Origin of the sequence: Streptomyces sp. NPDC019890 (genome assembly GCF_044903445.1) — a bacterium.
In the GTDB taxonomy this organism is placed as follows: domain Bacteria; phylum Actinomycetota; class Actinomycetes; order Streptomycetales; family Streptomycetaceae; genus Streptomyces.
This window is the reverse complement of sequence record NZ_JBJDQK010000017.1, coordinates 1-56,036: the sequence shown is the minus strand read 5'-3', so window position 1 is coordinate 56,036 and position 56,036 is coordinate 1. Positions and strand designations below refer to the sequence as shown.

Sequence of the window (56,036 nt, the reverse complement as noted above, 5' to 3'; positions counted from 1 at the left end):
CGGCCGCGCGGCGTACGCAGGAGGAGCTCGGGATCTCGCCCTCGCTGCTCGCCGAGGCGGGCACGGTCCGCTACAACCACCCGGACCCGAGCTCTGGCCTGGTGGAGCAGGAGTACAACCACCTCTTCGTGGGTCTGGTGCAGGCTCCGCTGCGGCCGGACCCGGAGGAGGTCGGCGAGACGGCGTTCGTCACGCCGAAGGAGCTGGCGGACCGGCATGCGCAGGCGCCGTTCTCGGCGTGGTTCATGACCGTGCTGGACGCGGCGCGTCCGGCGATCAGGGAGCTCACGGGGCCGTCCGGCGGCTGGTGAAACGGCTCGGGAAACGGCCGGGGGGCGCTGGGAGGAGCTGCCCGGCGCGGCGCTCTACAGGGTCGCGGTGCCGTCGGTCGGCCGCAGCGGCAGCGCGGCCCAGATGATCTTTCCGCCGCTCGCGGTGTGCTCGACGTCGCAGGTCCCGCCGGCCTCGAAGGTCATCTCCCGTACGAGCAGCAGACCGCGGCCGCCGGTCTGCGCGTAGTCCGCCTCCAGCGCCTTGGGGCGGTAGGGGTGGTTGTCCTCCACGGACACCCGGACCCACTCCGCGCCGATGGCCACCTCCACGGCGATCTCGGGTGAGAGCAGGGCCGCATGCCGTACGGCATTGGTCACCAGCTCGGAGACGATCAGCAGCAGCCCCTGAACGGTGTCGTCATGGACGGGCACGCCCTGACGATTCAGCAGATCTCTTACGGCGTGTCGGGCCTGTGGGACGGACACGTCGATGGCGGGAGCGGTGAATCGCCACACACCCTCGTACGACAGTGGCCGGGCCGGGACGCTCCCGCGGCTCTCCATAGTCCGGCACCACCCTCGGCTCGACCGCCACTGACCATCGAGTAATAAGTGTTGGGAGCCGGTTGGTCCGTACCGGGCCGCTGACCAGAAATCTGCGCATATCGACGCCTTCTGACCGCCGGTGTATGCCCGCGTCAGTTGTGGACCCCTTCTTGATCGCAGGTTCGACCACGGCAGATAGCATCCGGCTCATGGAGCCGCAGCTGGACCATTCGGTCGCAGACGGGATCGCCACCGTCGTCATCAGCAACCCCGCCAAGCGCAACGCGATGACGGCGGACATGTGGCGAGCGCTGCCAGGGCTGCTCGGGGAGCTGGCCGCGGACCGCGAGGTGCGGGCGCTGGTGCTGACCGGCGCGGGCGGGACGTTCTGCGCCGGGGCCGACATCTCCACGCTGCGTGAGCCGGGCGACGAGCAGCAGTCGCTCGCGGTACATGCCGAGGAGGCCTTGGCGGCCTTTCCCAAGCCGACGCTCGCGGCCGTGCGCGGCTACTGCGTGGGAGGCGGCAGCCAGCTGGCCGCGGCCTGCGATCTGCGGTTCGCCGCCGAGGGCGCGCTCTTCGGCGTCACTCCGGCGAAGCTCGGGATCGTGTATCCGGCGTCGTCGACCCGGCGGCTGGTCTCGCTGGTGGGACCCGCGGCCGCCAAGTACCTTCTGTTCTCGGGCGAACTGATCGACACGGAGCGGGCGCTGCGCACGGGCCTGGTGGACGAGGTGCTGCCCGTGGGTGAACTCGACAAGCGGGTGGCCGAGTTCACCCGGGTGCTGGTGTCGCGCTCACTGCTCACTCAGGCGGCCGCCAAGGAGTTCGCGACGGGCCGGAGAGACCGCGACGCGCACTGGGCGGAGCAGGCGCGCGGCAGCGGCGACACCGCGGAGGGAGTCGCCGCCTTCCTGGAGCGGCGCGCGCCGCGCTTCACCTGGTCCGTGTGACCGTCGTCATTGCGACAGTCGTCCGAGTGACTGTCCTTGCGCCCCTCAGTCCTGCGCGGCCATGATCTGCTCCGCCTCCCCGCGCCAGTACGCCACGATCTGCGCCGGGGCCTTCTCCGGCGAGCCCGCGTCGTACGGCGGCTGCGGGTCGTACTCGGTCAGCAGCTGAACGGTCTGGGCCACCTCGTCACCGCCGATCCGGCCGAGCAGATGCAGGGCCATGTCGATGCCGGACGAGACACCGGCAGCCGTGACGTACTTGCCGTCGAAGACGACGCGCTCCCCGGTCGGCTCGGCGCCGAAGGGCACCAGACCGTCGAGAAACAGCCAGTGCGAGGTGGCCCGGCGGCCCTTGAGGAGGCCTGCCGCGGCGAGCACGAGGGAGCCGCTGCACACGGAGGTCGTCCAGGTGCTGGTGGCGTCGGCGGTGCGGACCCAGTCGAGGACGGCTTCGTCCACCATGGCCCGGCGCGTGCCGGGGCCGCCCGGGATCAGGAGAATGTCCGGAGCGGGCACCTCCGTCATGGCGCGTTCGGCGACCAGGGAGAGGCTGCCCTGGTCGCCGAGGACGGGACCGGCCTCCTTGGCGACGAACACCGTCTCGGCGCCGGGCAGCCGGCCGAGCAGTTCGTACGGTCCCACGGCGTCGAGGGTGGTGAAGCGGTCGTAGAGCAGGATCGCGATCTGCATCGGGCAGGCCCTTTCAGAGGGTGGGTTGCAGGGGGGCGTGGAAGCGGCGGCGGTACTCCGCCGGTGCGGTGCCCAGCGCCTTGACGAAGGCGCGGCGCATCGCCTCGGGTGTGCCGTAGCCGGCGGCCCGCGAGACCTCCTCCACGCCGTCGGCGGTGTCCTCGAGCAGGCGTCTGGCGTGTTCGAGCCGTACGCGCTCGACATAGCGCCCGGGCGTCATCCCCGTCTCGGCCTGGAAGGCGCGGGCGAAGTGCCGCGGTGAGAGCCGGGCGCGGTCGGCCAGCGACTCGACCGACAGGTCGTGGTCGGGGTGCTCGGTGACCCACTGCTGGACCTCGCGCAGTGGCTCCCGTCGCGCCGTCTGGGCGGCGAGCTGGGCACTGAACTGTGCCTGGCTGCCCGGGCGTCTGAGGAATACGACCAGATGGCGGGCGACGGTGAGCGCGACATCCCGGCCGTGGTCCTCCTCGACCAGGGCGAGCGCGAGGTCGATGCCCGCGGTGACGCCGGCGGAGGTGGCGACTCTTCCGTCGCGTACGAAGATCGGGTCCGGGTCGACGTCGACGGCCGGGTATGTGCGGGCGAGATGGTCGCAGGTGGCCCAGTGCGTGGTGGCCCGGTGGCCGTCGAGCAGTCCGGCTTCGGCCAGCAGCAGGGCTCCGGTGCAGACAGAGACAAGGCGCTCGGCGCGCGGGCCGTTGGCTCGGAGCCAGTCGATCAGCCCAGGGTCGGGCCTGCGCGTGCCCTCGCCGCCGGGAACGAGGAGCGTGTACGGCCCGGGGGCGTCGGCGAGGGTGCCGTCCGGGACGAGGGTCAGCCCGCTGGACGTGCGTACCACGGCTCCGTCGAGTGAGGCGGTGCGAATCGGGTACGCCGCCGGGTCGCCGACGACCTTGGCGGCACCGGCGAAGACCTCCACCGGGCCCGTCACATCAAGGCTCTGCACGCCGTCGAAGAGGACGACGAGTACGGATCGCTCTGTCATGGCGTCCATCCTTCGCGGGGCGAGATCTGTCCGCAATGACGAGTACCCCTCCTTTCCTGCCACTGGTGACCCGGGGGTTTCACTCCGTACCGACCAGTCGGTAACGTGCCTCGCATGAGCTCTCTGCCCGCGCGCTCCGGCCGCCGCTGTCACAACGCCCTCAACCCGTTTCACTCGACGGTCTACTTCTCGCCCGACTTCGCGAAGGAGCTCGCGCAGATCGGCATCGAGGACGCGGACGCCGCCTACTTCGCCGGGCGCGGTGCCGCGATGGGCGCGGTGGGACCGGGGACCGTCGCCGCGGCCTTCTACAACTTCAACCACGAGCTGATCGCCCGGCATCTGCCCGCCGTCTGGGACATCGCATCGCCCGAGGCCGTGCTCGAAGCCCGGCTGCGTGCCGTCGACAGCACCCTGCGGCGGCTGCTGGGCGAAGAGGTGATCGCCTCCAAGGAGCTGGCGGAGGCTGCACAGCTCGCGCTGCGCGCCGCCGAGGCGTGCACGCGGCACGCCCGGCCGCTGTACGCCGCGCACGCCGATCTGCCGGTCCCGGACGAGCCGCATCTGGCGTACTGGCATGCCGCGACCCTGCTGCGCGAGCACCGCGGCGACGGCCATCTCGCCGCGCTGCTCCTGGCCGGGCTCGACCCACTGGAGGCGCTGGTGAGCCACACCGCGACGGGCAAGGGCATGGCCGTGCGCTGGATTCTGGCCACGCGCGGCTGGCGGCGCGCCGACTGGGAGGCCGCCCAGGGACGGCTGCGCGAGCGTGGAGTGCTGGGCGCCGAGGGCGAGTTGACCGAGGACGGCGTACGGCTGCGGGAGGAGGTCGAGGAGCACACGGACCGCATCGACCTCGCTCCGTACGCGCATCTGGGGGCCGAGGGCGTCGAGCGGCTGACCGAGCTCGGGCGCGGGTTCCTGCTGGCCGCGGTGGCCGCCGGCGCGTTCCCCGCGGACCTCAGCGGCAAGGGCTGACGTTCACCCGGGTCGGCCGCGGCAACCCGGAAGGCGACAGGCACCGACTCCGGAGGCATCCATGTTCGCAGCCGTCGCCGACGTACTGCGGTCGATCGGCTCCGCGATCGCCACCGTGGTGACGCTGCCCTTCCGGGCCCCGGCCCGGCTCTTCGGCGGAGCCTCACGCGGGGGCGGCCGCACCCGCCGCGTCTGAAGCGCCACGCGACACAGCCCCCGGCCACCCGGCACAATGCACTCTCAAGCACAGCCAGCACGAGAAGGCGAGTCGGGAAACCGTGACCACGTCCATCGAAGGCAGGATCGCCGAGGAGCTCGGCGTACGCGAGCGGCAGGTGAAGGCGGCCGTCGAGCTGCTCGACGGCGGGTCGACCGTGCCGTTCATCGCGCGCTACCGCAAGGAAGCGACCGAGATGCTCGACGACGCGCAGCTGCGCACGCTCGAGGAGCGGCTGCGCTACCTGCGCGAGCTGGAGGAGCGGCGGACCGCGATCCTTGAGTCCGTACGCGAACAGGGCAAGCTGGACGCGGCCCTGGAGGCGCAGATCCGGGGCGCCGACACCAAGGCGCGCCTGGAGGACATCTATCTGCCGTTCAAGCCCAAGCGGCGTACCAAGGCGCAGATCGCGCGCGAGGCCGGCCTTGAGCCGCTCGCCGAGGGGCTGCTCGGCGATCCGTCGGTCGAGCCGCTCGCGGCTGCCGCGGCCTTCGTCGACGCCGACAAGGGCGTCGCGGACGCCGCCGCCGCTCTGGACGGCGCGCGAGCCATCCTGACGGAGCGTTTCTCCGAGGACGCCGATCTGATCGGCGAGCTGCGCGAGCGGATGTGGACGCGCGGGCGGCTGGCGGCGAAGGTGCGCGAGGGCAAGGAGGAGGCGGGCGCCAAGTTCGCCGACTACTTCGACTTCGCGGAGCCGTTCAAGGAGTTGCCCTCGCACCGGGTGCTGGCCATGTTCCGGGGCGAGAAGGAGGAAGTTCTCGACCTGGTGCTCGAGCCGGAGGAGGCCACGGACGGCCCTTCGTCGTACGAGGGTCTGGTCGCCGCGCGCTTCGGCATCGCGAACCGCGGGCGGGCCGGCGACAAGTGGCTCGCCGACACCGTGCGTTGGGCCTGGCGGACCCGGATCCTGGTGCATCTGGGCATCGACCTGCGGCTGCGGCTGCGCACGGGGGCCGAGGACGAGGCGGTGCGGGTCTTCGCCGCGAATCTGCGGGATCTGTTGCTGGCCGCCCCGGCAGGCACCCGGGCGACGCTGGGGCTCGACCCCGGTTTCCGTACGGGTGTGAAGGTCGCCGTCGTCGATGCGACCGGCAAGGTCGTCGCGACCGATGTCATTCATCCGCACGTCCCGGCGAACAGGTGGGACGAGTCGCTGGCCAAGCTGGCGCGGCTCGCCAAGGAGCACTCCGTCGATCTGATCGCGATCGGCAACGGCACGGCGTCCCGCGAGACGGACAAGCTCGCCGGTGAACTGTGCGCCAAGCACCCGGAGCTGAGCCTCACCAAGGTGATGGTCTCGGAGGCGGGCGCCTCGGTGTACTCCGCGTCCGCATTCGCCTCGCAGGAGCTGCCCGACATGGATGTGTCGCTGCGCGGCGCCGTCTCCATCGCGCGCCGCCTCCAGGACCCGCTGGCCGAGCTGGTCAAGATCGACCCCAAGTCGATCGGTGTCGGCCAGTACCAGCACGACCTGTCCGAGGTGAAGCTCTCGCGCTCGCTGGATGCGGTCGTCGAGGACTGTGTGAACGGCGTCGGCGTCGACGTCAACACCGCGTCCGCGCCGCTGCTTTCTCGTGTTTCGGGCATCGGCACCGGGCTGGCCGAGAACATCGTGGCGCACCGCGACTCGAACGGCCCCTTCCGCTCCCGCAAGTCGCTGAAGGATGTCGCGCGGCTCGGCCCGAAGGCGTACGAGCAGTGCGCCGGCTTCCTGCGGATCAGGGGTGGTGACGACCCGCTGGACGCCTCCAGCGTGCACCCGGAGGCGTATCCCGTGGTGCGGCGCATGGTGAAGACGGCGGGCGGCGAGGTCGCCTCGCTGATCGGGAACGTATCGACGCTGCGCTCGCTCCGGCCCGCGGACTATGTGGACGAGAGCTTCGGTCTGCCGACCGTGACGGACATCCTGCGGGAGCTGGAGAAGCCGGGACGCGACCCGCGGCCGGCGTTCAAGACGGCCACCTTCAAGGAGGGCGTGGAGAAGATCGGCGACCTGGCGTCCGGGATGGTCCTCGAAGGTGTGGTGACCAATGTGGCGGCGTTCGGCGCGTTCGTGGACGTCGGCGTCCACCAGGACGGTCTGGTGCATGTCTCGGCGATGTCGAAGACCTTCGTCAAGGACCCGCGGGACGTGGTGAAGCCGGGCGACGTGGTGAAGGTGAAGGTCCTCGACGTCGACATCCCGCGCAAGCGGATCTCGCTGACGCTGCGGCTGGAGGACGAGGCGGCCCCGAAGTCGGGCGTCGGCCCCGGGCAGCGGGAGCGCGGGGAGCGCGGCGGGCGTCCGCCGCAGCAGCAGCGCCGCCAGCAGGGCGGCCGCGGGGACCGTGGCGGAGATCGCCAGGGACCGCCGCCGGCGAACAGCGCGATGGCGGACGCGCTGCGGCGGGCGGGGCTTGCGGATCCCGACCGGCGTCGCTGAGACGACCGAGAGCGCAGTTGGGGCCCTGTCGCCGTTCGGCGACGGGGCCCTTTGTGCGTGTGCTGCTGTTCAGCAGGCGATCACAGTTCGGTGACCTTGCCCGCGGCCACCTCGATACGGCGCGTGGTGCGGACCGCGTCGAGCATCCGGCGGTCGTGCGTGACCAGCAGCAGCGTGCCGGTGTACGAGTCGAGCGCCGACTCGAGCTGTTCGATCGCGGGCAGGTCGAGGTGGTTCGTCGGCTCGTCCAGTACGAGGAGATTGACGCCGCGCCCCTGGAGCAGCGCCAGTGCGGCGCGGGTGCGCTCGCCGGGCGAGAGCGTGGTGGCAGGGCGCAGCACGTGCTCCGCCTTCAGGCCGAACTTGGCGAGCAGGGTGCGCACTTCCGCGGGTTCGGTCTCGGGGACGGCCGCGCAGAAGGCGTCGAGCAGCGACTCGGTGCCGTAGAACAGGCCCCGGGCCTGGTCGACCTCGCCGACCACGACGCCCGAGCCGAGCGAGGCCTGGCCCGCGTCCAGCGGAAGGCGGCCCAGCAGGGCGGCGAGCAGGGTGGACTTGCCCGCTCCGTTGGCGCCGGTGATGGCGACCCGGTCGGCCCAGTCGATCTGGAGCGAGGCCGGTCCGAAGGAGAAGTCGCCGCGCCGGACCTCGGCGCCGCGAAGGGTCGCGACGACCGAGCCGGAGCGTGGCGCGGACGCGATCTCCATCCGCAGCTCCCACTCCTTGCGGGGCTCATCGACCACATCGAGGCGCTCGATCATGCGTTGTGTCTGGCGGGCCTTCGCCGCCTGCTTCTCGCTCGCCTCGCTGCGGAACTTGCGGCCCAGCTTGTCGCTGTCCGTCGCCTTGCGGCGGGCGTTCTTGACGCCCTTGTCCATCCAGGACCGCTGCATCTGGGCCCGGCCCTCGAGCGACGCCTTCTTGTCGGCGTACTCGTCGAAGTCCTCGCGGGCGTGCCGACGGGCGGTCTCCCGCTCCTCCAGATACGCCGCGTAACCGCCGCCGTACAGGGTGATCTGCTGCTGCGCAAGATCGAGTTCGAGGACCTTGGTGACGGTGCGGGTCAGGAACTCACGGTCGTGGCTGACGACGACCGTCCCGGCGCGCAGGCCCTGTACGAAGGTCTCCAGGCGGTCGAGGCCGTCCAGGTCGAGGTCATTGGTCGGCTCGTCCAGCAGGAAGACGTCGTAGCGGGACAGCAGCAGCGAGGCGAGCCCGGCGCGGGCCGCCTGACCGCCGGAGAGCGCGGTCATCGGCAGGTCGAGCCCGATGGTCAGGCCGAGCGAGTCGGCGACCTCGTCGGCGCGTTCGTCCAGGTCCGCGCCGCCGAGGGCGAGCCAGCGCTCCAGGCTGTCGGCGTAGGCGTCGTCGGCGCCGGGCGCACCGTCGACGAGCGCCTGGGTCGCCTCGTCCATGGCGCACTGGGCGGCGGCGACGCCGGTCCTGCGGGCGAGGAAGTCCCGTACGGTCTCGCCCGGGCGGCGCTCCGGCTCCTGCGGGAGGTGGCCGACGGTGGCGGTGGGCGGGGAGAGCCTGAGCTCGCCCTGCTCGGGCCGGTCGAGTCCGGCGAGCAGGCGCAGCAGGGTCGATTTGCCCGCGCCGTTGACACCGACGAGGCCGATCACATCGCCGGGCGCGACGACGAGGTCGAGCCCGGAGAAGAGCGAGCGGTCGCCGTGTCCGGCGGCGAGGTCCTTGGCGACGAGGGTGGCAGTCATCAGATGGCCGATCCTAACGGGGGCGCCCACTCGGCCCGCCGGGGCGCCCGCGGGGCGAGGAGCTGAGGCATATCCCGTCCCTCCCCCTTCAGAGCTGCACGAGCCGCACGAGCCGCACGGGCCGCCCGCAGGGCTCGCGAGGCGATGCTGCCGGCACCACATGACGTGATCAAGCCCTTTGCGGGTGCACCACCGGCGCCACCAGCACGCTCCCCGTTGTCCGCGCCACCAGGAACGACATCCCCTTCACCGCCCGCCGGTCCAGCGGAATCAGGTGTTCACCCGGCTCCAGCATCGCGTCGAACACCTCCCGCGTGTGCGTCCGGGACAGCCGGTCCAGGCGGTACGCGACCAGCTTCACCCGGCAGGCCGAGGCGACCTCCATACGCGCAGCACCGTCGGACGCCGTCATGCGGGTCAGCCTGCGAAGCTCCAACGGGGTCCAGTCCAGGGCGTGTTCTATCTGCGCGACCAGCAGCGGGATGATCGGGGCGAGCCCCTCCACGTACGCCACCTTCGCACCCGCCGCCTCGAAAGCCCCGCGCACGGCCGCGCGTTCCGCCTTCCCCACGGCATGTCCGAAGGCCACCGCGCCATACATACGCAGCTCGTCCGCGGGGACTTGGGACGCGTCGTGCGTGATGTCCGCGCCGATGCCGATCATGCGCAGGGCCGCGGCCAGCTTGGCCAGTACGGCGACGCGCGCACCGATCAGGAGGACCCGGCGGCGGACGAGCGCCGCGTCCTCGCCGTCTGCCAGCAAGCCTTCCAGCTCCGCCCGGTACGCGTCACCGCGGAAGCGGAACGGCCCTATCCCCTGGTAGCCGTTGAGCTCCAGATCCGCCGTCTCGGAGGTCTGCCAGGCGAAGTCACGCCAGACGACATCTTCCCCGTCCCGCTCGATGACGGCCGTCACCGCGCCGCATTCGATGCCTTCGCACTCGGGACAGCCGTAAATCACGCAGCGCCCGTCCGCCAGCGGGGCGGGGGCGTCGAGCAGCAGAGTGCGCACCTGGGCGGTGAAGATCGCCGGAGGTATGTCGGAGGCAAGAGGCGAGACGGCGTCCAGGTCACAGAGCTGGAAGAGCAGCGGCCGCCCATCGACGACGAAGTCCATGAAGTCCCGGTGCACTTGATGGACACCATCCGCGAGGACTGCCCCGGCCCGCATCGCCGGCGCCAGCCCGAAGGTCGCGTATGAAGCAGACATGTCCTGAGTATTCCCACCTGTGACCTGTTCCGAGCGCGGCACACGCCGATGAGCTACGGTCCCGCCATGAGCGGCGATGTGATCGTGGTGGGCGGCGGAGTCATCGGACTGACGACCGCGATCGTCCTGGCGGAGAGCGGCCGTGGCGTTCAGCTGTGGACGCGGGACGCGGCGGACAGCACGACGTCCGCGGTGGCCGGCGCCCTGTGGTGGCCGTACCGCATCGAGCCCAAGGAGCGGGTCGGCGACTGGTCACTCGCCTCACTGCGGGTGTACGAGAAGCTCGCCGCGAACCCCGCCGAGAGTGGTGTACGCCTGGTCCCGGGCATCCAGGCCGGCGAGCGGCTGTCCGCTCTCGGCCCCTGGGCCGCCCAGGTCCAGGGACTGCGCGCGGCCCGCGCGGATGAGCTGCCCGAGGGATACACGGCAGGGCTCTGGGCCCGGATCCCGCTGATCGACATGCCGGTACATCTGGGCTGGCTGCGGCGGCGCCTCGAATCCGCGGGCGGCACGCTGCACACCCGGGCGATCGGTTCCTTCGCCGAGGCCGCGGACCGGGCGCGGGTCGTGGTCAACTGCACCGGTCTTGGCGCGCGCGAGCTGGCCGCGGACGACCAGCTGCTGCCGGTACGCGGGCAGTTGGTGCTGGTGGAGAACCCGGGGATCGAGGAGTGGTTCACCGCGGTCGACCATGCGTCGGCCGAGACGACGTACTTCTTCCCGCAGCCCGGGCGGCTGATTCTGGGCGGCACGGCGGAGGAAGGCGACTGGCGGCTCGCGCCGGATCCGGCGACGGCCGAGGAGATCATGGCGCGCTGTGCGCGGATCCGTCCGGAAATCGCGGGGGCGCGGATCCTCGGACATCGAGCCGGGCTGCGTCCGGCCAGGGCGGCCGGGGTGCGGATCGAGGCGGAGCCGCTGCCGGGCGGCGGGCTGCTGATCCACAACTACGGCCACGGCGGCGCGGGGGTGACGGTCGCCTGGGGCTGCGCCGAGGCGGCGGCCGCGCTGGCCGGACAGGCCCTTGGTTCCCCGGCCTCCGGTCGCCGGACGGGCTCCATGTGAGCCCGTCCGGCGGCTGAGGACGGGTCCGGCCTCAACAGGCGGTGACCTCTTGCGCCGATGTGAGGTGGTACGTGGCGCGCGCATCGAGCAGCAGCGGGATCAGTTCGCGCTGGGACTGACGCAGGGGTACGAACGCCCCGTCCCCGTCCGGCCTCGATCGGACTCCGTGCAGGGCCAGTTCATCCTTGACGTCCGCGTACTGCGCCGCGTCGAGGCGGTAGCCGCAGGGCGGATCCTCCAAGGTCTGCTCCGGCGTCGCCGGTTCGTTGTCGGCGCCGCCCAGATAGACCGGGCCGCGGTCTTTGAACCCGGCCAGCCGGGCGGCGGTCGTCGCGGCCCCGATCCGGCCGCGACGCTCGTCGGTGAAGGCCAAAAGGCCGTCCAGTGCGGCCAGTTGACTGTCCACCCGGCGCCGGTTGTTCAGCGCAGGGTCGGCCTTCTCCTCGTCCGTCAGGGGGTCGACCCGGCTTTCGATGAGCAGACCGAGCGCGTTCTTGACACCCGAGGCATTGCGCAGGATGCGCTCCTGGCCGTCGCCCGCGGTCTGTTTGATGGGGTCGCCGGTGACCGGGTCGGTCCAGATTCCATAGGTGCCGGTGGTGTAGCCGCCGTCGTGCGCGGCCGGGCGGACATAGCCCGCGGACAGGGTCTGCGACTCCTGGTGGACCGCGGCGTCGGTGTTGAGATTGCGCGGCCAGAGGTCGAACAGGTCCTTGTCGTAGTAGGGCGGCGTTGCACCGTACTCGTGCAAGTCGTAGATGACGTCCGGTCGTTGGTCGCGGATGACGGCGGCGAGCGCCCGTGCCTCGGCCGTCTTCAGCGCGATGTGGTCGCGGTTGATGTCCACGTCGTCGGAATTGGTACGGGTGTCGGCAGCCCGGCCGTCCGGGTTGGCGGTGGGGACGACAAGGATCCTGGTCCGGGACAGCAGCCTGCGCGTGTCGCGGTCTTTCGCGTACGCGAGATCCCGGATCGTGGTCAGACAGGCATCACGGCCCGAGGGCTCGTCGCCGTGCTGGGTGCAGACCAGCAGCACCGTGTTGGCGGCGTGCTCGGCACCGATGCGTACGAGCTGGAGCGGCCGCCCCTGCTTGGTCGTTCCGATCCGGCCGACCGAGACCCGGTCGCTGCCGCGGTCGACGGCGGCGAGGAACGACTGCTCCTCGGGCTGACTGGTCCAGCGGGCGCCGTTGCTGGTCTCGAAGCCGGTGCGCGGCAGGCCGTGCGCCGCCTCGGCCGGCACCGTGACGAGCGGCACGGCGAGCGCCGCGGCCGTGGCAGTGAGGACGAGAGCGCGGATACGGAGCATCATCGGCTGCCGCCTGAGGGGATCGGTCGGATCGGACGGGGTTCGGCCACACCGCTGAGCCGGGAGCCGCTCGGTGCGATGGACGCGGCGGACCCGGCGGTGGCACGTACGAAGGCGGGGGCGCCACCGACGATCGGCAGCTTCGCCGAGGTCCGGGCCAGATCGAGGGTGAGCGTCGGGGTGCTTGCGGGCGGGTCGATCAGATCCCGGTCCGTACCGGCGACGATCAGGGCGAGCCGGTGCCCGGCCGGGACGATGTGATCGCTCGCGTGCAGATCGAGGGTGATGGTGTACGACGTACCGGGCGTCAGCGGGCGGCCCTTGGCATCGGAGGCGTAGTTGCCGAGATCGGCCCAGCCGCGGCTGAAGACCGTGTAGCCGACGGCGGCCGTGCGCGCCTTGGTCTCCTTGAAGCAGGGACTGTCGCCCTGGGTGGCGGCTCCCCAGCAGCTGCGCTCGGTGAGCGTGGTGATGCCTTCGCCGGCGGCCGCGTAGTCGCGGATGGTGTCGGGCCCGAGGTCGACGAGGACGGCGGAGAGATGGGCGCTCGTCGTGGAGGGCGTGGCGGTGACCGTCACCTTGGAGGAGCCGGACAGGCGCAGCTCGCGGCCCAGCGGCTTGGTGACGAAGCCCGCCTTCGCGGGTGTTGAACTGTCGATCCGGGCGGCCCAGTCGGTCTCGTCCTGCGTACGGTCGTCGGTGAAGGTCTCGGTCGCGCCGGGGTCGGCCGGCTTCAGCCCGAGGATGCCGACCCCCGCCGCGGCGCCCTTGTCCGGGCGGAGGCTGGTGGTCGTGGTGGCCCGGGGCGGCCAGAGGCGGTCGGTGGACCACTGGTCGGGGGCGCGCTCGATGTCGGCCATCGGCTCACGCTCGATGCCGTTGTCGTAGCCGAGAAGGTAGTGGTCGAACCAGCGGTGCAGGGTCGGCACCCATGCGGTCCGGCGGAAGTCGAACGGGTCGACATGTCCGGTCTGGGAGAGCCAGACCTTGCGCTCCACGCCGCCCGCGGCGAGGGCGTCCCACCACTGACCGAAGTGCTTGGTGCGGACGTTGAGGTCCTGCATGCCGTGCACGGCGAAGACGCTGGCCCGGACCCGGTCCGCGGTGCGCACATAGTCGCGCTCGCTCCACAGCCCGGTCAGATCGCCGGTGCGCGGAGCCTCGTCCACCAGCCGCTTCTGGACGGCCTGGCAGCGGGCGCGGGCCTCGGGGCTCTCGACATAGTCGGAGAGCCATTCGGGTCCCGAGTCGTACAGCGGGGCGCCCTTCGCGAAGTAGTAGTCGTACCAGGAGGAGATGGCCGCGATCGGGACGATCGTCCTGAGCCCCTCGACTCCGGTGGCGGCGACGCCGTTGGCGATCGTGCCGTCGTAGCTCTTGCCGATCATCCCGGTGTCACCGTTGGTCCAGCCAGCCCGGGCGGGCACGCCGCCGGTGCGGGTGGTGTAGCCACGGGCGCGGCCGTTCAGCCAGTCGACGACGGCTTTGGCGGACTGGACGTCGGAGCGGCCGCCCACGTCGACACACCCGTCGGAACGATTGGTTCCGGCCAGGTCGACCGCGACGAAGGCATAGCCGCGCGGGACGAAGAAGTTGTCGTAGAAGAGCGGGAACTGGACAACGTTGCCGTTTGCGTCGTACGTCTTCTTCTGGCTCTCGTTGCCGCGCCCGCAGCAGGAGTAGTACGGACTGGCGTCCATGATCACGGGGATCTTGCGGCCCTGCTGGGCGGGCTCGCGCGGCCGGACGATGTCGACGGCTACGCGGTCGGTCCTGCCGTCACCGTCGCCGTCGAGACGGATGTCCACCCAGACGGACTCGCGTACCGCGTTCTCGTACGAGTAGACGGGCTTGCTCTCCCGTACGGGCTTGCTCTCCTGCACGGGCACGCTCTGTGCGCTCGTCGGGGACAGGGTCATGGCCATCAGGGCGGCCGAGGCCGCCACCACCAGCAATCTGCACGTCCAGCGGGAGCTCCCCGCGCGTTTCGGCATGGGCGGAAAGTACTCCGGTCAACTCCCCTGCGACAGAGGGCAATCAGCGCATCAGAGTGACGAGAGGGATACCCGGGTTCATGTCGGCCGAATGGCGATCACATGAAAGGCCGAACGGCGCTCCTGACTGCGGGCGGCGGGCCTGAATAGGGTTCAAGAGATCATCGACCCCCACGACTTGGAGCATCCGTGCACCGCAGACTCATCGTCCCGAGCGCGCTCGCGGCCTCACTGCTGCTGGCGATCCCGGCATCGGCCGCCGACGCCTCGCCGGGCGCCCCGGGCATTGGCGACACCTACTACCCGGCCAGCGGAAACGGCGGATACGACGTATCCCACTACGACCTGAGGCTGAAGTACCAGCCCGCCACCGATCTGCTCGAAGGCACGGCGACGATCCTCGCCACCGCCACGCAGAACCTGAGCCGTTTCAACCTCGACTTCGGTCTTGACGTCAGTGAGGTGCGGGTCAACAACAGGAAGGCGCAGTTCAAGAAGGAAGGTGACCAGGAGCTGGTCATCACTCCCGCCGCGCCGCTGGACAAGGGCAGGCCCGTCTCGGTGGTCGTCCGCTATGCGGGCAAGCCCTCCGAGCTGAACATCGGCGGGTACACCGCCTGGCACCGCACTCCGGACGGCGGAGTCGCCGCCCAGGAGCCGGACTCGGCCGTGTGGTGGTTCCCGAGCAACGACCACCCGCTGGACAAGGCGACGTACGACATCTCGGTCCTGGTGCCCGACGGGACCCAGGCGATCAGCAACGGCGTCCTGCAGTCGCAGAGTTCGAGGCTGGGCTGGACGCGCTACAACTGGCGCTCCAACAAGCCGCAGGCGTCGTATCTCGCCACGCTCGCCGTCGGGAAGTTCGACATCACCACCGACAAGACGGCCGACGGGCTGCCGATCCTCAACGCGTACAGCAAGGACCTCGGCGACAACGCGGGGGCGGCGCGGGCGAGCGTCGAGCGGACCGGCGAGGTCGCCGAGTGGCTGACCGAGGTCTTCGGCCCGTACCCCTTCAACGCTCTGGGTGGCTATGTCCCCAATGTGACGAGCGGCTACGCACTGGAGACGCAGACCCGTCCGTTCTACAGCCCGCGGCAGTTCGCGAACGGCGCGAATGTCTCGGTGGTCGTCCATGAGCTGGCCCACCAGTGGTACGGCGACAGCGTCTCCGTCGACGGCTGGAAGGACATCTGGGTCAACGAGGGCTTTGCCCGCTACAGCCAGTGGCTCTGGTCCGAGAAGGAGGGCGAGGGCACCGCGCAGGAGCTCGCGGACTGGGTCTACGCCCAGCACCCGGCCGATGACGCCTTCTGGACGGTCAGGCCCGGCGACCCGGGCCCGGACAAGCAGTTCGACATCGCCATCTACGACCGGGGCGCGCTGGCACTCCAGGCGCTGCGGGGCGAGGTCGGCGACGAGGACTTCTTCGCGATCCTCAAGCGCTGGCCGGCCGAGCACGCCTACGGCAACGCCAAGGTCGGCGACTTCGTGAAGTACGCCGAGAAGGTCTCCGGCAAGCCGCTCGCCGGGCTCTTCGACACCTGGCTCTACCAGCCGTCCAAGCCGGGCGCTCCGGCCGCGGCGGGCGCCAGGATCGCGAAGGCCGGGGGCAAGCACGCCCAGCCGAAGTCGTGGAAGAAGATCGCCGCCACGAACACGATTCACGAGCACGACCACGACCACCACTGAGCCGCGGAACTGAGCTGCGGCACTGAGCCGCAGTCGCGAGGCGTGGTCGCGAGGCGCCGCCGTCCCCGGCCGGGGACGGCGGCGTTCCAGGTCCCGGGCAGGTCCGGGGCAGGCCCCGGGACGAACCCCTGGCCGGGCCCGGGTGGGAGCGCTCTCAGTAGCTCGCCAGGACCGGATATCCTGTACGCCCCGACGCGGCTGAATGAACCAGACGAGGAGCACCCGCCTTGCCCGAGCAGACCACCGGGTCCCGCCCCACGCTGGAAGCCGTCGCGGCCCGCGCCGGCGTCTCCCGAGCCACGGCCTCCCGGGTCGTCAACGGCGGCGCCGGGGTCCGCGCCCCACTCGTCGACAAGGTGCGCCGGGCGGTCGAGGAGCTCGGATACGTACCCAACCAAGCGGCCCGCACCCTGGTCACCCGGCGCAACGGCGCGGTCGCAGTGATCATCGCCGAGCCGGAGTTCAGGATCTTCTCGGACCCGTTCTTCGAGCAGCAGGTGCGCGGCATCAGCCGCGAGCTGACGGCGTACGACTCCCAGCTGGTGCTCCTGTGGGTGGAGGGGCCCGGCGACCACGACCGGATCGCCCGCTATCTCGGCGGCGGCCATGTCGACGGCGCGCTGGCCTTCTCGCTGCACAACGACGACGAACTGCCCGCCATCATCCGCCGGGTCAAGGTCCCGACCGTGTTCGGCGGCCGCCCCGGGTGGCCCGGCGCCGCCTCCGAGCCGGCCGTCCCCTATGTGGACTGCGACAACCGTGGCGGCGCCCGGGAAGCCGTACGGCATCTGGTCTCGCTCGGCCGCGAGCGCATTGCGCACATCGCGGGGCCGCGCGACCAGACCTCCGCGACGGATCGGATCGACGGCTACCGCGACGTCCTGCTGGACGCCGACCCCGAGCTGATACGCCAGGGCGACTTCACGGCGGAGAGCGGCGCCCGCGCGATGGCCGAGCTGCTCGACCGCCGCCCCGATCTGGACGCCGTCTTCGCGGCCAACGACCTGATGGCGTCGGGGGCACTGCGGACGCTGCGCGAGCGCGGGCGGCGCGTGCCCCACGACGTGGCGGTGGTCGGCTTCGACGACATGGCGTCGGTCGTCGAGTCGACCGATCCACCGCTGACGACGATCCGTCAGGACATAGAGGGAATGGGCCGGTTGATGGTCCGGCTGCTGATGCGCGTGCTGAACGATGACGAACCGGACACGGGCGCCCCCGCCTCGGTGATCACCCCGACCACACTGGTACGGCGGGCTTCGGCCTGACTTCCGGCGCCCATCGCCCATGTCGGGGGGTGTCGGCCGGGCCGCTTCGTTCGGTTCATCCGATCATTGGTCCGCCGGTTCCAGGCGGACGCAGCACCGGCCGGGGGCGGGCGCCAGGCACGCCCGGAGCTTGCTCTCGTGCAGTCCCTCGAGAAGGCCGCCCAGCAGGTGGAGGTTCATGCCGCACACCGTCTCGGTGTGCGCACGAGCCAGCACGTGGAAGGGACAGTTCCCGAGGACGACGGCATCCCCCTCGAGGCGCGGTTCGAACCCGTACCGCTCCAGGAGGTCGAGGGCGTCGGCGCCGTCCTGCGTACCCAACTCCTCGCCCATCTCATGGGCCTTGCGGTGGAGTACCGCCCTTGACGGCTCACCGGTGGCCTCGGACTCTTCCAAAGCCTGCGCGAGCAGCCGCCCGGCGAGGTCGTATCGGCGTCCCGGCAGGCTGACGGTGACCTGCTTCGAAGAACGCCGGTAGAGCTTCGCGGGCCGTCCCGCGCCGGGACCGCTCCGTCCGCTGCGCCGTTCGTAGACGACATCGAGCAGGCCCTCGTCCGCGAGACGGTCCAGATGGAACGCGGCGGTCTGCCGCGCGAGGCCCAGAGCCTCGGCTGCCTCGTCACGACCGACCGGTGCCTCCTGCCGTATGACGTGGTCGTACAGCCGTCTGCGGGTGGGCTCGTCAAGAGCGGCGACGGCGGAGAAGTCTGAGTCACGGAGCTGGTCCACGGCACAAGTGTAAAACCCACAGCCATTGACTTAAGAGAGACGACCCTTCTATCGTTAATGAAAGTTGTAGATAGAAGACTGGAGAGAAGGAAGGCCCATGTCCACATCCATGTCCGCACCGTCCGTCACCCCCCGGCGGGCCGCGCTGTCCGACCCCGGCTATCAGGCGTTCCTCTGCCTGCGCATCGTGTTCACGGTGGCCCCGATCCTGTTCGGCCTGGACAAGTTCGCCAATCTCCTTGTGGACTGGCCCGGGTACCTCGCGCCGTGGATCGACGACATCGTTCCGGGCAGCGCCCAGGCGGCGATGTATGCCGTGGGAGTGATCGAGATCGTGGCAGGCGTCGTCGTGGCGGTCGCGCCACGATTCGGAGGCTGGCTGGTCGCCGGATGGCTCGCCGGCATCATCGTCAACCTGCTGAGCATTCCCGGCCACTACGACATCGCGCTGCGCGACTTCGGACTGCTGGTCGCCGCGGTGGCGCTGACCCGGCTCGCCACGAAGTACGCCGACGGCAGGCAGGGGCCGAGCTGACCCCCCGCGCCGCGTTTGTTCCCGGGAGGCATGACAGAGCCATGCCTCCCGAGAAAGCTGCTAACCGAAGGGAATCACCAGCACGGACTTGTCCGTGCCTGTCTGGAGCCGGGACGTACCGTTGCCGATGGCGCTCCACACCTCAAGCCGTACGGTGCCGCCCTTGAGGTCGCCGAGACTTCCGGTCGCCGCCTTCAGGCCGCGTGACTGCGCGTACTCCTCCCAGCCCGCGACCGGATCGGTCGCGAAGTACTGATAGGTCTCGGTCCGGTCGAAGGTGCCGTCACCCGTGAAGTCGTAGCTGATACGGGCCTGCTGCCCGAGCCCGACCGTGCTGCCCGCATCCAGCTGGAGGCGGAAGGCGGTGGCCGCGCCCGGCGTGAACGTGCCGTTGACCTGCTTGATCTCGTAGACGAGCGGCTGGTGCGGAGTGCCGTCGTAGTTGGCGCCGCCCGCCGATGCGATGGTGTCGCTGCCCGCTACACCGCCCGTCGCCGTGGTGAGCGCCCCTCCCGTACGGAGCTGGAAGGTGTTGCCCGTCGGCGGCTCGGGATCGGGATCCGGGTCCGGGTCGCCTCCCCCGGTGCCGGTTCCGGTCGCCGTCGAGCGCGCGGGGACAGTGAGCGTCCTGCCGTCGGAGAAGGTGACCGTGCGGGCGGTGGCGCCGTAGTTGTGCGCTGCGTACGTCCGTACCGTGCCCTTGGTGAACACCGCGGAGGTGGGGATGTCACCGGTCACGGTCGCGTCCGGAGCGCCGAGCGCGTCGAGAGTGCCGATCCAGTGGTACGTATGCGCCTTGGACTCGCCCTGCTCGGGGGTGTAGCCCGCGTTGCCCGCATCCCACTTGGCCTTCGCGCCCGCCGGGTCGGTGAGCGACTGGAACTCCCAGAGGATGTCGCGCCATTCGACGGCCGGACCGCCGTTCTCCCGTTCCATCTCGGCGATGTTGCGGGCGATCGCGGCCTTCTGACCGCCCAGGTGGAGTGAACCACCCGTCACGGGAAGGACGTTGATGCCGTGGATCTCCTCGGGGTTGGCGGTCCACCAGGTCGCGTACGCGGCGCCGCTGCCCCACACCATGCCGGCGGTGTCATGACCGAATGAGGACGGGAAGACCTGCTGGTCTGCGTCGAACCAGTACTGGGCGATCGCCTCGGACTCGGTGGTGAGCAGATACGTCCCGAGGTCGCGCAGCGCGGTGTCGCCGGTGGCCGAGCCCCACAGCACAAGTCCCGCGCTGAGGTTGATGGACTCCGAGGAGGACTCCTGGTTGTTGCCCGCGGCGAAGCCCTGGTGTCCGGAGGCCCAGCTGTGGCCGGCGTAGACGTCGAAGCCGCGCAGGAAGGGGAAGGCGGTGTCGGTGCGGCTGGGGTTGGCCGTGTCCCGCACCAGGGTCTTGACCATCCCGCCCCAGGCCGAGTCGGCGGCCCAGGTCGGGTCGTACTGGGCGACGATCGCGGCCGCGTAGACGTAGTAGCTGTAGTGGAAGTGGTGGTCGTTGAGCTCGGTGTCGCTGCCGTACGAAGCCGGGTAGCCGGTGAGGGTCTTCCAGTCCTTGTCGTACGAGAACTCGTTCGCGCCGCCTGCCGTGAACCAGTCCTGGAGCTTGCCCTTGATCAGGCCGAGCAGTTTGTCGCGGGTCGCAGTCTCACCGATCTGGTCGGCGACCGGCACCAGCTGGGCGAGCCGGCCGAGCGCCTTTCCGGTCCAGTAGGTGTCCGTGTAGCCGGAGAAGGGGTCGGGGTCGTTCGCGACCTGGTCGAGGTAGCCCTTCAGCCGGGCCTGGTCGACGGCCTCCGTCCGCGGCAGCCCGGGCAGCACCGCGGACGCCTTCTGACTGGTGGCGAAGGAGACCGCCTCGCGCACCTTCATCGTGCCGCGCGGCGAGACATAGGTGTAGGAGGTGAGCGGGTCGGCAGTGTGCAGCCACTGGTGGCGGTAGAGCGCCTGGAGCGTGCCGCGCTCGGTGCCTTCCTCGGCCTCGGTGGCCAGGGTGTAGGTCGCCTTGACGGCTCCGCCGCTGTAGCTCCAGGTCGCCTTGGAGCCGGTGACGAAGCTGTACGCGTACTTCTTGTACGTCGCGAGCGCGTCGGTGGAGGGCAGCACGGCGAGTGAGAAGTAGTCCTTGGCACCGAGCCCGGCGGTGATGGTGGAGCCGGAGACCGTCCAGTCGCTGCCGCTGGGTGCGAAGAGCGCGTAGTGGTGGCCCGCGACGGTGATGCCGAGGACATTGCCCTGGTCGGCGAAGACGGCGGGCGCGGTGGCGGTGGTGATCTGGGCGGCGGCGCCGGAGCCCTTGGCGTATACGAACGGCAGGCCGTGGCCGATGGTGGTGCGCAGCGTGCGGGTGCCGTCCGACCAGTAGGGGGTGACGGTCCAGTCGGACCAGTCGTCGGCCTTGGTGTCCGGGGAGTTGAGCCCGGTCAGGCCGAGGGTGAGGTCGCGCTTGTGGGCGTACTCGTACTGGCGGCCGTCGCCGACGATCGCGGGGGTCGTCGGGTAGCCGACCTCGAGGCCGCCGGCCGTTGCCTGGTAGGTGAGGGGGTGGCCGTACATGGGGGTGGAGTACGGATTGTCGCCGTACCGCTGGAAGGCGAGGGACGACCACCAGTCGTTGGTGGGGACAGGCCGGTCCTTCGCGGCGGCGGTGGTCTTGGGGGTGACCGGTGCGCCGGTGTTGGTCGTGGGGCCCGACGTCCCGGCGGGGCGGGTGTCGGAGTAACTGCCGGACCCTACGGGGACGGTGGCGGCCGCCGCCTCGGTGGCGGCCGGGCCGAGGCCGACGGCGGCCAGGGCGGTGACCAGTATCAGCGCGGCAGCTGGTCTGGTGCGGTGGGCTGGCATGGCACCTCGAAGTGGTTACGGGAAAGGCGGGAAGGGGGGCTGAGAGCGCTCTCAGATGCCGTTGAACGTAAAACTCCTGAAACACAGGTGTCAATACGTGGGACAGCGCAGGTAGTTGCCCCCGAGTCCAAGCCGTTATGTGTTCGAGTCTTGACGGGGCGAGCTCCTCCGGGGCACGCTCCAGACGCATATCTGAGAGCGCTCTCAACCGCTCTCGCTCCACCGAAGCCAAGGGAGGCTTCCCATGCCCATCGCCCGAGCCGCCAAGAGGGCCGCTGTCCGCCTGGGTGCGGTCGCGCTCGCCGGGGCACTGCTCGCCGCCTGTGGATCCGGTTCGTCGGACGGCACGTCCGACAGCGCGGGCGGCAAGGTCACGCTCACCGTGGACCTCTTCGGATCCTTCGGCTACAAGGAGGCCGGGCTCTACGCGGAGTACGAGAAGCTCCACTCGAACATCAAGATCAAGCAGAGCGACACCGAGGACGAGCAGGACTACTGGAAGTCGCTGCAGACCCGGCTCGCGGGCGGCGGCGGCCTCGCCGATGTGCAGGGCATCGAGGTGGGCCGGATCGCCGCCGTCACCCAGCAGCAGGCCGACAAGTTCGAGGACCTGAAGCAGTACGGCGCTGACAAGCTCAAGGACCAGTTCGCCGAGGCCAAGTGGGCTGCGGCCACCGGCAAGGACGGCCAGATCCTGGGCCTGGGCACGGACGTCGGCCCGGAGGCCATGTGCTACCGCACCGACCTCTTCAAGCAGGCCGGCCTGCCCACCGACCGCACCCAACTGGCCGCCAAGTGGTCCACCTGGGACGGCTATCTCGCGCTCGGCGAGGAGTACAAGAAGAAGGCGCCCGCCAAGAGTGCCTGGGTGGACAGCGTCGGCAGCCTCTACGCGATCATGGTCGGCCAGCAGAAGGAGCGGTACTACGACGCCTCCGGGAAGCTGATCTACGAGGACAATCCGGCGATCAAGGCGGCCTGGGACGCCTCCACGAAGGCCGCCGGGGCGGGTCTGAGCGCCAAGCTCGACCAGTGGTCCCCGCAGTGGAACCAGGCGTTCTCGGCCGGTTCCTTCGCCACCATGCCCTGCCCCGCCTGGATGCTCGGCTACATCAAGGGCCAGGCCGGTGACGCGGGCAAGGGCAAGTGGGACGTCGCCAAGCTGCCCGCGGGAGCGGGGAACTGGGGCGGCTCGTATCTCTCGATCCCGCGTGCGGCCAAGCACAAGAAGGAGGCGTACGAGCTGATCCAGTGGCTCACCGCCCCCGAGCAGCAGGCCAAGCTCTTCACCAAGCAGGGCAACTTCCCCTCGTCGACCGGCGCCATCGCCAAGGTCGCGGCCGCCAAGGACCCGTACTTCTCGAACGCCCCGATCGGCCAGATCTTCGGTGACGCGGCCAAGGCGGCTCCGGTTCAGGTGCTCGGCGTGCACGACAAGAGCGTCGCGGACCAGATCACCAACGCGCTGAGCGAGGTGGAGCGCAAGGGCACCTCACCCGACAAGGCCTGGTCGACCGCGAAGAAGAACGTGGCGAACGCGACCGGCTGACGCGCCGGGAGGTGCGGCGCCCGGCGGCTGCTTCTCGCCGCCGCGCCAAGCCGTCCGCACCTCCCGGGCCGCACGGCTCCGGAGGCTGGTCCTCGACACCCGGCCGGACCGGCCTCCGGCTTCCGCTCAGGCCCCACCCGCCCGCCTTGTCGTGGGAGGTGCGGGCAACCCCCACGCTCCCGGCGGGGCGGCAGCTTCGCGCCGCCGGGAACGTAGCCCCTGCAACGACTCCTGAAGGGCCGCACCGTGACCCTCACCGCCACCGCGAAGCCGGTCGCCCCGCAGCCGGCGGCCCGGCCATCGGCCGCGCGCCGGACCTGGCGCACGCTCTCGCCCTACGCCTATATCGCCCCGTTCTTCACGCTCTTCGCCGCCTTCGGGCTCTTCCCGCTGATCTACACGGCGTTCGTCTCGCTCTACCAGGTCGAGCTGCAGACGCCCGGCGAGATGGAGTGGCGGGGCCTTGGCAACTACACCGCGCTCTTCGGCGACGAGATCTTCTGGACCGCGCTGCGCAACACCTTCACCATCGGGGTACTGTCCACCGTCCCCCAGCTGGTGATGGCGCTGGGCCTGGCCCATCTGCTCAACTACCGGCTGCGCGGCCGGACTTTTCTGCGTACGGCGATGCTGCTGCCGTACGCGACCTCCGTCGCCGCCGCGACACTGGTCTTCGCTCAGCTCTTCGGCCGCGACTTCGGTCTCATCAACTACGTCCTGGGGCTGGTCGGCTTCGATCCGGTGGACTGGCAGGCGGGCACGGTCAGTTCGCAGATCGCCGTCTCGACCATCGTCATCTGGCGCTGGACCGGCTACAACGCACTGATCTATCTGGCGGGCATGCAGTCCATCCCGAGCGAGCTGTACGAGGCCGCCGAGATGGACGGGGCCTCGCGCTGGCGGCAGTTCATCCATGTGACCCTGCCGGGGCTGCGTCCGACGATCCTGTTCACGGTCGTCGTCTCGACGATCGGCGCCACCCAGCTCTTCGGTGAACCGCTGCTGTTCGAGGGGTCCATCTCCGGCGGCATCTCGCACCAGTACCAGACGCTCGGTCTCTATATGTACGAGCAGGGCTGGGGCTTCTTCCATCTGGGCCGGGCCGCCGCCATCGCCTGGGTGATGTTCCTGCTGATTCTGGTGCTGGTCGGGGTCAACGCCCTGATCGCGCGCCACCGTTCCCGCAAGGAGGCCGGCCGATGACCGCGCTCGCCGCTCCGCCGACCGAGCCGCCCGTCGCGGGCGCACCGCCCACGCCGTCGGGCCCCAGGAGAAGCCGGGCCGGGCGCACGATGCACGGCGGCAGACTCGCGTACGCGCTGCTGATCCTCGCCGTGCTGATCTCGGCGTTCCCGTTCTACTGGACGATCGTCGCCGCCAGCCGTTCCAACGCCGATCTGGCGAAGGTGCCGCCGACGCTGCTGCCCGGGTCGAATCTGATCCACAACTTCGGGGCGGTGATGGAGGAGGCCGACATCGGCAAGGCCCTCCTCAACTCCTTCATCGTCTCCGGATCGATCACCGTCGGCACGGTGCTGTGCTGCACGCTCGCCGGTTTCGCCTTCGCCAAGCTGCGCTTCCGCGGCCGCGGGGCACTGCTGGCTGTCACCGTGGGCACGATGATGATCCCGCCACAGCTCGGCGTGATCCCGCTGTTCATGCTGATCGCCAAACTGCAGTGGGTGAACCAGCTGCAGGCCGTGATCCTGCCGGGTCTCGTGTCGGCCTTCGGTGTGTTCTTCATGCGGCAGTACCTGGTCCAGTCGCTGCCCGACGAGCTGATCGAGGCGGCCAGGGTCGACGGCGCGTCCACCGCGCGGATCTTCTGGTCGATCGTGGTGCCCATCGCCCGGCCCGGTATGGCGGTGCTCGGCATGCTGACCTTCATGGCCGCGTGGAACGACTTCTTCTGGCCGATCGTCGCGCTCTCGTCGCAGGAACCGACCGTGCAGGTCGCCCTGCGCCAGCTGGGCGGCGGCTATGTCCACGACCAGTCCGTGATCATGGCCGGCACGCTGCTCGGCACTCTCCCCGTACTGATCGTCTTCGGACTGCTCGGCCGGCAGATCGTCGGCGGCATCATGCAGGGCGCCGTCAAGGGCTGATCTCTCCCCCACAGGTCCATCTCACTTTCTGGGAGTTCTTTTCTCATGACCGCTGTCGACGCAGGCCCCGAGACGACGACGGAGCTTCGGTTCCCGGCCGGTTTCCGCTGGGGCACCGCCACCGCCGCGTACCAGATCGAAGGCGCGGCCAAGGAGGACGGCCGCACGCCGTCCATCTGGGACACCTTCAGCCGCACGCCCGGCAAGGTACGCAACGGTGACACCGGCGACATCGCCGCGGACCACTACCACCGGATGCGCGAGGACGTCGCGCTGATGAAGCGGCTCGGCGTCACCGACTACCGGTTCTCCATCGCCTGGCCGCGGGTCCAGCCGACCGGGCGCGGTCCCGCCGTGCAAAAGGGCCTCGACTTCTACCGCCGGCTCACCGACGAGCTCCTTGCGGCGGACATCCGGCCGGTCGCCACGCTCTACCACTGGGACCTTCCGCAGGAGCTGGAGGACGCGGGCGGCTGGCCGCAGCGCGAGACGGCGCTGCGGTTCGGCGACTACGCCGGGATCATGGCGGAAGCCCTCGGGGACCGGGTGGCGACCTGGACCACCCTGAACGAGCCGTGGTGCGCGGCGTTTCTCGGCTACGGCTCCGGAGTGCACGCCCCCGGCCGTACCAACGCGAGCGCAGCGCTGCACGCGGCCCATCACTTCAATCTGGCGCACGGCTTGGCCGCGCAGCTGCTGCACGCTGCCCTGCCCCGGGCCTCGGAGATCTCGCTCACGCTCAATCTGCACGCGGTGCGTCCACTCACCGGCTCCGCGGCGGACGTGGACGCGGCGCGCCGGATCGACGCCGTCGGGAACCGGATCTTCCTGGAGCCGGTCTTTCACGGCCGGCTGCCGGAGGATCTTGTCCGCGACACGGCCGCGGTGACCGACTGGTCCTTCGTCCAGGACGGAGATCTGGAGGTCATCTCCACGCCGATCGACTCGCTGGGCATCAACTACTACTCCCCCACCGTCGTGGGCGCGGGCTCGTCGGCTGCGCCGTCGCCGTGGGCCGGGGCGGAGGAGCATGTGCGCTTCCTGCCCGCGCCGGGCCCGCGCACCGCGATGGACTGGCCGGTCGACGCCGAGGGGCTGTACGAGCTGCTGACCCGGCTGCGCGACGAGCTGCCGGGCGTGCCATTGGTGATCACCGAGAACGGTGCCGCGTACGACGACTACGCCGACCCGTCCGGCGAGGTCCACGACCCCGAGCGGGTGGACTATCTGCGGGCGCATCTCACCGCGGTGCACCGGGCGATCGCCGACGGCGCGGATGTCCGCGGCTACTTCCTCTGGTCGCTGCTGGACAACTTCGAGTGGGCGTACGGCTACAGCAAGCGGTTCGGCATCGTCCATGTCGACTTCGCGACGCAGCGCCGTACGGTCAAGGACAGCGCCCGCTGGTACGCGGACGTCATCGCACGGGGCGGTCTGGACGGCTGAGCCGGGAGGCCGCTACCGGTTGAGGTGGGAGGCCACTACCGATTGAGCCGGGCGGCCCGCCTCGCCTCGCGCGCCATGGGGAGGTAGCGCAGTCGCTCGGGAAGTACGGGAACCACGGCCCGTACGACCCGGGCGAATCTGCGCAGCGCGCGCTCCTGCGCGTCCGTCCACTCCAGGCCGATCGCCTCGCGCGCATCGGGCGGCAGCAGCCCGACGGTGATGAACCGGCGGAAGCGGGCGAAGGGCGGCAGCAGCACCGGCCATACCGCCTTGAGCAGGAGTGAGACGGGCGGCGGCCCGAAGTCCGGCGGCGGCAACGGCCGGTCGGCAGCGGTCAGTTCGCGTACGACGACGGTCTCCTCCACCTCGTCGGCGAGCATCTTTCGGTAGTACGGCCAGAACTCCTCGACACTCTGGGGCATGTCCCGGTCCTGGATACCGAGGACCCTGCCGACCTGAAGCCACTCCGCGTACAGCTGGCGCTCCTGCGCGTCGGTGAGCGGGCGCACCAGATAGCGCAGGGCATGCTGGTAGACGGGGAAGCCGGTGGCGTGGACCCAGGCGTAGCAGTCGGGGTCGAGCGCGCGGTACCGGCGGCCATGGGCGTCGATGCCGTGGATGCTCTGGTGGAGTTCGCGCAGCCGGCGCCCTTCGCCGACCGCCGCGTCGCCGCCGTACACCCAGAGCTGGAGCGAGCGCAGGGAGCGTTCTCCGCGGCCCCAGGGGTCGGTGCGGAAGACGGAGTGCTCGTCGACGCCCGCGCCGACCGCGGGGTGGGCGACCTGCAGGGTGAGGGCGGCGGGGAGCATCAGCAGCCCTCGGATGTCACCGACGAGCGTCCACAGCACACCACCGGGCGGTGGCGGCGCCGGGTCTGCCGCGGTCCTGTTCACAGCGATCAGTGTACGTCCACTTTGTCCCACCCCGGGGCGCGCGGCGGACCCTCGGCGGCGCCCCAGGGCCTCAGTCGGAGCTGTGGGCGCCGTCCGGCCGGGCGCCGAGCGGCTCACCGAGGATCCGGCCGGCCAGCGCCTGGGCCCAGGCGTCCGCGTCGGCCCGCAACTCCTCCTCCGCCGCGGTCCGTTCGGCCTCGATGGCCGCGGCTGCGGCGGCCACGATCCGCTGGCGCTCGCGCAGCCCCTCCGCGCGGGCGGCCACGATCAGCGCCATGCCCTCCTCATGCGCCCGCTGGCGGGTGCGCGCGGCGTCGTGGCGGGCGGCGGCGAGCGCGGCCTCATAGTCGGCCCGGACCTCCGTCGCCCGTACACGCAGCTGCTCGGCATACTCGGCGACTCCGTGAATCTTCTCGTCGCGCTCCCGAAGGATGCGCTCCGCGCGCGGCAGCACCCGCCGCGACAGCACGGCGAAGGCAAGGGCGAACGCCAGGAACCCGACCAGGAGTCCGTATCCGCTGGGATTGAGCGGGCCGATGTCCATGGGTATCAGGTGATCGTTCATGGTGGGGGCCTACCCTGTCGTCCGAATGAGGAACCGGCCCGCGACGCTCAGGAGTTGGTGTGATCGTGCGGCTGCGGAAAGAAAGTGGACTCCTGGTCATTACCAGGTGGTAACTGCTGCTGCTTTGATGTGCGTCGCAGGTCGTACCCCCCACCTCACTCGGGAGACTTTGTGCCGCACTCCGCGCTCCGCCGCATCCCCGGCGCAGCCCTGTCCACCGCGCTCGCCGCAGCCGTCCTCACCGGGACCGCTCCGGCGGCCTCCGCCACCCCGGAGGCCGCGACGCCGTCGCTGAAGGTGCTGACATACAACACCTTCCTCTTCAGCAAGACGCTGTACCCCAACTGGGGCCAGGACCACCGGGCCGCGGCGATCCCCGCGACCTCGTTCTTCCAGGGCAACGACGTCGTCGTGGTTCAGGAGGCCTTCGACAACTCCTCGTCGGACGCGCTGAAGCAGAAGGCCGCCGCCCAGTACCCGTACCAGACCCCGGTGATGGGGCGGAGCAAGGACGGCTGGGACGCCACGGGCGGTTCGTACTCGGCCACCACCCCCGAGGACGGCGGGGTCGCGCTGCTCAGCAAATGGCCGATCCTGCGCAAGGAGCAGTACGTCTACAAGGACGCCTGCGGCGCGGACTGGTGGTCCAACAAGGGCTTTGTCTATGCCGTGTTGAACGTGAACGGCGCGAAGGTGCATGTGGTCGGCACGCACGCGCAGTCGACCGACCCCGGCTGCGGCGCGGGCGAGGCGGCGCAGATGCGCAGCCGCCAGTTCAGGGCGATCGACGCCTTCCTCGACGCCAAGAACATCCCGGCGTCCGAACAGGTCCTGGTCGCGGGCGACTTCAATGTCGACTCGCGGACGCCCGAGTACGCGACGATGCTCGCCGACGCCGGCCTCGTGGGGGCCGACACCCGCACCGGACACCCGTACTCCTTCGACACGAAGGAGAACTCGATCGCGTCCTATCGCTATCCGAACGACCCGCGCGAGGACCTCGACTACGTCCTGCACCGCTCCGGGCACGCGAGGCCGGCCGACTGGACGAATGAGGTGATCAAGGAGCAGAGCGCGCCCTGGACGGTCTCCAGCTGGGGCACGAAGTACACGTACACCAACCTCTCCGACCACTATCCGGTGATCGCGTCCGGGCAGTAGTCGCAAGCCCTTCGCAGCTGGTCAGAAGCTGTTTTCGGTAGTGGCTGCAAGGGATTCGGTGTGCCACGGTGGTGGCCATGACGGGTCACGGGCACGTCCATGGTCACCACCAGCACCACACCCACGTCCGTATCGACGCCGCGCTCGAAGGGTCGGCGCAGGGGCTGCGGACGCTGTGGTTCTCCTTCGGCGTGCTCGCCGCCAGGCGCTGCGGAGGCTGTTCGAGCCACAGGACGTCAGCCATCTGACGACGGTGGCTGCAGCCGCTCTGGTGGGTTTCACCGGCAACGAGTGGGTGGCAAGGGCCCGGATCGGTACCGGCCGCAGAATCGGATCTGCCGCTGGTGGCCGACGGAATGCACGCCCGGAGCGACGGCTTCACCTCACTGGCCGTACTGGTGGGCGCGGGCGGAGCTGCACTCGGATGGCGGTGGGCCGATCCGCTGATCGGGCTCGCGATCACGGCGGCGATCTCGCTGGTGCTGCGCGGCGCGACGCGCGAGATCTGGCACCGGCTGACGGACGCGGTGGACCCGGCGCTGGTCGACGAGGCCGAGCACGCGCTCTCCCATGTCGAGGGCGTACGGGCCGTGGGGAACGTACGAATGCGCACCCCGAACGGGTGGGTCGTTCGGCGCTCCCCCGCTCTGGTGCACATGGCGGCGATTCGGCATATTCGAGGCCGCATTTCGTACTTGTCCGTTTGAGACTGCTTCTCGGAAGCCCACTGCGGATTCGTACGAAGGAGAAGCCCCCATGAGACGCACGCTCCGCGCGCGCATCTTCCTTTCCGTCATCCTTGCCCTGCCCGCCGTCGGCCTGGGCTCCGGCACCGCCGGGGCCGTCCCGGACCCGGTGCCGGGTGTCACGGCGTCGCCGACGCAGTACAGCCTCGACAGGACCATCGAACACAGCCTCGGCGACCGGAGCGCCGGTTCGTATCTCGACGCCACGACGGGCGAACTGGTCGTCACCGTCACCGACGCCGCCGCGGCCGAAGAGGTACGGGCCGAGGGCGCACGCGCCCAGCTCGTCGAACACAGCACGGCACAGCTCGAATCCGCCATGAGCACGCTCGAAGCCCAGGCGAAGATCACCGGCACCTCGTGGGGCATCGACCCCCGGGTCAACCAGGTCGTGATCGAGGCCGACCAGTCGGTCTCGGCGTCCTCCCTGACGCAGCTGGAGAACGTGGCCGCCGGTCTCGGCGACGCAGTAACGATCAGGCGCGTGCCCGGTGTCTTCGCCAGGGAAGTGGTCGGCGGCGACGCGATCTACGGCGGCGGCTACCGCTGCTCCGCGGCCTTCAATGTCTCCAAGGGCATCAACCGTTACTTCCTGACGGCCGGTCACTGCACCAACCTGGCCGCCACCTGGTACGCGACACCCGGCGGCCCGCCCATCGGGGGCCGGGTGGGCACCAGCTTCCCGACCAACGACTACGGCATCGTCCGGTACAGGGTCGGCCCCCAGCCCGCCGGGGTCGTCAACCTGTACAACGGCACCTACCAGGACATCACCTCTGCGGCCGACCCGATCGTCGGCCAGGCCATCAAGAAGAGCGGCTCCACCACCAAGGTGACCAGCGGCACCGTCACCGCGGTGAACGTCACCGTGAACTACGGCGACGGCCCGGTCTACGGCATGGTCCGCACCACGGTCTGCTCGGCAGGCGGCGACAGCGGCGGCGCGCACTTCGCCGGTTCCACCGCCCTGGGCATTCACTCGGGCAGCTCCGGCTGCCGGGGCACCCGTGGCACGGCGATCTTCCAGCCGGTGCGGGAAGCGCTCAGCGCGTACGGCGTGTCCGTGTACTGATCCGGGCTGCGCATGAAGCGGCGACGAGGGCGTGCCCACGGAGGTGGGGACGCCCTCGCCGGCTGTTCAGGCCGTGCGGCGCCACCTTGTGGGCCGCCCCGAAGGTCGCACCGAAAGCCGTCACGAAGGTCGCCACGGACGCTTTCACAACAGTGGTGAGACAGCAATACTGTTGCACTGCACGACGATCAGTAACGGGGCACGGGAAGCGAGGCGCACAGATGGCGACCGAGACCGAGGAGCCGACGCTCACCGTCGACGAACTGGCCGCGCGTGCCGGGGTCACTGTGCGCACCATCCGCTTCTACAGCACGCGCGGGCTGCTGCCGCCCCCGGCCATCGGACCGCGCCGCGTCGGTCACTACGGCCAGAGTCATCTCTCCCGCCTCGCCCTCATCGAGGAGCTCCAGTTCCAGGGCATGACGCTCGCCGCGATCGAGCGCTATCTGGAGCAGTTGCCCCAGGATCTGAGCGCGCACGACCTCGCGATCCACCGTGCGCTGGTGGCCTCCTGGGCGCCGGACTCGGCCGAAGAGGCGACCCGCCCCGAACTGGAACGCCGCGCCGGCCGGGCGCTCACCGAAGGGGACATCGACCGGCTCGCGGCGATGGGCGTCCTGGAGCGCGCTGACTCGGGAGACGGACACCAGGGCGGGTACCGGCTCGACCCCGGGCTGCTGCGGCTCGGTGTGCAGCTCCTCGATGTGCCGATCGCCCACGAGACGATCCTCGCGGCCCGCACCGTCCTGCTGGAGCACACCCGCTCGGCGGCCCACGAGCTCACCCGGCTGTTCCGGGACGAGGTCTGGAATCCGTACCGCGAGCGGGAGTCGGACCCGGAGCAGGTGGCGGCGATGAAGTCGCTGTCCGCCCATATGCAGCCGATGGTGGTGCAGGCGCTGGTGACGGCCTTCCAGCGCTCACTCAAGGAAGAGCTGCGGGCCGCGTTCGGCCAGGAGAGCCAGAGCCTGAAGGGCTGAGGCCTCGAAGCCGAGCGCGGCCCGCGGTCGCACCGTCACGCGTCCGCGAAGACCTCGCCGCGCTCCGCCTTCTCCACCAGCAGCGCCGGCGGCTCAAAGCGCTCGCCGTACCGCTCGGCGAGCTCCCGCGCGCGTGCCACGAAGCCGGAAAGACCGCCCTCGTAGCCGTTGATGTACTGGAGCACGCCGCCCGTCCAGGCCGGGAAGCCGATGCCCATGATGGAGCCGATGTTGGCGTCGGCGACCGACGTCAGCACGTTCTCCTCCAGGCAGCGGACCGAGTCCAGCGCCTCGGAGAAGAGCATCCGCTCCACCATGTCGGTGAACGGGACATCCACGTCCTGCTTGGCGAAATGCTCGCGCAGCCCCGGCCACAGCCCGGTCCGCCTGCCGTCGTCGCCGTACTCGTAGAAGCCCGCCCCGCCGCTGCGTCCGGTGCGTCCGAACTCGTCGACCATCCGGTCGATCACCGCGTCAGCCGGGTGCCCGGCCCAGCTGCCGCCCGCCTCCTCGACCGCGCGCCTCGACTCATTGCGGATCTTCCGCGGCAGGGTGAGCGTCAGCTCGTCCATCAGCGAGAGCACCTTGGCCGGGTAGCCGGCCTGCGCGGCGGCCTGCTCGACCGACACGGGGTCGACGCCCTCGCCGACCATCGCCACGCCCTCGTTGATGAACTGGCCGATGACACGCGAGGTGAAGAAGCCACGCGAGTCATTGACGACGATCGGGGTCTTGTTGATCCGGCGGACCAGGTCGAAGGCGCGGGCCAGCGCCTCGTCGCCGGTGCGCTCGCCCTTGATGATCTCGACCAGCGGCATCTTGTCGACGGGCGAGAAGAAGTGCAGCCCGATGAAGTCGTCCGGCCGCGACACGCCTTCGGCAAGCACCGTGATGGGCAGCGTCGAGGTGTTGGAGCAGAGCAGCGCGTCCGGCTCGACGATGTCCTGGATCTCCTCGAACACCTTGTGCTTGAGCGCGGTGTCCTCGAAGACCGCCTCGATCACCGCGTCGCAGCCGGCGAGATCGGCGGGGTCGGCGGTCGGCGTGATGCGCGCCAGCAGTGCGTCGCGCTTTGCCTCGGTGGTACGCCCCCGGCTCAGCGCCTTGTCGAGCAGCTTCTCGGAGTACGCCTTGCCCTTGTCGGCGGCCTCCTGGGACACGTCCTTGAGCACGACCTCGATGCCGGCCCGGGCACAGGAGTACGCGATGCCCGCGCCCATCATCCCGGCGCCCAGGACGGCGACCTTGCGGACCTCGCGCTGCTCGATGCCCCCCGGCCGGTTGGCGCCGGAGTTGACGGCCTGCAGATCGAAGAAGAACGCCTGGATCATGTTCTTGGCGATCTGGCCGGTGACCAGCTCGGTGAAGTACCGGGCCTCGATGGTCTGCGCCGTCTCGAAGTCCACCTGGGAGCCCTCGACGGCCGCCGCGAGGATATTGCGCGGGGCGGGATAGGGGGCGCCCGCGGTCTGCTTCTTCAGATTCGCCGGGAAGGCGGGGAGGTTGGCGGCGAAGCGCGGGTTGGACGGCGTGCCGCCAGGGATCTTGTAGCCCTTGACGTCCCAGGGCTGCTGGGACTCGGGGTGGGCGTCGATGAAGGCGCGCGCCTTGGCGAGCATCTCGTCGGTGGTGGCGGCCACTTCATGGACCAGACCGTTCTCCAGGGCGCGCTGCGGCGCGTACTGCGTACCCTGCAGAAGCACCTTCAGCAGCGCGTCCGCGATGCCCATCAGCCGTACGGTGCGGGTGACGCCGCCGCCCGCCGGCAGCAGTCCGAGGGTGACCTCGGGCAGGCCGATCCTGGAGCCCGGCGCGTCGAGGGCGATGCGGTGGTGACAGGCGAGGGCGATCTCGTAACCGCCGCCCAGTGCCGCGCCGTTGATCGCCGCGACGACGGGCTTGCCCAGGGTCTCGATGGTGCGCAGCGCGCGCTTGATGTCCATGCCGGTGTCGAAGACCTGCTGGGCGTTCTCGGGACCGACCTTGATCATGTCCTTGAGGTCGCCGCCCGCGAAGAAGGTCTTCTTGGCGGAGATGAAGATGATGCCGCGGATGGAGTCCTGCTCGGCCTCCGCGCGCTCGGCGATCGCCGCGATGGAGTCCTTGAAGGCCTGGTTCATCGTGTTGGCGGACTGGTTGGGGTCGTCGAGTACGAGGGTGACGACGCCGGTGTCGTCCTGTTCCCAGCGGATGGTGGTGCTCTCGGTCATGTGCGAAGTCTCCTGGAGTGTGGTCAGCGCGCGGACGGACCTGTCGGGCGCCGACGGTCGTGCACGCGCGTCCGCGCGGCTGCGCCGCTTCGGCCGACGGGCTCGCGCACCTCGGATGTGCGTGCCCCGGGGGTGTGCGCGCGGCGCTACACGCGCTCGACGATCGTGGCGATGCCCATGCCTCCGCCGACGCAGAGCGTGACGAGGCCGTACCGCTTGTCCTGGCGCTCCAGTTCGTCGACGACGGTGCCGAGGATCATCGCGCCCGTCGCGCCGAGCGGGTGGCCCAGGGCGATCGCGCCGCCGTTGACGTTGATCTTCTCCAGCGGGAGGTCGAGGTCGCGGGCGAAGCGCAGCACGACTCCGGCGAACGCCTCGTTGATCTCCACCAGGTCGATGTCGTCGATCGTCAGACCGGCCTTGGCGAGCGCCTTGCGCGTGGCGGGCGCGGGGCCGGTGAGCATGATGGTCGGCTCGGAGCCGGAGACCGCGGCCGAGACGATCCGGGCGCGCGGGGTGAGGCCGTACCGCTCGCCGACCTCCTTCGTACCGATCGCGACGAGCGCCGCTCCGTCGACGATGCCCGAGGAGTTGCCCGCGTGGTGGACGTGGTCGATCTTCTCCACCCAGTGGTACTTCTGGAGCGCCACGGCGTCGAAGCCGCCCATGTCGCCGATGCCCGCGAAGGAGGGCTTGAGCGCGGCGAGGGAGTCCGCGGTGGTGCCGGGGCGCAGGTGCTCGTCGTGGTCGAGGACGACCAGGCCGTTGCGGTCGCGCACCGGGACGACGGACCGCTCGAAACGGCCGTCCTTCCAGGCCGCGGCCGCCCGCTCCTGGGAGAGCGCGGCGTACTCGTCGACGTCACGACGGGAGAAGCCCTCGATGGTGGCGATGAGGTCGGCGCCGATGCCCTGCGGGACGAATCCGGTCGCGAAGTTGGTCATCGGGTCGGCGAACCAGGCGCCGCCGTCGGAGGCCATCGGCACGCGTGACATGGACTCGACGCCGCCGGCGAGCACCAGGTCCTCCCAGCCCGAACGGACCTTCATCGCGGCCATGTTGACCGCCTCGAGCCCGGAGGCACAGAAGCGGTTCTCCTGTACGCCTGCGACGGTGTCCGGGAGCCCGGCGGCGATGGCGGAGATCCGGGCGATGTCGGAGCCCTGGTCGCCGACCGGGCCGACGACGCCGAGCACGATGTCGTCGATCGCCGCCGGGTCGAGACCGGGGAAGCGGCTGCGGAGTTCGTGGATCAGACCGACGACGAGGTCGATCGGCTTGGTGCCGTGCAGGGCGCCGTTCGCCTTGCCGCGACCGCGCGGGGTGCGGATCGCCTCGTACACATACGCTTCGGTGCTCACTGGTCACGAGCCTTTCGATGAGGGTTAGCCGAGCAGAGAACGACCGATGATCTCCTTCATGATCTCGGTCGTACCGCCGTAGATGGTCTGGATCCGGCCGTCGGTGAAAGCCCTGGCGACGCGGTATTCGGTCATATAGCCATAGCCGCCGTGCAATTGCAGACAGCGGTCGGCGACCCGCTTTTGCAGTTCGGTGGCCCACCATTTGGCCATCGACGCGTGTACGGCATCGAGTTCGCCGTTCGAGTGATCCACGATGCAGCGGTCGAGGAACGCACGGGTGACGGCGCATTCGGTGGCCATTTCGGCGATCTCGAAGCGAATGTGCTGAAGCCTCGCGAGCGGCCGTCCGAATGCCTCGCGCTCCTTGACGTACGACGTGGTGATCTCCAGCAGATACTCGGCGGCGGCGATACCGGCGACCGCGATGCCCATGCGCTCCTGCGCGAGATTGGTCATCAGGTGGATGAAGCCGCCGCCCAGTTCGCCGAGCAGATTCTCCTTCGGGACGCGTACGTCGTTGAAGAACAGTTCGGCCGTGTCCTGGGACTTCTGGCCGATCTTGTCGAGATTGCGGCCGCGCTCGAAGCCCTCCATGCCGCGCTCGACGACCAGCAGGGAAAGTCCCTTCGCCCCGCCCTCGGGGGTGGTCTTGGCGACGACGATCACGAGGTCGGCGAGGATTCCGTTGGAGATGAAGGTCTTGGAGCCGTTCAGCAGCCAGTGATCGCCCCGGTCCTCGGCGCTCGTCCTTATGCCCTGGAGGTCGGAGCCCGCGCCCGGCTCGGTCATCGCGATGGCGGTGATGATCTCGCCGCTGCAGAATCCCGGCAGCCAGCGCCGCTTCTGCTCGTCGGTGGCCAGCGAGGTCAGATACGGACCGATGATGTCGTTGTGCAGCCCGAGCGCGAGTCCGGCCACGCCCGCCCGGGTGAACTCCTCGGCCAGGACGGCGCTGTAGCGGAAGTCGGCGTTCCCGCCGCCTCCGTACTCCTCGGGCACGGCGAGTCCGAGCAGCCCCTGCTTGCCCGCGGCCAGCCAGGCGTCCCGCGAGACGATGCCGTCCTTCTCCCACTGTTCGTAGTGCGGAAGGACCTCCTTGGCGAGGAAGGTGCGGACGGTCTCCCGGAACGCGTCGTGCTCCGCATCGAAGATCTGGCGCTTCAACGGTCCTCCTTGGTGAGCCCGGGCACGTCCCAGTCGCGCGCCACGTCGTCGGTGTCGGCACCCGGCTGGGCGGGGCTTCGGTACACGGACCCGGGCGTGGCGGAGAAGCGGGGCGCGGGCGCGGGCTGGGTGAGTCCGCCGTGGTCGACGAAGGTTCCGCGGGCCGCGAGATGCGGGTGCTTGGGGGCTTCCCGCAGCGAGAGCACCGGCGCGACACAGGCGTCCGAGCCCTCGAAGACGGCTGTCCACTCCTCGCGCGTCCTGGTCCTGAAGCGGGCGGCGACGGCGGCCCGCAGCTCACCCCAGCGCGCGAAGTCCTTACGGGCCGGGGCCTCGTCGTTGATGCCGAGCAGCTCGATGAACTCGTTGTAGAACTGCTGCTCAAGCGCCCCGACCGCCATGTACCGGCCGTCCGCGGTCTCGTAGTTGCCGTAGAACGGGCAGCCGCCGTCGAGCAGGTTCGCCCCGCGCCGGTCCTGCCAGCCGCCGGCCGCCATCATCCCGTGGATCATGGTGGCGAGATGGGCGGCACCGTCGACGATGGCCGCGTCCACGACCTGACCGGAGCCGCCCTCGGTACGGGCGTGCTGCAAGGCCGCGAGCACTCCGATGACGAGATAGAGCGAGCCGCCCGCGTAGTCGCCGACGAGATTGGCCGGGACAGCGGGCGGCTCGTCGGGCTTGCCGATCATGCCGAGCGTGCCGGTGACGGCGATGTACGCGATGTCGTGCCCGGCGCACTGGGCGAGCGGCCCGTCCTGTCCCCAGCCGGTCATCCGTCCGTACACCAGACGCGGATTGCGCGCATGGCACTCCTGCGGTCCGACACCGAGCCGTTCGGCGACGCCGGGCCGGTAGCCCTCGATCAGTACGTCGGCCCGCTCGGCCAGGTCGAGCACCTGGCCGGGGCCGTCGTCCGCCTTGAGGTCGATGAGCACGGAGCGTTTGTTGCGGTTGGTGAGGTCGTACGCCGGGTCGATCGCCAGACCCGCGCCGCCGGGCCGGTCGACCCGTACGACATCGGCGCCGAGGTCGGCCAGGAGCATCGCGGCGAACGGACCGGGCCCGATGCCCGCCAGTTCGACCACGCGCACCCCGGCCAGCGGGCCATTACCCATCGCTGCCATCAAGCCCCCAGCGCCGCACTGTGACACAACTGATGTAACACCAGTGATGGTAAGAACACGTTCCACCCGGCACAAGGGTCCCGGCCGAGCAAGCGCTTAGAACTGGGCGCAGCTTAGCGCCTGATTCCCGGTGAAATGGCCTCTTTCCGGCCACCACCTCAGGCGTGGCGGGCTCAGATCGCCCTCGCGCGCCCCGCCCGCGCCGGGCACGCTAGCCTCAGCCACCGACATGACCTCGGGGCAACGGCGGAGGAGCCATTGAACAGGCAGAACGGGACGGATCGCGCACAGCGCCCGTACGACATCGTGCTCTTCGGAGCGACCGGATTCGTCGGCGCGCTCACCGCGGAGTACCTCGCGGCGCACGCCCCCGAGGGATGCCGCTGGGCCGTCGCGGGGCGCAGCCGCCAGAAGCTGGAACGACTGCGCGAGCACCTTGCCGCCGGGCATCCCGACTGCGCAGAGCTCCCGCTGATCGAGGCGGACGCGGACGACCCCGAGTCGCTGCGCCGACTCGCCGAGTCCGCCCGTGTGGTGGCCACCACGGTCGGGCCCTACGTCTGGTACGGCGAGCCGCTGGTCGCCGCGTGCGCGGAAGCCGGCACCGACTATCTGGACCTGACCGGTGAGCCCGAGTTCGTGGATCTGATGTACGTACGGCATGACGCGCGGGCGCGGGAGACCCGGGCTCGGCTCGTCCACGCCTGCGGCTTCGACTCCGTCCCGCACGACCTGGGTGCGTACTTCACCGTCCAGCAGCTGCCCAAGGACGTGCCGCTGCGGGTCGACGGGTTCGTACGCTCCAACGCGACCTTCTCCGGCGGGACGTTCGCCTCTGCGCTCACCGCGATGGGCCGCGGCCGGCAGATGCTGAAAGCGGCGCACGAGCGGCGGCTGCACGAGCCGCGGCTGGTGGGACGGCGGGCGCGGGCTCCGCTCGGCGGGCCGCGGTTCAGCCGCGAGACCGGGACCTGGGCGCTGCCGCTGCCGACGGTCGACCCGCAGATCGTGGCGCGCTCGGCGCGTGCGCTGCCCCGGTACGGTCCGGACTTCCGCTACCGGCACTATGCGGCCGTGGAGACGCTGCCGATGGCGGCGGGCGGTGTGGCGGCGATGGGTGCGCTCTTCGGTCTGGCCCAACTGCCTGCCGCCCGGCGCTGGTTGTCGGACCGGATCAAGCCGGGCGAGGGTCCGGACGAGCGGCGCCGGGCGAAGAGCTGGTTCTCGGTCCGTTTTGTGGGCGAGGGCGGTGGCCGCACGGTGTTCACGGAGGTGTCGGGCGGCGATCCGGGCTACGACGAGACGGCGAAGATGCTCGCGGAGTCGGCGCTGTCCCTGGCCTTCGACCAACTGCCCGACACCTCGGGCCAGGTCACTACGGCGGTGGCGATGGGGGATGCGCTGCTGGCGCGGCTTCAGGCGGCCGGGATCCGTTTCCGGGTGGCGGCCGCGCGCTGAAGGTGCCGAGGGGAATCAGCCCCGCAGCGCGGAGAAGACCATGGAACCCACCCAGGCGAAGCCCGCCAGTGCGGACAGAATGAGCACGATCGTCACGGTGCGCTCAACGGGGCGGGTGGTGGATTCGGCGGCGCTGTTCGTCGTGTGAGTCGTCATGCGCAGGAGCATGCCGATCACGGCCGGTTCCTGACATCCGCTCAGATACTCAGTTCCCCCGGCTCGGGTACCTAGGTACGGGCCGCCACGAGTGCGCGTCGGCACAGCCGGTCGGCGAGGCGGGTGCTCTCGGGGAGCCGGTAGCGGGAGGCGAGATGGAGCGTGTGCGCGCAGGCGTTGTCGAGGGTGGTGCGATGGCCGACCGAGACGAAGACCGGTTTGACGCCGTCCTGGGTGCGCACCGCCCGGCCCAGCTCCTCGCCGTCGTCGGCACGCAGCGCGGCGAAGTCCCCGCGGCGCGGGCCGAGTTCGCCGTAACTGAAGACGAAGGGGTTCTTGGCGACGCCGATCACCGGCAATCCCGTCAGCACGCCGAGATGGCCGGCGAGCCCGAAGCGTCGCGGGTGCGCCCGGCCGTAGCCGTCGCAGACCACGAGACCGGGGTCCGTGGCGAGGGATTCCAGGGCGGCGAGCACGGTCGGGATCTCCCGGAAGGCCAGCAGCCCCGGTACATAGGGAAACGCGACCCGGCCGACCGCGGTGGCCTCCTCGACGACGGTGAGCGTCGCGGCGTCCAGCACGACGGCCGCCGCGGCGACGATGTCGTGCTCGTCGTCGTACGCCACATCGACGCCGGTCACCAGACCGGTGGCGGGCGGCGGCCCCGGCTCGTCGAGGATGACGCGGGTGCGCAGTTCGTCCTGGACAGCAAGGGCCGCGGCCTCGTCGGCGGGCCAGTCCGCGGGCGTATCGATGATCTTCATGGTGCCGCCCAGCCTAGGTCCTGTCCGGTCGATCAGGCCGGATCAGTGAGCGGGGTCTGGTGCGTGCAGATGCAAGGCGGAGGAAGGAGCCCACGCGGAGCGTCGGCGACTGACGACAACGCAGCAGATGTGCGTGCCAGGGCACGCGAGCCCGGCAAGATCGGCCGGACAGGGCCTACGACCCTTGCTGGCGTAGCCTGGCGATCATGTTCGTACTGGAATTGACCTACACCGCGCCCGTCGAGCGCGTCGACGAGCTGCTCGATGCGCATGTGGCCTGGCTGGACGCCCTGTACCAGGAGGGTGTGTTCATCGCCTCGGGGCGCAAGAACCCGCGCGACGGCGGAGTGATCCTGGCCGTCGGGGACGACCGCGCGACGATCGAGAAGATCGCGGCGGCCGACCCCTTCACGGTCGGCGGCGTGTGCGAGTACCGGATCACCGAGTTCATCGCGACCAAGACCGCGCCCGAACTGGCTCGGTACCGCCAGCAGTTGCCCTCGTAGAACGATCGCGAGAAGCGGCTCAGAACTCCAGCCGCGCGACGCGGCCCTTCTCGCCCGAGGCCCAGCACCCGAAGTCGGGCGTGCAGTCGACCGTGTCGAACGAACCGGTGTCGACGGTGCGCCAGCTGCGGCCGCCGTCCAGCGTCAGATCGGTTCCGGTCGGGCCCACGGCCAGCGCGCCGGACCTGCTGTGCGGCAGCCAGGCCACGCCGGAACGGTAGGCGGGCGGCGGCGTCTTCGACTGCTGCCAGCTGCGACCGCCGTCCGAGCTGACCGCTCCGGCCAGCGGGGACACCTGGTCGCCGCGGTAGTCGCCGCCGACGGCGATGCCGTGGGCACGGTCACGGAAGGCGAGCGCGAAGACCCCGCGTGCCGGATCCCCTGCCGGAATGGTCGAATCGGCGACGGTCCAGTTCAGACCCCGGTCGGCGGAGTGCAGCACCCGTGCCGTGGCGCCTCCGCCGGTGGCCAGCCAGACGTCCTTCGGCCCGGAGCTGACCAGGCACTGGCCGCCGGCGGCGAAGGCCGCCTCGCCCGGCAGCGCCGCGGGCATCCCGGCGCTCGGCAGCACCTTCCACGACGTGCCACCGTCGCCGGTCGACAGGATGCGGTACGCGCCGTCCACCGGGTCGCTCATCGCGAGGCCGTGGCGGCTGTCGAAGAAGGTGATGCAGTCGTAGAAGGCTTTCGGGTCGGTGTTGCGGAAGGACTCGGTCCAGCTCGCTCCGCCGTCGTCGGTGCGGAAGACCCGGGACGCCTCGCCCTCCCCGATGGCCAGCACCACCGCGCGCCGGCTGTCGAACGCCTCGACGTCACGGAACTCCAGGTCTCCCGCTCCGGACGGGGAGACATTCCGCCAGCTGCGGCCGCCGTCCGCCGTGCGCAGCACCGTGCCCTTGGAGCCCGCGACCCAGGCGATCTTGCGGCTGACGGCCGCGAGGCCCCGGAACCGTACGTCTGCGCCCGTGTTCTTGAGGCTCCAGCTCGGCCCCTTCGAGCCGGCCACGTCCCCACCGGCCGCGTCCCCCGCCGCGTCCCTGCCTGCCGCGTTGCCGCTCGTCTTGTGCTGGGCTGCCTGCGCCGGTGCGGCCAGCACCGCGGCCACCGCCGCCGCGCACAGTCCCACCGACACCGTTCGTCTCGTCTTCCCCTTGGACGTCATGGCGCTGGAAGCTAGCCCACGGGCCATATCCCGTCCAGGGTGCGCCGGGCGGTGACGCAGGTCACTCGCTCACCCGATGCACGGATTGAGTAAAACCGACGTCTCTCCCGGTGTAAGGGAGGCGTTAGCGAGCCGCGCACGAAGGAGCAGGCCTTGTCCACCGTCATCGAGCACGCCGTGCAGGCCCGGCTGGTCGCCGCGGCGCCCCAGATGGAGTCCGTCGCGGCGACACTGCGGTACGACCGCGAGGATCCCTTCGCCGTACGCATGGCCTTCCCGCCCCCGGCGACGCTGGAGGGCAACGAGGTGTCGTGGGCGTTCTCGCGTGAGCTGCTCGCGGCGGGCATCGACGCTCCGGCCGGCGTCGGCGACGTGCGCGTCAGGCCGTTCGGCTTCGACCGTACGGTGGTGGAGTTCCATGCCCCGGAGGGCGTCGCGATGGTGCATGTCCGCACCAGCGAGCTGCGCCGCTTCCTCAAGCGGGTCCAGGGCATGGTCCCCAGCGGCCGTGAGCACCTCTACCTGGATCTCGACCACAATCTGGCCGAGCTGCTGCGCGACGCCTGCTGACCCACCCCCCGGCCGGCGGCCGGACCTACGCCGGACCGCCGCCACCGGCAGGATCCGGCATCTCCGTGCCGTCGGGCGCGGCGTCAACTGCCGCCCATGGCCCCGGTGGCGGGCGCCGACGTCACCGCGACGGCCATCACGGCCCGCACCTCCTGGACGATCTTCTTCAGAGCGGGCGCGGCCATGCCGCTGCGTTCCGTCAGTGCCTCGATGCGGGCCTTGTGGCGCCCCCGCTCCCTGCTGTCGGCGAGCGTGCGCAGTTCCGCCGCGGCCGCGAGCGCGACAAGGGCCGCGTCCTGGTCCGAGATCTCGGCCACCGCCGCCGGACCGACGAGCACCGTCCGTACGTCCTCGCGCATCGACTTCACGACATCGACGCGGTCGAGTTCGTAGTGCGCGGACGGGAAGAGGCCGAGTACCCGCCTGCGCCGCTTGCGCAGATAGCCCGCCGCGGTGAGCTGAGTGCGGACGGCGTCGAGGGTGTACGCGGAGTGGAACGTCAGCCAGCGCCGCCACCCGCGGGGCCTGGACTCCTCGATCAGCTCAAGGAGTTTGTCGAGCGGCAGGTCACCGGTGCGGTTGTCACCGATGGGCCGCACCACCCCGCCGTCGTCCGTGAGCATGCCGCGCTGCGCGAGCTCGGCGAGCGCCCCGGCCCGTACGAGAAGGGCGAGGTGAGGGGCGCCGACGAGCGTCATGCGCTCGGTGTCCCAGGACAGGAGATAGAGCCGCGCGGCGAGCGAGAGCGATCCATTGGGCACAGCGCTCACGATAATTCGTTGACGGTGACGGGGCCCGCTCGTACGGTGTACAGCAGTCCTGTTGTCGTCGATTGGAGTAGGACGTTGCTCGTCTGAGGTCATGAGACACCGTGCGTCACAGCTTCTTTGAGCATGCTGTGCGCGCCGCGTGCGACCTCGGCGTTTCGAGCCGTCCTCCCCGACCGGGACCTTCTTGGCCTCCCGGCGGCCGTCGTACGCATCAGCGGTGTCTCCACCTGTTGCCCTTGCCCCTTCACGCAACCGGGAGACCCTTATGTCTACTGCCCCTTCTCACATCACCTGCTCCTCACTCTCCTTCGCCTGGCCGGACGGCACCGGCGTCTTCGACGACTTCCAGCTGGCGGTCGGCCCGGGCCGCACCGGCCTGATCGGCCTCAACGGCTGTGGAAAGTCAACTCTGTTGAAGCTGATCGCCGGCGAGCTGACGCCGACGGGCGGAGCGGTCCGCATCGCGGGCGAGGTCGGCGCTCTGCCGCAGAACCTGGTGCTCGACACCGCTCTGCGCGTGGACGAGGTCCTCGGCATCGCGGCCACCCGCGCCGCGCTGCACGCCATCGAGGCGGGCGACCCCGGCGAACAGCACTTCACGGCGGTCGGCGACGACTGGGACGTCGAGGAACGCGCTCACGCCGCCCTCGATCAGCTCGGGCTCGGCCACATCGGGCTCGACCGCACCATCGGCGAGGTGTCGGGCGGTGAGGGCGTGCTGCTGCGGCTCGCAGCTCTGCTGCTGGCCCGGCCCGATGTGCTGCTGCTGGACGAGCCGACGAACAATCTGGATCTGTACGCGCGCCGGCGGCTGTACGACGCGGTCGCCGCCTGGTCCGGAGTGCTGGTCGTGGTCAGCCACGACCGTGAACTGCTCGAACTGGTCGACCAGATCGCCGATCTGCGGGACGGCGAGGTCACGTGGTACGGCGGCAACTTCTCCGGGTACGAGGAGGCGCTCGCCGTCGAGCAGGAGGCCGCCGAGCGGCTGGTGCGCGTCGCCGAGGCCGACGTACAGCGGCAGAAACGCGAACTGGCCGATGCCCACCTGAAGTTGGCCAAGCGTGTGCGCTACGGCCAGAAGATGTACGACACCAAGCGGGAGCCGCGCGCCGTCATGAAGATGCGCAAACGCACCGCCCAGGTCTCGGCCGGCAAGCACCGCATCATGCATACGGAAAAGCTCGCGGAGGCGAAGGAGCGCCTCGACGAGGCCGTGGACGCGGTCCGCGACGACGACGAGATCCGTGTCGAGCTGCCGTTCACCAAGGTCCATCCGGGCCGGGGCGTACTGCGGCTGAGCGAGCTGCGACTGCGCTACGGAGCCGAGGTGAAGGGAGAGTTCGAGGTGCGCGGTCCCGAGCGGATCGCGCTGGTCGGACGCAATGGCGCGGGCAAGACGACACTGCTGCGGACGATCACCGGCGAGCTGGAAGCGGTCGCGGGCGAGGCGGTCGCCGAGGTGCCGCTGCGCTTTCTGCCGCAGCGGCTCGATGTGCTCGACGACGGGCTGAGCATCGTCGAGAACGTGACGCGGTTCGCGCCCGACGCCACCAACAACCGGATCCGGGCGCGGCTCGCCCGCTTCCTCTTCCGGGGCGCGCGGGCCGATCAGCCGGCCGGGACCCTGTCGGGCGGTGAGCGGTTCCGGGCGGCGCTCGCGGCGCTGCTGCTCGCCGAACCGGCGCCGCAGCTGCTGTTGCTCGACGAGCCGACCAACAATCTGGACATGGCCAGCGTGCGGAAGCTGACCGAGGCCCTGGAGTCGTACGAGGGAGCGCTGATCGTGGCGAGTCACGATGTGCCGTTCCTGGAGTCGATCGGCATCACGCGCTGGCTGCTGCTGGACGGGGAGCTGCGTGACATCACGGCGGACGAGGTGCGGGAGGGCGAGCTGCCGATGGCGTGAGGATCACCGCGGGTACTGCGGAGTAAGTACGCAGCGCCCGAGGGCTGGACTGGGACCCGGGGCGGCGGGTCATGATGGGCCGACCAGACCCGTGACACCCGTGGAGAACCCCTCGTGCCGAGCAAGAAAGCCCTGATCCGCCGACCCAGCCCGCGCCTTGCCGAGGGGCTTGTCACCCATATCGAGCGCTCCCCCGTCGACGCCGAGCTGGCCCTGGAGCAGTGGGAGACATACGCGACGACGCTGCGCGAGCACGGCTGGGAGACCGTCGAGGCGGAGCCGGCCGACGACTGCCCGGACGGTGTGTTCATCGAGGACACGGTGGTGGTGTTCCGCAATGTCGCGCTGATCGCCCGGCCGGGGGCCGAGTCCCGCAGGCCGGAGACGGCGGCCGTGGAGGAGACCCTGGCCCGGCTCGGCTGCTCGGTGAACTGGGTGTGGGAGCCGGGCACCCTCGACGGCGGCGACGTCCTCAAGATCGGCGACACGATCTATGTGGGCCGCGGCGGCCGTACGAACGCCGCGGGCGTCCAGCAGCTGCGCGCCGCCTTCGAGCCGCTGGGCGCCCGGGTCGTGGCCGTGCCGGTGACGAAGGTGCTGCATCTGAAGTCGGCCGTCACCGCGCTGCCGGACTCCACCGTCATCGGCTACCCGCCGCTGGTCGACATCCCGTCCGTCTTCCCCCGCCATCTCCCGGTGCCGGAGGAGTCCGGCTCCCATGTGGTGCTGCTCGGCGGCGGAAAACTGCTGATGGCGGCGAGTGCGCCGAAGACGGCCGAACTGTTCACGGACCTCGGCTACGAACCGGTCCCGGTGGACATCAGCGAGTTCGAGAAGCTCGAAGGCTGCGTGACCTGCCTCTCGGTCCGCCTCCGCGACCTGTACGCATAACGGAACGTAACCGGACATCAGCCATCCGGGCTTGGCCCATGGCTTACTGCGGCTTTAACCTACGGTCTCGTAACCTACGAATACGTAGGTAACTCTCCCGTCCCCCTGGAGCACCCGTGACGATCACCTCTCCCCACCTCGGCAGTTCGGAAGCGTGGACTGACGCCCGACTGCTGTTCGCGCTGGAGGAGGTGGTGGAGAAGGAACTCAACCGCCATCTCAAGGTCGCCAAGGACTGGATGCCGCACGAGTACGTCCCGTTCACCGACGGCCGCAACTTCCCCGGCCTCTTCGAGGACGGCCTGGCCTGGGAGCCCGAGCAGTCCAAGGTCACCGACATCGGCAAGATCGCGCTGGTGGTGAACCTGCTGACCGAGGACAACCTCCCCAGCTACCACCACGAGATCGCCTCGCTCTTCGGCCGCGACGGCGCCTGGGGCACCTGGGTGCACCGCTGGACCGCGGAGGAGGGCCGGCACGGCATCGTGATGCGCGACTATCTGCTCACCTCGCGCGCGGTCGACCCGGACAAGCTGGAGGAGTTCCGGATGGCGCACATGGCGGAGGGCTTCGAGTCCGACAACCGCCACTCGATGCTGCACTCGGTGGCGTACGTCGCCTTCCAGGAGCTCGCCACCCGCGTCTCGCACCGCAACACCGGCCATCAGTCGGGCGACCCCGTCTGCGACCGGATGCTGGCGCGGATCGCGACCGACGAGAACCTGCACATGGTCTTCTACCGGAACCTGCTGGGCGCGGCCTTCGAGATCGCCCCGGATCTGACGATGCAGGCCGTGCGGGACGTCGTCGTCAACTTCCGGATGCCGGGACACGGCATGCCGGGCTTCGAGCGCGCGGCCGCGCAGATGGCGATCGGCGAGATCTACAACATGCGGATCCACCACGACGATGTGCTGCAGCCCGTGCTGCGCTTCCTGAAGGTGCTGGACATAGACGGGCTCGGCCCGGAGGGCCTGAAGGCGCAGGAGGAGCTCGGGCTGTACATGGGCGGGCTGAACTCCGAGGCGACCAAGTTCGACGAGAAGCTCGCGGCCCGCAAGGCGCGGATGGCGGCGCGGGCGGCGGGCTGATCCGTCCGGCAGGCCTGGGGGCGGCGGGCTGCACCGTCCGGCGCCCCCCCCGGCCAGCGGCTCGTACCCCCCGCCGCATGCCCGGGCGGCGTCCACCGCCCATAGCGCCCCGCCGCTCTCCCGCGCCGTCCGGCGACACACCGCGGCATGCCGAGCCTCGGGGCACCCCCGTCAGGCGACTCACTGAGCCCTCCAGCACGCCCGGGGGCGACTGCCGAGCCGTCCCGCCCGGCACCGGCTATTCGTACGCTGTCACCCTGCCCAGGGCCGCATCGCGCACGTCCGCGTCCGCATGGCGGCGCAGTGTCCGCAGCTGGGCCCGCCACGGCCCCGTCCAGGACGTGCGTCCGCCACCGGCCGAGGTGAGCGTCACCGCGAGGAGCCCTTCCGTGCGGCCGCCGGCCTCGGTGAGCCGCCGGGCGGCGGCGAGCAGCGTCCCGGGATCGCCCGGCCGGTCGGTGCCGCCGAGCCTCTTGTCCAGCACGTCCGTGGTGCGTACGACGAGGGCGGGGCGGCTCTCATGCAGCCGGACGAGCCGGGCGATGGCGGCATACAGCGCCGCCGGTGCCGCGTCCAGGTCGAGGGATTCCACCAGCAGTGTCGCGGCCTGCGGCACAAAGGCGTCGTGGCCCGCGAGCAGCTCGGCCGCAGCCGTCAGCACCGGTCGTACCGTGCGGGGCCGCGACACGGTCTGCCGCGAGAGCCGCGTCACGAGGTATTCGATCCGGCGGCGCGCGGGCCGGTCCCGGTCGACGCCCGCGTCGGCCGTCCCCTGCTCTTCGGCAGTGACCAGCTGCTCTTCTGCCGTGACCAGCGCCTGGAGCGCCCGCTCCACGGCACGGCCCGCCTCCGGCCCGGAGGCCGCGGCGGAGGCCAGTCCGTCGGCCGCGGCGGACCAGGACTGCCGGTCGGCCAGGTCGGTGATCGCGGCCGCCAGGACCGCGGAGGCGTCCGGCGACCAGGGCACCCAGCGCGCGAGCGCCGCGTACGCGAGGGTGACGAGCTCCCTGTCCCCGGTGTCGCACACGTCCCGCACCAGACGGGCGTAGCGGGGCCTGTCCGACTCCGGGAGGTCCATCGGCAGCACCCTGAGCACGGCGGTGCGCGCCGCCGTGTCGCCTGACGCCGCATCGTTCAGCAGCTGCCAGGTCCGTTCGTCGCGGAGCAGCGGCGCGGCGAAGGCCACGCACGCGGCCCGCACATCGGGGTGCTGGTCCTTCATGGCGTGCGCGTCGGCCAGCAGCCCGGCCGCCTCGGGCAGCGGCAGCCGGGTGGCAGCCAGTCGTACGGCCTCCTTGCGGCTGGTCACCTTTGCGGCGCCCGGTGCCATTACGCCGCCCAGCAGTGCGCCGAGCACTGACGGCTTCGCATACCGGGAGGCGCGGGTGGCCGCGTGGACGGCGACGCGTGCCCGGTCGCCGCCCGCGTGGCCGAGGAGTTCGGGCAGTGCATCGGCGGGCCGGTCGGTCCATGCCAGTGCGGCGAGCGCCGCCTCCGAGAGCACCACCTCGGACGACCCCGTCCAGCGCCGCACGGTCTCCCCGCCCAGGGCGGGGATACGCGCCGCGGCCGCGAGGGCGGACGCCCGCGCGTGCAAGGGGAGCGAGTCATCGCGCACCGCACGCTCCAACTGGCGTGCGGCGGACAGCTGTTGACAGGCGGTCCAGCGATGGACGTCGGCACCCACCGGCACGGTCCAGTGGGTGCCCTTGGTGAGGAAACGCCCGTACGGTGGGGACTCGCTCAGGAGCAGGTCGAGCAGATCGGTGCGGCGCGAGGTCAACACCTGTACGACAGCGGGGAGTACCGCAACAGACGCCTCGTGGTTGAGCAGGAGCTCAACGCGCCGGTCGCGTTCGGCGGACGGTTCGAGCCAGAGCCCGACGGCTGTCTGCGCGGTGCTGTTGCTGCCGAACCGAACGGCCTGCCAGAGCAGGTCCTGCAGCCCCGGCAGGTCGGCCGCACGCCGGCCGACCGCGCGGGTGAGCGCGAAGGCGAGAGAGAAGTCGGCCTTCTCCGCGCCCGCCTCGATCCAGGGGTGCAGCGCCTCGAAGACCGTGTGCTCCTGGCCATGGCGCAGGGTGCGGTCCAGTCGGCCGAGATCCGCGCCGCCGGTGCTGCCCGATATGCGTACGAGAGTGCGCAGCGCCCAGTTCACCAACTGCCGTCGGCCGGCGGCGGCATGTTCGCGCAGTACGGAGAGTGCGAGGCGGCTGAGCGCCTGACGCGTGTCCGGGGACGAGTCGCGGGCCGCCACGGCGTCGGTGGCCACGCGGTCGAGATGCGGCTCCGCCTCGTCGGTGAAGAGCACCGGCCGGGTGTCGGCAAGTGCGCGCATCGCGGCCGAGCGCACCGGATCCTGTTCGTTGCGAAGCCGCGCCATCTCGCCCAGTACGGCGGTGACGGCGTCGGGTTCGCCGGAGCGGCCGGCGTTGCGGATCAGCAGCGGCCAGGCCTCCGCGCGGTCCTCCGCCGACGCGCGGTGCGTGGCCGCGATCAACTGCTCGCGCGCCTGCGCTACAGGCAGATAGGACTCGGCGAGCAGCACCGAACTCCAGCCCGCTCCACACTCCTTGGCCCGGTACGCCATCCGGCGCGCCTCGCCGGCGACGTAGTTGCGCGGCAGTACGTCGAGCAGCTCGGCGTTCACGGGCTGGGCCTCGCGCCCGCGACCGGCGAGCACGGCCTCGTAGAAGGCGCCGCGGCGGCCCGGCGGGTGGGCGGCGATCAGCCGGGCGAACTCGTCGTGGTTCGCGGCCATGGCCGTGCCGAGATCGACGAGCAGGCTCTCGGGGGTGTTCCGGGCGAGGTGTCGCAGGACAGCGGGGCGCAGTGTGGTGCTGCGGCGGATCGCGTGCCCCTCGGGGGCGAGCAGCATCCGTACGAGACGGGCCGGGTCCGCCTTCGCCAGTACCCCGGTCTTCGCGCGCAGCGGAAAGGACAGTGACCCGGGGCCGTAGCGCTCGAACAGGTCGAGGACACGCAGGGGTTCGGCGTCCGTGACCGCGGCGACGGCACTGGCGTACCGCTGCCACCAGCCGTCGCGCAGCGCCTCCGGCAGCGCGGAGAGCTCACGCTCCGCCACGTCGAGGAGGGTGCCGGGATGGCGGGCGGCGAGCCCGGTCCAACCGCGTACGGCGTGGAACAGGGCGGGCAGCAGCCGTTCGACGGTCGCAGCCCCGCAGCCGGGCAGCAGGCGGGCCGCCTCCACATCGCCCCAGGTCTCCCGGATGCCGTCGACGACCCGGTCGGCGAGCACGGAGCGGCGTTCGCGGACCATCGCGCGCAGCAGCTGCTTGCGTACGGCGGTGGGGGCGTCGTCGAGGGCGGCGACAAAGGCGTCGTCCGGCACACCGAGACTCGCGGCGACCCTCAGGGCCTGGCCCCGGACGAAGGAGTACGGGTCCGCGAGCCGCGCGCCGATCCACTCGGCATCCCCGCCCACGGCGGCCGCGACGACGGCGAGCCCGCGCTCATAGGGGCCCCGCCCGTCGAGCTCGGCGAGCAGCGGGCGCAGCTCCGCGCGCTCCATCTCCCGTGTCCGCGCGGCGAGTTCGCGCATGCGCAGGGGGTACGGGAGGGGCTCGAGCACATCCAGGAGGAGGTCCGCCCGGTAGCGGGGAGTGTGGGCCATGCGGGGAATTGTGCCTGCTGACGAGCTGCGAACCGCAGTGATTGCCCCACCCGGCATGATCGACCGGCACAGAACGCACGGGCCGCCCGGCAGATGGCGCGGCCCGGGCCCCAGCGGCCCGGGCCGGTCCGGTACGACGGCTCAGGACACGTCGGTCGTCCTGGGCGCATCCCCCCGGGTCGTGTTGAGGTCAATGACGGAAAACGCCGCACCCTGCGGGTCGCTCAGCGCGGCGAACCGTCCGAACGGGGTGTCCATCGGCCCGAAGCGCAGCACTCCACCGCGTTCGGTCGCCTTCGCCACCGCCGCGTCGCAGTCCTCGACTCCGAAGTAGACGTTGAGGTACGGCGGTACCTCGGGCGGGAACTCCTCCCCCATCTTCATCCGCCCCAGGACCGTCTCGCCGCCGAGGGCGAAGAGCTTGTAGTCGATCGCGTCGTCGTCCATCCGCTGCACGCCGTAGGGGAAGACAGCGGGCCAGAAGGCGTCCGACTTCTCCGGCTCCCGGGTGAAGATCTCGGCCCAGCTGAAAGCGCCGGGCTCGTTCTTCTTCTCGAAGCCTTCGTGGGTGCCGGCCTGCCAGACGCCGAAGATGACACCGCCGGGGTCGCGGGCGAGCAGCATCGAACCGAAGTCGCCGACCTGCATCGGCTCCATCAGAACCTCGCCCCCGTTGTCACGGATCTTCCCGGCAGCGGCGGCGGCATCCTCGGACGCAAGGTACAGACACCAGGCGGACGGGCCTTCCTGCCCGGGCATCGGCGGCACGACGGCGGCCACGGCCTTGCCGTCCGAGTACGCCTGTGTGTAGTTGCCGTACTCCGACGACGCCTCGCCGAAGGTCCACCCCAGCACGTCACCGTAGAAGCTCTTGGCACCCTCGACATCGCTGAACATCGCGTCGGCCCAGCACGGTGTGCCCTCAGGTTGTGCGGCCATGACCACGACTCTCTCTCCTGCTCGACGAATGGTCCGTCTTCACGCTAGCCAGCCGACCACCAACCCGCGCGCCGAGCAGGAGGGCGGGGCGGTGGCTTCCGCCTCGCCGGGCTCACCCGTGTGAGGGACACGGTTTATCCAGGTATGGCGATGATCTGCAAGTGTGGTCCGTCATGGATCGTGATCTTCAGGTGGACACCGACCAGTTGGGCCGTTTCTCGCGTGCGCTGGGCCGTTCGCTGACGTCGCTCGCGGAGGCGAGACAGGCGCTGGAGCACGTACGGGCCGACCAGGTGGGCACGCGGGAGCTGGACGAGGCGTGCGACGGCTTCCAGCGGCGCTGGACGCAGGGCGCGGAGCAGCTGGGCGCGCGGATCCAGGCGGTGCACGACGGCGTGAAGCTGAGCCACGAGGGCTACGCGCAGGTCAGCAAGGCGATCGAATCGGCCTTCAAGGCGGTGGACGGGCGTGCCTGAGTACCCGCATCTGGGCTGGGACCCGGCGCCGGGGAGCCCGTCGGCGATCGCCGCGCTCCAGAAGAAGCTCAGCACATCGGCGACGGCACTGGGCACGGCGCACCGTCTGGTGGACGAGTTGCTGGGCGAGAGCACGTACTGGCGCGGCGAGGCGGCGGAGGCGTTTCGCGGGGCGCTGGACGGGGATCTGCCGCGGCACCTGAAGAACGCGCACAGGTCGGTGTCGAAGGCGGCGTCGAGACTGCGGGTGTGGCACGACGACCTGGTGGGCTACCAGGCGACGGCGAGACGGTACGACACCAGGGCGAAGCTGGACGCGGCGGCGCTGACGAGGGCGGAGTCCCACGAGGAGAACGTCCGCGCGGCGCAGGACCTGCCGGAGGCGGAGCTGAGGGCGGCGGGCGAGGCGGTGACGAAGGCACGGGAGGCGCTGGAGTCGGTGCGGAGGCTGGCGCGGGAGCTGGAGGAGACGCACAGGGTGGGGGCGGGGCGGGTGGCGAGGGCGCTGAATGAGGCGACGGAGCGGTTGGCTCCGCCGGAACCGAGTGCTCTGGGTAAGGCGATCGATTGGATCGACGACAACTTGGGCGACTCCCTGAGCCTGTTGTCCGCCACGCTCGGACTCGTCGCGATCTTTGTCTCGGCCCCTGTCGCCGTGCCGCTACTGTTCGCCGCCGCCGGACTCAGCCTCGCGGCACTTGTGTCGCACGCAGCTGATCCGAAGCACGGCGCCGCCCTGAAAGCGGGTCTCACGACGGGCAGGCTCGACAGTCAGTTCTGGTCCAGTGCCGTCACACTTTCGGGGGATGCCCTGGGAGCGCTGCCGGGCGTGGGTGCTGTCGCGCAGGGCGCCAAGGGCTTGGCTACGGCGACCCGGACAGGTATCGCCGCCGAGCATGGCGCCTCGGCGACACTCAGCAGCGGAGCCCGCGCCTTCGGGACCGATTCCGTGGCAGCCATGCGCGAGGCGAACGAGGCACCGACGCCAGTTCTGGACTGGGCAGTCCGACGGGCGGGGGCACGGAGTGAAACTCCCATTCAGGCCGGTGTAGCAGGTTCGGCCGTGGTCACGTCGGCTGTGGGATTCACTCCGGCCAACGAGAACGACACCGTCAAGAACACCGCGACGACGGTGGACGGTTCGCGTCTCGCCGTGTCAGACGCCCCGGGAGCCGGGGTCTCTGCGGCCCGCACGTGGGCTCAACTTGCCCGATAGGAGCACTGACATGGCACACGCCCCCATCATGGAGCCGCAGTCGACCTGCTGGTTTCGTCTACCGCCGGGATTCATCGACCTGGAACCAGGTGCATGGGAGGCACTGGAGGCACGAATGAGCGATGACCTCGCATTCCTGCACCAGGACGCCAGATTGCGGGGAGAACTGTCACCGCGGGCACGCGTGCTCCTGGAACTGCTGGCCGACCTGTACGACCAGGGCATGATGCACTTGGCCTTCGGCATCCATACCGGTGTCGGCCAAGGCGTCTGCACCTCCGTGCTCTCGCTGTCAGACGTGCCCACCGACGCCGCCACACATGCGTTGGCCGCAGCTCAATGCGGCCTTCAGCTCGTCGCCCACCCGTTCGGGACTGTCCTGCGCCGTGATCTCGTGGATCTTCCGTGCGACATGCCTGCTGCGCTCGTGACCTGCCTCCTGCCTGAGCCGCCCGATCACGTTCGCGAGAAGAGTGCGGAGATTCCCTCCAGCGGTTCGTGCGTGTTCCAGGCACGTTTGGGCATTGTCCGTCCCTCGGGTTCGCGGATCGTCCTCATCGACCTCACTACGACGGAGGTCGAGCTGGCGGACGAGTACACGGAAATCCTGCTCGGCATCGGGCGGACCATCAGCTTCACCGACCCAACTCCTCAGTCTTCGGCTCCGATGCGTCACAGCCGCGTTCTGGAGGTTCTCCAGTGACACCGCCCCCATCTTCGCCGATGGCCAGGACCGCTTTCGACCATCCCCAGACTGTGGCGGCCTACCGCAGGCTGGTGCGCAGGCGTCAACTGTGGCTCGCCGGTTTTGTGGTCGCGTCGATCGCGCTCCTCTTGGGCGGCGAGGAACTGTCCGTCACGGACCGGGCCATCCCCCTCTTCGCCACCATGCTGTTGACGGCACCGGTTCTCGTGCTGATGGCTGCCCTGGCACTGATCTACACGCCACGAACCGCGCGCATCCTCCGCACCTACCCGTGGCGCGCGTATCCGTGCCGCTATCCACGACGCGGGCAGCGCCGGGACTTCGCCATGGCCGTAACCGTCGCCCCAGGCCGGGAAGTCCTGCTGCACACCACCCCGTACCGCTGCAATCTGGAGCACAAACTCAATGCGCAGCCGGACACCATCTGGTTCGCCGGCGACCCGGAGGGCGGTGGGGTCGCGTCCCCGGTCGGGGGCCACTACCCGGTCCGGGCCGTGCGCACGCCGATGCGAGACGGGCAACGCCCGCCACTGCCGCCGGCCGACGCACTGGCCGAGAGCGCAGGACTGGCAAGGGACGGGCGGTACCTGCGGTACTGGTTCTGACGCCGGGCTTCAGCCCTGCGCCCGCTTCAGCCGGTACCGCTCCTTCTCCGACAGCCCGCCCCACACCCCAAATTTCTCGTCGTTGTCCAGCGCATACTCCAGGCATGCCACCCGCCCCTCGCACGCCCCGCACAGCTGCTTTGCCTCCCGCGTCGACGAACCCGGCGCCGGGAAGAAGAATTCCGGGCCCGCCTGGGCGCACAGCGCGGTCTCCTGCCAGGAGAGTTCTTGGTCGGTGATGGTGTTGATCGGCATGCGGCACACATTTCCCCGTGCCGATAAACGCCGGGTCAATGAAGCATCAACGTCCCCACGCCCACCACCTCGACCGGCACCCCCGACCGCACCCCCGAACCGCATCAGCCCTCCGCCTGCACCCCCTGCATCAACGCGAAGCGCCCGCCCGCCGGGTCCGCCAGTTTGGCGAAGCGGCCCACGCCCTCCATGTCGACGGGGGGCATCCTGACCTTGCCGCCCAGTTCCCCGGCCTTCGCCACCGACGCGTCGCAGCCCTCGACCTCGAAGTACGGCAGCCAGTACGGCCCTTCCGTCTCCACCGGGTCCGAGGCCAGCGGGACGATGCCGCCGAACATCGCCTCCGCGCCCGCGCCCGCCGGGTTCACCATCGTGTACGAGCCCGTCCCGTCCGGGAACGGCATCGTCGATGTCTCCCAGCCGAAGACACCGCTGTAGAAGCGAAGACCCGCGCCTGGATCGGAGGTGTACAGCTCGGCCCAGCACAGCGAGCGGGGGTCGTTCACCACGTCCAGGCCCTTGACCTGGCCCGGCTGCCACGTCGCGAAGGCCGCGCCCGCCGGGTCGGTGAAGACCGCCATGCGGCCCAGTTCGAAGACGTCCATCGGTTCGAAGACGACCGAGCCGCCGCCCTGCACGACCGCCTTGGCCGTGGCGTCGGCGTCGGGCGACTGGAAGTAGAGGGTCCAGCCCGGCCCGCCCTGTTCGGGAGCAACCGTCATGCCGCCTGCGACCGTCTTGCCGTCCAGCTGGAACATGCCGTAGCCGCCGGCTTCGGGGCCCGCGGACTGAAAGGTCCAGCCGAACAGGCCGCCGTAAAAGGCGCTCGCTGCCTCGATGTCGGGCGTGCCGAGGTCGATCCAGTTCGGGGTGCCCGTGACAAAACGGGTGGTGAGCATGGTGCGCTCCTTCTGGGAATCCCGTTGTCCTGTCGTGATGAGTCTGCGCCCGATCCCGGCCCACCGCACCGGTACGCCCCGGTACGGGCGGCCCCCTCGCCGGTCAGATCACCCGGCGTCCTGTGTGAAGCGACCGAGCAGTGCGTCCAGACCTGCGGCCAGTCCCTGTGGCCCGCCGTGTTCGGCGAGAGCGGGGGCGGCCTCCCGGAGTCTG

Annotated in this window: 50 protein-coding genes and 1 pseudogene (1 of these 51 running past the window's edge); 28 read left to right on the top strand and 23 right to left on the bottom strand. The window is 70.5% G+C overall.

Features of this window, described 5'->3' with window-relative positions:
• Positions 1-311, top strand: partial view of an isopentenyl-diphosphate Delta-isomerase gene (gene idi / locus ACI2LP_RS31310; protein ID WP_404727909.1) — the 3' portion only. It extends 292 nt beyond the left edge of the window; only the last 311 of its 603 coding nucleotides appear in the window; its start codon lies beyond the left edge, outside the window; its stop codon occupies positions 309-311.
• A 54-nt stretch (positions 312-365) separates the two neighbouring features.
• On the opposite strand, the gene ACI2LP_RS31305 is transcribed toward idi, so the two are convergent.
• Positions 366-836 carry an ATP-binding protein gene (locus ACI2LP_RS31305; protein ID WP_404727908.1) on the bottom strand — a complete coding sequence of 157 codons (471 nt, stop codon included), beginning with the start codon at positions 834-836 and terminating at the stop codon, positions 366-368.
• Between the two features lie 191 nt (positions 837-1,027).
• Between ACI2LP_RS31305 and ACI2LP_RS31300 the strand changes: the two genes are divergently transcribed.
• Positions 1,028-1,771, top strand: coding sequence for an enoyl-CoA hydratase/isomerase family protein (locus ACI2LP_RS31300; RefSeq protein ID WP_404727907.1), 744 nt, complete (start codon positions 1,028-1,030; stop codon positions 1,769-1,771).
• Between the two features lie 45 nt (positions 1,772-1,816).
• On the opposite strand, the gene ACI2LP_RS31295 is transcribed toward ACI2LP_RS31300, so the two are convergent.
• Both ACI2LP_RS31295 and ACI2LP_RS31290 read right to left on the bottom strand, forming a co-directional pair.
• Entirely contained in the window at positions 1,817-2,461 is a 645-nt protein-coding gene (locus ACI2LP_RS31295; protein WP_404727906.1) for a DJ-1/PfpI family protein, read from the bottom strand.
• A gap of 13 nt (positions 2,462-2,474) precedes the next feature.
• Positions 2,475-3,446: a GlxA family transcriptional regulator gene (locus tag ACI2LP_RS31290; RefSeq protein WP_404727905.1), complete on the bottom strand. Its 972-nt coding sequence runs from the start codon at positions 3,444-3,446 to the stop codon at positions 2,475-2,477.
• Between the two features lie 114 nt (positions 3,447-3,560).
• On the opposite strand from ACI2LP_RS31290, the gene ACI2LP_RS31285 reads away from it, so the two are divergent.
• The 3 genes from ACI2LP_RS31285 to ACI2LP_RS31275 all read left to right on the top strand — a co-directional run bounded on the left by ACI2LP_RS31285 (position 3,561) and on the right by ACI2LP_RS31275 (position 7,066).
• Entirely contained in the window at positions 3,561-4,424 is an 864-nt protein-coding gene (locus ACI2LP_RS31285) for a hypothetical protein (RefSeq protein WP_404727904.1), read from the top strand.
• A gap of 61 nt (positions 4,425-4,485) precedes the next feature.
• Positions 4,486-4,620 carry an LPFR motif small protein gene (locus tag ACI2LP_RS31280; RefSeq protein WP_404727903.1) on the top strand — a complete coding sequence of 45 codons (135 nt, stop codon included), beginning with the start codon at positions 4,486-4,488 and terminating at the stop codon, positions 4,618-4,620.
• A gap of 82 nt (positions 4,621-4,702) precedes the next feature.
• Positions 4,703-7,066 carry a Tex family protein gene (locus ACI2LP_RS31275; RefSeq protein WP_404727902.1) on the top strand — a complete coding sequence of 788 codons (2,364 nt, stop codon included), beginning with the start codon at positions 4,703-4,705 and terminating at the stop codon, positions 7,064-7,066.
• An 80-nt stretch (positions 7,067-7,146) separates the two neighbouring features.
• Here ACI2LP_RS31275 and ACI2LP_RS31270 read toward each other — a convergent pair whose 3' ends face one another.
• Positions 7,147-8,784 carry an ABC-F family ATP-binding cassette domain-containing protein gene (locus ACI2LP_RS31270; RefSeq protein ID WP_404727901.1) on the bottom strand — a complete coding sequence of 546 codons (1,638 nt, stop codon included), beginning with the start codon at positions 8,782-8,784 and terminating at the stop codon, positions 7,147-7,149.
• 169 nt (positions 8,785-8,953) lie between these two features.
• Entirely contained in the window at positions 8,954-9,994 is a 1,041-nt protein-coding gene (locus tag ACI2LP_RS31265; protein WP_404727900.1) for an oxidoreductase, read from the bottom strand.
• A 66-nt stretch (positions 9,995-10,060) separates the two neighbouring features.
• Between ACI2LP_RS31265 and ACI2LP_RS31260 the strand changes: the two genes are divergently transcribed.
• Positions 10,061-11,059: an NAD(P)/FAD-dependent oxidoreductase gene (locus ACI2LP_RS31260; RefSeq protein ID WP_404727899.1), complete on the top strand. Its 999-nt coding sequence runs from the start codon at positions 10,061-10,063 to the stop codon at positions 11,057-11,059.
• A gap of 31 nt (positions 11,060-11,090) precedes the next feature.
• Here ACI2LP_RS31260 and ACI2LP_RS31255 read toward each other — a convergent pair whose 3' ends face one another.
• Both ACI2LP_RS31255 and ACI2LP_RS31250 read right to left on the bottom strand, forming a co-directional pair.
• Positions 11,091-12,368 carry a M14 family metallocarboxypeptidase gene (locus ACI2LP_RS31255; protein WP_404727925.1) on the bottom strand — a complete coding sequence of 426 codons (1,278 nt, stop codon included), beginning with the start codon at positions 12,366-12,368 and terminating at the stop codon, positions 11,091-11,093.
• Complete coding sequence (locus ACI2LP_RS31250; protein WP_404727898.1) at positions 12,368-14,362, bottom strand: Xaa-Pro dipeptidyl-peptidase; 1,995 nt, start codon at positions 14,360-14,362, stop codon at positions 12,368-12,370. The genes ACI2LP_RS31255 and ACI2LP_RS31250 overlap by 1 nt, the downstream gene beginning before the upstream one ends.
• 189 nt (positions 14,363-14,551) lie before the next feature.
• Between ACI2LP_RS31250 and ACI2LP_RS31245 the strand changes: the two genes are divergently transcribed.
• Both ACI2LP_RS31245 and ACI2LP_RS31240 read left to right on the top strand, forming a co-directional pair.
• Entirely contained in the window at positions 14,552-16,057 is a 1,506-nt protein-coding gene (locus ACI2LP_RS31245; RefSeq protein WP_404727897.1) for a M1 family metallopeptidase, read from the top strand.
• 227 nt (positions 16,058-16,284) lie between these two features.
• Positions 16,285-17,325 (top strand): LacI family DNA-binding transcriptional regulator, encoded by a 1,041-nt coding sequence (locus ACI2LP_RS31240; protein WP_404727896.1) that lies wholly within the window; start codon positions 16,285-16,287, stop codon positions 17,323-17,325.
• Between the two features lie 63 nt (positions 17,326-17,388).
• Here ACI2LP_RS31240 and ACI2LP_RS31235 read toward each other — a convergent pair whose 3' ends face one another.
• A complete protein-coding gene (locus ACI2LP_RS31235; protein WP_404727895.1) occupies positions 17,389-18,054 on the bottom strand; it encodes a helix-turn-helix transcriptional regulator in 666 nt (221 codons plus the stop codon).
• A gap of 97 nt (positions 18,055-18,151) precedes the next feature.
• Here ACI2LP_RS31235 and ACI2LP_RS31230 point away from each other — a divergent pair, with 97 nt between their 5' ends.
• Positions 18,152-18,589: a hypothetical protein gene (locus ACI2LP_RS31230; protein WP_404727894.1), complete on the top strand. Its 438-nt coding sequence runs from the start codon at positions 18,152-18,154 to the stop codon at positions 18,587-18,589.
• A gap of 60 nt (positions 18,590-18,649) precedes the next feature.
• Here ACI2LP_RS31230 and ACI2LP_RS31225 read toward each other — a convergent pair whose 3' ends face one another.
• Positions 18,650-21,433 carry a glycosyl hydrolase gene (locus ACI2LP_RS31225; protein WP_404727893.1) on the bottom strand — a complete coding sequence of 928 codons (2,784 nt, stop codon included), beginning with the start codon at positions 21,431-21,433 and terminating at the stop codon, positions 18,650-18,652.
• 244 nt (positions 21,434-21,677) lie between these two features.
• Between ACI2LP_RS31225 and ACI2LP_RS31220 the strand changes: the two genes are divergently transcribed.
• The 4 genes from ACI2LP_RS31220 to ACI2LP_RS31205 all read left to right on the top strand — a co-directional run bounded on the left by ACI2LP_RS31220 (position 21,678) and on the right by ACI2LP_RS31205 (position 26,533).
• Positions 21,678-22,982 carry an extracellular solute-binding protein gene (locus ACI2LP_RS31220; RefSeq protein WP_404727892.1) on the top strand — a complete coding sequence of 435 codons (1,305 nt, stop codon included), beginning with the start codon at positions 21,678-21,680 and terminating at the stop codon, positions 22,980-22,982.
• A 246-nt stretch (positions 22,983-23,228) separates the two neighbouring features.
• A complete protein-coding gene (locus ACI2LP_RS31215; protein WP_404727891.1) occupies positions 23,229-24,185 on the top strand; it encodes a carbohydrate ABC transporter permease in 957 nt (318 codons plus the stop codon).
• The gene (locus tag ACI2LP_RS31210) at positions 24,182-25,087 is read left to right on the top strand and encodes a carbohydrate ABC transporter permease (RefSeq protein WP_404727890.1); all 906 of its coding nucleotides are present in this window, start codon (positions 24,182-24,184) and stop codon (positions 25,085-25,087) included. The genes ACI2LP_RS31215 and ACI2LP_RS31210 overlap by 4 nt, the downstream gene beginning before the upstream one ends.
• A 45-nt stretch (positions 25,088-25,132) precedes the next feature.
• Positions 25,133-26,533 carry a GH1 family beta-glucosidase gene (locus tag ACI2LP_RS31205; protein WP_404727889.1) on the top strand — a complete coding sequence of 467 codons (1,401 nt, stop codon included), beginning with the start codon at positions 25,133-25,135 and terminating at the stop codon, positions 26,531-26,533.
• A 35-nt stretch (positions 26,534-26,568) separates the two neighbouring features.
• Here the strand turns inward: ACI2LP_RS31205 and ACI2LP_RS31200 are convergent, their stop codons facing one another.
• Both ACI2LP_RS31200 and ACI2LP_RS31195 read right to left on the bottom strand, forming a co-directional pair.
• Positions 26,569-27,432, bottom strand: coding sequence for an oxygenase MpaB family protein (locus ACI2LP_RS31200; RefSeq protein WP_404727924.1), 864 nt, complete (start codon positions 27,430-27,432; stop codon positions 26,569-26,571).
• A 64-nt stretch (positions 27,433-27,496) separates the two neighbouring features.
• On the bottom strand, positions 27,497-27,991 hold the full coding sequence (locus ACI2LP_RS31195) for a hypothetical protein (protein WP_404727888.1): 495 nt from the start codon (positions 27,989-27,991) through the stop codon (positions 27,497-27,499).
• Between the two features lie 171 nt (positions 27,992-28,162).
• Here ACI2LP_RS31195 and sph point away from each other — a divergent pair, with 171 nt between their 5' ends.
• From sph to ACI2LP_RS31170, 5 genes and pseudogenes are all read left to right on the top strand, one after another.
• A complete protein-coding gene (gene sph, locus ACI2LP_RS31190; RefSeq protein WP_404727887.1) occupies positions 28,163-29,152 on the top strand; it encodes a sphingomyelin phosphodiesterase in 990 nt (329 codons plus the stop codon).
• Positions 29,153-29,229: 77 nt separating this feature from the next.
• On the top strand, positions 29,230-29,400 hold the full coding sequence (locus ACI2LP_RS31185; protein WP_404727928.1) for a hypothetical protein: 171 nt from the start codon (positions 29,230-29,232) through the stop codon (positions 29,398-29,400).
• Positions 29,358-29,763: pseudogene (locus ACI2LP_RS31180) on the top strand (cation diffusion facilitator family transporter); the annotation flags it as partial. The gene ACI2LP_RS31185 and the pseudogene ACI2LP_RS31180, both read left to right, overlap by 43 nt.
• Before the next feature lie 145 nt (positions 29,764-29,908).
• A complete protein-coding gene (locus tag ACI2LP_RS31175) occupies positions 29,909-30,970 on the top strand; it encodes a S1 family peptidase (RefSeq protein WP_404727886.1) in 1,062 nt (353 codons plus the stop codon).
• Positions 30,971-31,191: 221 nt separating this feature from the next.
• A complete protein-coding gene (locus ACI2LP_RS31170; protein WP_404727885.1) occupies positions 31,192-31,950 on the top strand; it encodes a MerR family transcriptional regulator in 759 nt (252 codons plus the stop codon).
• Between the two features lie 35 nt (positions 31,951-31,985).
• Here the strand turns inward: ACI2LP_RS31170 and ACI2LP_RS31165 are convergent, their stop codons facing one another.
• The 4 genes from ACI2LP_RS31165 to ACI2LP_RS31150 form a co-directional block, all read right to left on the bottom strand.
• Positions 31,986-34,160 (bottom strand): 3-hydroxyacyl-CoA dehydrogenase NAD-binding domain-containing protein, encoded by a 2,175-nt coding sequence (locus ACI2LP_RS31165; RefSeq protein WP_404727884.1) that lies wholly within the window; start codon positions 34,158-34,160, stop codon positions 31,986-31,988.
• A 146-nt stretch (positions 34,161-34,306) separates the two neighbouring features.
• On the bottom strand, positions 34,307-35,521 hold the full coding sequence (locus tag ACI2LP_RS31160) for an acetyl-CoA C-acetyltransferase (protein ID WP_404727883.1): 1,215 nt from the start codon (positions 35,519-35,521) through the stop codon (positions 34,307-34,309).
• A gap of 24 nt (positions 35,522-35,545) precedes the next feature.
• The gene (locus tag ACI2LP_RS31155) at positions 35,546-36,688 is read right to left on the bottom strand and encodes an acyl-CoA dehydrogenase family protein (protein ID WP_404727882.1); all 1,143 of its coding nucleotides are present in this window, start codon (positions 36,686-36,688) and stop codon (positions 35,546-35,548) included.
• Entirely contained in the window at positions 36,685-37,815 is a 1,131-nt protein-coding gene (locus ACI2LP_RS31150) for a CaiB/BaiF CoA transferase family protein (protein WP_404727881.1), read from the bottom strand. Before ACI2LP_RS31150 ends, ACI2LP_RS31155 begins: the two co-directional genes overlap by 4 nt.
• Before the next feature lie 258 nt (positions 37,816-38,073).
• Between ACI2LP_RS31150 and ACI2LP_RS31145 the strand changes: the two genes are divergently transcribed.
• Entirely contained in the window at positions 38,074-39,273 is a 1,200-nt protein-coding gene (locus ACI2LP_RS31145; RefSeq protein WP_404727880.1) for a saccharopine dehydrogenase family protein, read from the top strand.
• A gap of 15 nt (positions 39,274-39,288) precedes the next feature.
• On the opposite strand, the gene mmpA is transcribed toward ACI2LP_RS31145, so the two are convergent.
• Positions 39,289-39,429, bottom strand: a complete 141-nt coding sequence (gene mmpA / locus ACI2LP_RS31140) for a morphogenic membrane protein MmpA (RefSeq protein ID WP_404727879.1) — start codon at positions 39,427-39,429, stop codon at positions 39,289-39,291.
• Between the two features lie 71 nt (positions 39,430-39,500).
• Positions 39,501-40,193, bottom strand: coding sequence for an endonuclease V (locus ACI2LP_RS31135; RefSeq protein ID WP_404727878.1), 693 nt, complete (start codon positions 40,191-40,193; stop codon positions 39,501-39,503).
• A 206-nt stretch (positions 40,194-40,399) separates the two neighbouring features.
• On the opposite strand from ACI2LP_RS31135, the gene ACI2LP_RS31130 reads away from it, so the two are divergent.
• Entirely contained in the window at positions 40,400-40,699 is a 300-nt protein-coding gene (locus tag ACI2LP_RS31130; protein ID WP_404727877.1) for a YciI family protein, read from the top strand.
• A gap of 19 nt (positions 40,700-40,718) precedes the next feature.
• Here ACI2LP_RS31130 and ACI2LP_RS31125 read toward each other — a convergent pair whose 3' ends face one another.
• Positions 40,719-41,861: a WD40/YVTN/BNR-like repeat-containing protein gene (locus tag ACI2LP_RS31125; RefSeq protein ID WP_404727876.1), complete on the bottom strand. Its 1,143-nt coding sequence runs from the start codon at positions 41,859-41,861 to the stop codon at positions 40,719-40,721.
• A gap of 153 nt (positions 41,862-42,014) precedes the next feature.
• Between ACI2LP_RS31125 and ACI2LP_RS31120 the strand changes: the two genes are divergently transcribed.
• The gene (locus tag ACI2LP_RS31120; protein WP_404727875.1) at positions 42,015-42,431 is read left to right on the top strand and encodes an SsgA family sporulation/cell division regulator; all 417 of its coding nucleotides are present in this window, start codon (positions 42,015-42,017) and stop codon (positions 42,429-42,431) included.
• A gap of 83 nt (positions 42,432-42,514) precedes the next feature.
• Here ACI2LP_RS31120 and ACI2LP_RS31115 read toward each other — a convergent pair whose 3' ends face one another.
• Positions 42,515-43,192, bottom strand: a complete 678-nt coding sequence (locus ACI2LP_RS31115; RefSeq protein WP_404727874.1) for a GPP34 family phosphoprotein — start codon at positions 43,190-43,192, stop codon at positions 42,515-42,517.
• A 274-nt stretch (positions 43,193-43,466) separates the two neighbouring features.
• Between ACI2LP_RS31115 and ACI2LP_RS31110 the strand changes: the two genes are divergently transcribed.
• The 3 genes from ACI2LP_RS31110 (at position 43,467) to ACI2LP_RS31100 (ending at position 47,092) form a co-directional block, all read left to right on the top strand.
• Positions 43,467-45,110 carry an ABC-F family ATP-binding cassette domain-containing protein gene (locus ACI2LP_RS31110; protein WP_404727873.1) on the top strand — a complete coding sequence of 548 codons (1,644 nt, stop codon included), beginning with the start codon at positions 43,467-43,469 and terminating at the stop codon, positions 45,108-45,110.
• Positions 45,111-45,224: 114 nt separating this feature from the next.
• Positions 45,225-46,001: a dimethylargininase gene (gene ddaH / locus ACI2LP_RS31105; RefSeq protein WP_360866135.1), complete on the top strand. Its 777-nt coding sequence runs from the start codon at positions 45,225-45,227 to the stop codon at positions 45,999-46,001.
• Between the two features lie 116 nt (positions 46,002-46,117).
• Complete coding sequence (locus tag ACI2LP_RS31100; protein ID WP_404727872.1) at positions 46,118-47,092, top strand: acyl-ACP desaturase; 975 nt, start codon at positions 46,118-46,120, stop codon at positions 47,090-47,092.
• Between the two features lie 238 nt (positions 47,093-47,330).
• On the opposite strand, the gene ACI2LP_RS31095 is transcribed toward ACI2LP_RS31100, so the two are convergent.
• Together ACI2LP_RS31095 and ACI2LP_RS31090 are read right to left on the bottom strand one after the other, a co-directional pair.
• Positions 47,331-50,726: a hypothetical protein gene (locus ACI2LP_RS31095; RefSeq protein WP_404727871.1), complete on the bottom strand. Its 3,396-nt coding sequence runs from the start codon at positions 50,724-50,726 to the stop codon at positions 47,331-47,333.
• A 141-nt stretch (positions 50,727-50,867) separates the two neighbouring features.
• Positions 50,868-51,665: a VOC family protein gene (locus tag ACI2LP_RS31090; RefSeq protein ID WP_404727870.1), complete on the bottom strand. Its 798-nt coding sequence runs from the start codon at positions 51,663-51,665 to the stop codon at positions 50,868-50,870.
• Positions 51,666-51,838: 173 nt separating this feature from the next.
• On the opposite strand from ACI2LP_RS31090, the gene ACI2LP_RS31085 reads away from it, so the two are divergent.
• The 4 genes from ACI2LP_RS31085 to ACI2LP_RS31070 are packed head-to-tail and all read left to right on the top strand — an operon-like array spanning position 51,839 to position 54,668.
• Complete coding sequence (locus ACI2LP_RS31085; RefSeq protein WP_404727869.1) at positions 51,839-52,141, top strand: hypothetical protein; 303 nt, start codon at positions 51,839-51,841, stop codon at positions 52,139-52,141.
• The gene (locus tag ACI2LP_RS31080; protein ID WP_404727868.1) at positions 52,134-53,357 is read left to right on the top strand and encodes a hypothetical protein; all 1,224 of its coding nucleotides are present in this window, start codon (positions 52,134-52,136) and stop codon (positions 53,355-53,357) included. Before ACI2LP_RS31085 ends, ACI2LP_RS31080 begins: the two co-directional genes overlap by 8 nt.
• 10 nt (positions 53,358-53,367) lie before the next feature.
• Positions 53,368-54,060: a hypothetical protein gene (locus ACI2LP_RS31075; protein WP_404727867.1), complete on the top strand. Its 693-nt coding sequence runs from the start codon at positions 53,368-53,370 to the stop codon at positions 54,058-54,060.
• 20 nt (positions 54,061-54,080) lie between these two features.
• Positions 54,081-54,668, top strand: coding sequence for a hypothetical protein (locus ACI2LP_RS31070; protein ID WP_404727866.1), 588 nt, complete (start codon positions 54,081-54,083; stop codon positions 54,666-54,668).
• 9 nt (positions 54,669-54,677) lie between these two features.
• Here ACI2LP_RS31070 and ACI2LP_RS31065 read toward each other — a convergent pair whose 3' ends face one another.
• Positions 54,678-54,923: a WhiB family transcriptional regulator gene (locus ACI2LP_RS31065; RefSeq protein ID WP_404727865.1), complete on the bottom strand. Its 246-nt coding sequence runs from the start codon at positions 54,921-54,923 to the stop codon at positions 54,678-54,680.
• Between the two features lie 104 nt (positions 54,924-55,027).
• A complete protein-coding gene (locus ACI2LP_RS31060) occupies positions 55,028-55,822 on the bottom strand; it encodes a VOC family protein (RefSeq protein ID WP_404727864.1) in 795 nt (264 codons plus the stop codon).
• Positions 55,823-56,036 lie beyond the last annotated feature (214 nt).

What these genes read in the sequence shown, in the direction of transcription:
- ACI2LP_RS31265 (WP_404727900.1), bottom strand. Translation starts at nt 9,994, where the DNA reads ATGTCTGCTTCATACGCGACCTTCGGGCTGGCGCCGGCGATGCGGGCC.
- ACI2LP_RS31060 (WP_404727864.1), bottom strand. Translation starts at nt 55,822, where the DNA reads ATGCTCACCACCCGTTTTGTCACGGGCACCCCGAACTGGATCGACCTC.
- ACI2LP_RS31085 (WP_404727869.1), top strand. Translation starts at nt 51,839, where the DNA reads ATGGATCGTGATCTTCAGGTGGACACCGACCAGTTGGGCCGTTTCTCG.
- ACI2LP_RS31170 (WP_404727885.1), top strand. Translation starts at nt 31,192, where the DNA reads ATGGCGACCGAGACCGAGGAGCCGACGCTCACCGTCGACGAACTGGCC.
- mmpA (WP_404727879.1), bottom strand. Translation starts at nt 39,429, where the DNA reads ATGACGACTCACACGACGAACAGCGCCGCCGAATCCACCACCCGCCCC.
- ACI2LP_RS31305 (WP_404727908.1), bottom strand. Translation starts at nt 836, where the DNA reads ATGGAGAGCCGCGGGAGCGTCCCGGCCCGGCCACTGTCGTACGAGGGT.
- ACI2LP_RS31210 (WP_404727890.1), top strand. Translation starts at nt 24,182, where the DNA reads ATGACCGCGCTCGCCGCTCCGCCGACCGAGCCGCCCGTCGCGGGCGCA.
- ACI2LP_RS31295 (WP_404727906.1), bottom strand. Translation starts at nt 2,461, where the DNA reads ATGCAGATCGCGATCCTGCTCTACGACCGCTTCACCACCCTCGACGCC.
- ACI2LP_RS31270 (WP_404727901.1), bottom strand. Translation starts at nt 8,784, where the DNA reads ATGACTGCCACCCTCGTCGCCAAGGACCTCGCCGCCGGACACGGCGAC.
- ACI2LP_RS31260 (WP_404727899.1), top strand. Translation starts at nt 10,061, where the DNA reads ATGAGCGGCGATGTGATCGTGGTGGGCGGCGGAGTCATCGGACTGACG.
- ACI2LP_RS31230 (WP_404727894.1), top strand. Translation starts at nt 18,152, where the DNA reads ATGTCCACATCCATGTCCGCACCGTCCGTCACCCCCCGGCGGGCCGCG.
- ACI2LP_RS31125 (WP_404727876.1), bottom strand. Translation starts at nt 41,861, where the DNA reads ATGACGTCCAAGGGGAAGACGAGACGAACGGTGTCGGTGGGACTGTGC.
- ACI2LP_RS31280 (WP_404727903.1), top strand. Translation starts at nt 4,486, where the DNA reads ATGTTCGCAGCCGTCGCCGACGTACTGCGGTCGATCGGCTCCGCGATC.
- ACI2LP_RS31225 (WP_404727893.1), bottom strand. Translation starts at nt 21,433, where the DNA reads ATGCCAGCCCACCGCACCAGACCAGCTGCCGCGCTGATACTGGTCACC.
- ACI2LP_RS31175 (WP_404727886.1), top strand. Translation starts at nt 29,909, where the DNA reads ATGAGACGCACGCTCCGCGCGCGCATCTTCCTTTCCGTCATCCTTGCC.
- ACI2LP_RS31285 (WP_404727904.1), top strand. Translation starts at nt 3,561, where the DNA reads ATGAGCTCTCTGCCCGCGCGCTCCGGCCGCCGCTGTCACAACGCCCTC.
- ACI2LP_RS31290 (WP_404727905.1), bottom strand. Translation starts at nt 3,446, where the DNA reads ATGACAGAGCGATCCGTACTCGTCGTCCTCTTCGACGGCGTGCAGAGC.
- ACI2LP_RS31135 (WP_404727878.1), bottom strand. Translation starts at nt 40,193, where the DNA reads ATGAAGATCATCGATACGCCCGCGGACTGGCCCGCCGACGAGGCCGCG.
- ACI2LP_RS31300 (WP_404727907.1), top strand. Translation starts at nt 1,028, where the DNA reads ATGGAGCCGCAGCTGGACCATTCGGTCGCAGACGGGATCGCCACCGTC.
- ACI2LP_RS31255 (WP_404727925.1), bottom strand. Translation starts at nt 12,368, where the DNA reads ATGCTCCGTATCCGCGCTCTCGTCCTCACTGCCACGGCCGCGGCGCTC.
- ACI2LP_RS31195 (WP_404727888.1), bottom strand. Translation starts at nt 27,991, where the DNA reads ATGAACGATCACCTGATACCCATGGACATCGGCCCGCTCAATCCCAGC.
- ACI2LP_RS31220 (WP_404727892.1), top strand. Translation starts at nt 21,678, where the DNA reads ATGCCCATCGCCCGAGCCGCCAAGAGGGCCGCTGTCCGCCTGGGTGCG.
- ACI2LP_RS31165 (WP_404727884.1), bottom strand. Translation starts at nt 34,160, where the DNA reads ATGACCGAGAGCACCACCATCCGCTGGGAACAGGACGACACCGGCGTC.
- ACI2LP_RS31250 (WP_404727898.1), bottom strand. Translation starts at nt 14,362, where the DNA reads ATGCCGAAACGCGCGGGGAGCTCCCGCTGGACGTGCAGATTGCTGGTG.
- ACI2LP_RS31205 (WP_404727889.1), top strand. Translation starts at nt 25,133, where the DNA reads ATGACCGCTGTCGACGCAGGCCCCGAGACGACGACGGAGCTTCGGTTC.
- ACI2LP_RS31090 (WP_404727870.1), bottom strand. Translation starts at nt 51,665, where the DNA reads ATGGCCGCACAACCTGAGGGCACACCGTGCTGGGCCGACGCGATGTTC.
- ACI2LP_RS31070 (WP_404727866.1), top strand. Translation starts at nt 54,081, where the DNA reads ATGGCCAGGACCGCTTTCGACCATCCCCAGACTGTGGCGGCCTACCGC.
- ACI2LP_RS31075 (WP_404727867.1), top strand. Translation starts at nt 53,368, where the DNA reads ATGGCACACGCCCCCATCATGGAGCCGCAGTCGACCTGCTGGTTTCGT.
- ACI2LP_RS31065 (WP_404727865.1), bottom strand. Translation starts at nt 54,923, where the DNA reads ATGCCGATCAACACCATCACCGACCAAGAACTCTCCTGGCAGGAGACC.
- ACI2LP_RS31095 (WP_404727871.1), bottom strand. Translation starts at nt 50,726, where the DNA reads ATGGCCCACACTCCCCGCTACCGGGCGGACCTCCTCCTGGATGTGCTC.
- ACI2LP_RS31130 (WP_404727877.1), top strand. Translation starts at nt 40,400, where the DNA reads ATGTTCGTACTGGAATTGACCTACACCGCGCCCGTCGAGCGCGTCGAC.
- ACI2LP_RS31110 (WP_404727873.1), top strand. Translation starts at nt 43,467, where the DNA reads ATGTCTACTGCCCCTTCTCACATCACCTGCTCCTCACTCTCCTTCGCC.
- ACI2LP_RS31185 (WP_404727928.1), top strand. Translation starts at nt 29,230, where the DNA reads ATGACGGGTCACGGGCACGTCCATGGTCACCACCAGCACCACACCCAC.
- ACI2LP_RS31150 (WP_404727881.1), bottom strand. Translation starts at nt 37,815, where the DNA reads ATGGCAGCGATGGGTAATGGCCCGCTGGCCGGGGTGCGCGTGGTCGAA.